Origin of the sequence: Blautia faecis (assembly GCF_027662325.1) — a bacterium.
Lineage (GTDB): Bacteria > Bacillota > Clostridia > Lachnospirales > Lachnospiraceae > Blautia_A > Blautia_A faecis.
The window spans coordinates 1-57,671 of the sequence record NZ_JAQDKY010000013.1 but is presented as its reverse complement, the minus strand read 5'-3'; the positions used below and the strand labels follow the sequence as shown (position 1 = coordinate 57,671).

Genomic DNA, 57,671 nt, shown 5'->3' with positions numbered 1-57,671 from the left:
TATCTTTTTGACTGTAAGGAAGATCTCTATGGAGAGGAATGCCGGGTGGATTTCAAAAAGTTTTTGAGGTCGGAACGGAAATTTCCCTCTCTTGAGGCGCTGAAGAGCAGACTTCTGGCGGATGCAGAGGATGGCCGGAGATATTTTGAGAAAACTGAGAAATAATATCGGGAAGAAAAACGAAAAAAACAGTTTACAGAATTTGGCGGGTATGCTATACTAGGCAAGGTGTGAGCAGGTTTAGTCCTTGCGTTCACATATCAGACAGCCCATATTCAGGGGTTGGACACTCCGACCGTCTCTTAATATGCGGCGATTACGTCCCCACAGGAATACCTGCATGGGAGACCATTAAGAATAATAAGGAGGAAATCAAGATGATTTCAAAAGAAAAGAAAACAGCAATTATGAAAGAGTATGCAAGATGTGAGGGAGATACTGGTTCACCAGAGGTACAGGTGGCTGTTCTTACTGCAAGAATCCAGGAGCTTACTGAGCATTTACAGAACAACCACAAGGATCATCATTCCAGACGTGGTCTGCTGAAAATGGTAGGTCAGAGACGTGGACTGTTAGCTTACTTAAAGAAAACAGACATCGAAAGATACCGTGCACTGATTGAGAAATTAGGTTTAAGAAAATAATTAGTATGCGGAAGGGGCGGATATCCATCCGCCCTATTTTAAGATGTAAGGAAAGTTATGATTGTTCACAGACAAGCTTCCTACCGGAGCTTTTGTGGATAGTGACAAGTGTCACAATAGAGGCACTATTGTCTGTAAGGGCGACCTGACAGATAAAGATTTCCGAGACTTCTGAAAAGGACATTTGAAGAAACCTGTCTACAGCAATATCAAATGTGTTTTTCAGTCGTTTCGGACTTCTGTTGTGACAGAGGCAAAGAGAGCTGCAATATACGTTGGTCAGAACTGGTTTTCACAGTTTCTGCAGAAGTGTAGGGTGGCTTCAGATCAATATTTTATATGAAAAAGGAGAGAAGACATGTACAAAAGTTATTCCATGGAATTAGCTGGAAGAACACTTACCGTAGATATCGGACGTGTTGCGAAACAGGCCAATGGCGCAGCACTTATGCATTATGGTGATACCACTGTACTTGCTACAGCAACTGCATCCAAGGAGCCAAGAGAGGGAATCGATTTTTTTCCGTTAAGCGTTGAATATGAAGAGAAAATGTACGCCGTAGGAAAGATTCCGGGCGGTTTCAATAAGAGAGAGGGAAAGGCAAGCGAGCACGCAATCCTTACCTCCCGTGTTATCGACAGACCTATGCGTCCTCTGTTCCCGAAGGATTACAGAAACGATGTAACACTGGTAGACATGGTTATGTCTGTAGATCCGGAGTGCAACCCGGAGATCCCGGCTATGCTTGGTTCTTCCCTTGCTACCTGTATTTCTGATATTCCATTTGATGGCCCATGTGCAACGACACAGATCGGCCTGATCAATGGAGAGTATGTTGTGAACCCTACACTGGCTCAGAAGGATATTTCTGACCTTCAGCTGACAGTAGCTTCCACAAGAGATAAGGTTATCATGATCGAGGCCGGTGCCAACGAGGTTCCGGAGGATCAGATGATCGAGGCTATTTATAAAGCACATGAAGTAAACCAGGAGATCATCAGATTCTTCGATCAGATCATCGCTGAGTGCGGGAAAGAGAAACACAGCTATGAGTCCTGTGCAGTTCCGCAGGAGCTGTTTGACGCCATCAAGGAGATCGTTCCTCCGGAAGAAATGGAAGTTGCCGTATTCTCTGATGACAAGCAGACAAGAGAGAACAACATTGCAGAGATCACAGACAAGCTGAAAGAAGCTTTCGCAGAGAAGGAAGAGTGGCTTGCTGTTCTTGGTGAGGCTGTTTACCAGTATCAGAAGAAGACCGTTCGTAAGATGATCCTGAAAGATCACAAACGTCCGGACGGCCGTGCGATCACACAGATCCGTCCTCTGGCAGCAGAGGTTGATATCATCCCGAGAGTACATGGCTCCGCTATGTTCACCCGTGGACAGACTCAGATCTGTACGATTACTACTCTGGCACCTCTTGCAGAGGCACAGAGAATTGACGGACTTGACGAGTTTGAGACAAGCAAGAGATATATGCATCACTACAATTTCCCGTCCTATTCTGTAGGTGAGACAAAGCCATCCAGAGGGCCGGGACGCCGTGAGATCGGTCATGGAGCACTTGCTGAGAGAGCACTTGTACCGGTGCTTCCAAGCGTAGAAGAATTCCCATATGCAATCCGTACTGTATCTGAGACCTTTGAGTCAAACGGATCTACCTCCCAGGCAAGTATCTGTGCATCCACCATGTCTCTTGAGGCTGCCGGTGTACCGATTAAGAAGCCGGTTGCAGGTATTTCCTGTGGTCTTGTAACAGGTGACACAGATGATGACTATATCGTTCTTACTGATATCCAGGGACTTGAGGACTTCTTTGGCGACATGGACTTCAAGGTAGCCGGAACTCATGACGGTATCACAGCGATTCAGATGGATATTAAGATCCACGGTCTTACAAGACAGATCGTAGAAGAAGCAATCAGACGTACTAAGGAAGCAAGAGAGTACATCCTTAACGAAGTTATTGAGAAATGTATCCCTGCACCTCGTACAACTGTTGGAAAATATGCTCCGAAGATCATCCAGATCCAGATCGATCCTCAGAAGATCGGTGATGTTGTTGGCCAGAGAGGTAAGACCATCAACACGATCATTGAGCGTACAGGCGTCAAGATCGACATTACAGATGAGGGTGCTGTATCTATCTGCGGCGTAGATGATAAGAACATGCAGGAAGCAAAGCGCATGGTTGAGATCATTGCTTCTGACTTCGAGCAGGGACAGATCCTTACCGGACAGGTTGTAAGCATCAAGGAGTTCGGCGCATTTGTTGAGTTCGCACCTGGCAAAGAGGGAATGGTTCACATTTCCAAGATCTGCAAGGAGAGAATCAACCGCGTAGAGGATGTTCTTACACTTGGAGATAAGGTAACTGTTGTATGCCTTGGAAAAGACAAGATGGGAAGAATGAGCTTCAGCATCAAGGATGTTCCGGCAGAGGCAAAATAAGAATAAAATGCAAGGCCACTGTGTATGAAAAGCACAGTGACAGCTTGGGGGATGCCGGACAGATGTGCCCGGCATTCTTTATATCCGCTGCAGAGCCGGAGCTTTGGAAAAGGCGTCTGCACGGGACAAACAGGAGGAAACATGAAAAGAATTGCAAAATTTCATAAAGTAAGTAAAGAGCGCTTTGTGGCAGACTGGATGGATACTTTTGAGGGCGTGTCTGCTGATGAGGCAGAGAAGATTTATGAGGGAATCCGTCTTCCAAGACGAGCTACTGCCGGAAGCGCAGGCTATGATTTCTTTTCCCCGGCTGATTTTACCATTAAGCCAGGAGAGACCATCAAGATTCCGACCGGGATCCGTGTGGAGATGGATCAGGAGTGGGTGCTGAAATGCTATCCAAGAAGCGGCCTGGGATTTAAATTCCGTCTGCAGCTGAATAATACGGTGGGGATTATTGACAGCGATTATTTTTATTCTGACAATGAAGGTCATATTTTTGCCAAGCTGACAAATGACACCAATGAGAATAAAGTGGTAGAATTGAAGGCAGATACAGGCTTTATGCAGGGAATCTTCGTTGAGTATGGGATTACCGTAGATGATGATGTGACAGATGTGAGAAATGGCGGGTTTGGAAGTACGACGAAGTAACTCGCTGCGGCACCTTCGCAGTTCTATGGGAAATACAAAAGCAGGTAAATGTGATGAATTTATCAATCACAGATACCTGCTTTTGTTATGCTTAAGCTTTTTTCAAATTTTGCAGAAAGCCTTTTTCAAACAGGCTCCCGCAGGAAATCTCTTTAAAGACCACCGGGAAGATTACTTTGATGCTCCCGCAGGAAATTTCTTTAAAGATCACCGGAGAGATTACTCTAAAGGTGTTCCGGCAGCTTCTGCTTCTCGCGCATTCTGTAAAACAGTGTCAAATGCGATAGCAGCCTTATTGTACTCTTCGTCGCTTTCAATATTGGAAAGCATGGGAGCACCCTCTGCAGTGCGGGTGAAGGAATACAGATAAACTTCACCGTCATGATTCTGGCCCTCTTCGTCAAGAGGAAGAAGCGCAATATACTCCTTTGCATCTACCGGGAAAATGGTAAGGATGGCGCATTCTACCTCAGTATCATCCTCCATGGTAAGAGTAATGGTGCTGTGCTGGTTTGCATCAGTGCTGCATCCGCCGCATGTGGAACAGTCGGAACCGCCGCAGGATGAGCTGCTTCCACAGCTGCTGCAGGAGTTTGTCATATCTGAATCACTCATTAAAAATACCTCACTTTATAAAAAATTTGTATTTATATGTTACCTGTGAAAAAACATGTTCATGCTGTAAAACAAGGTAACACCGGGACTTCTTTAGATTCGTTTTCACTGGTAACGGTATGCCCGGACAATATTTAGATTGTACCAGAAAAATAGGGTTTTGTGAATAGGGAAATCTGTGTTATAATGAAGAAAGTGTTAGAATATATTGAATATTCACAGGCAATATCCTATGAGAGGTTTTGGGTGAATGAAGTTCACTGGAAACTTTGAAAAAATGGGCAAAATCATGTACAGAAGGATTTTTGTGCATCATATAAATTTTTACAGATTGGAGAACAACATGAAGCTTGTATCATGGAACGTAAATGGAATCCGTGCCTGTATCACCAAGGGCTTTGAAGAAAGCTTTGCGAAGTTGGATGCAGACATTTTCTGCCTTCAGGAGACCAAATGTCAGGAGAACCAGGTGAAGCTGGAGATTCCAGGTTATTATCAATATTGGAATTATGCGAACCGCAAGGGATATTCCGGAACAGCTGTTTTTACAAAAAAAGAACCGTTGTCCGTGATCTACGGACTTGGAATAGAGGAACACGATAAAGAAGGACGTGTGATCACTGCAGAGATGGACGATTTTTATCTGGTTACCGTATATACGCCCAATTCCCAGTCAGAGCTTCGAAGACTGGAATACCGCATGGAATGGGAGAGAGATTTTCTGGCTTATCTTCTGAAGCTTCAGGAGAAAAAGCCTGTGATCTGCTGTGGAGACATGAATGTGGCACATCAGGAAATTGACCTGAAGAATCCTAAGACCAACCGGATGAACGCAGGCTTCACAGATGAAGAGAGAGCCTGCTTTACCAGAACTCTGGAAGCTGGATTTATTGATACATTTCGTTACTTTTATCCGGAGCTTGAGGGCGCCTACTCCTGGTGGTCTTACCGATTTAAGGCAAGAGAGAAGAATGCCGGATGGAGAATTGACTATTTCATCACCTCTCCGTCCTTGAAAGAGAATCTGGAGGATGCGAAGATTCACAGCGAGATAATGGGGTCCGACCATTGTCCTGTAGAGCTGGATCTGAAATTTTAGACCAGAGGGAGTCCTGTATGGCAGGTTCTGGGGATAAACAGATATCATCGGATGATTTTATTTCATGAGAAAGATTGCATTGTGCAGATTCCCTTTGGGAAACGTGCTCTGTGTACAAAAATGGCTACAGACGAGACAGCAGACAAAGACAGGAGGGCTTATAAAGTGCCAATACCGGGAAATAAGAGCGTGGTTGTGACATACGGTTATCCTCTTTTACTTGGGGTAACCCAGATGGCAGATGGATATAATTTTGCAGTGGAAGCGGAAGAGGATTCTGAGGTTTACCTGCTCCTTTACAGGAAGAGGGGAAGAGAGCCCTTTTATGAGCTCCTTCTGGATGAAAAATATCGTACAGGACGGATTTTTTCTGTTTTTATGAAAAAATTAAATGTAACCAATCTGGAGTACAATTTTAAGATAAACGGGGAAATCTATCTGGATCCCTGTGCCAGCAGGATCAGCGGAAGAGAGCACTTTGGGGCAGAGTGGGAGGAAGATCCCCACAAGGTGCGCTGCGGCTTCTGGTCCGGAAATGGTTATGACTGGGGGGATGAGAAAGCACCGGAAACAGACTTTGAAGATATGATCCTCTATAAAGTACATGTCCGGGGATACACCAGGCAGGCTAAGCTGCCGACAGGTCTCCGGGGAACTTTTTCCGGTCTGGTACAGATGATCCCATACTGGCAGGAGCTTGGCATTAATACAGTAGAGCTTATGCCGGCCTATGAATTTATGGAGGTGGTTCCGCCAAAGGAGCCAGACGGTCTGGTTTCCCAGAAAGGGAAAAAAGACGAGGTAAATTACTGGGGATATGGAAGTGGTCTTTATTTTGCGCCAAAGAGTGCTTATTGCGCTACCCGGGATCCCCACAGGGAATTTTGCGACATGATCAGGGCTTTTCACAAAGCAGGGATTGGCTGTATCATGGAAATGTATTTTCCGGCGGAGGTTAATCCTTTAATGGCACTTCGTGCAGTGCAGTTCTGGAAACAGAATTATCATGTGGACGGCTTTCATATTCTGGGAGAAGGGGCACCTCTTAATTTGATCATGAAGGATGGCCTGCTTGCAGGGACGAAGATTATGGCAGAAGGAATGGATACGGCTGCTCTTTATAAGAACCGCAGACCAGGAAAGCGATGCTTTGCGGAATATAATCTGGGATTTTTGCAGGATATGCGCAGATTCCTGAAAAGCGATGAGGATATGGTTCCGGCTGTGCAGTACCGCATCCGTCATAACCCGGATGACCATGGAGTGATCAATTATATCACCTGCCAGGATGGTTTTACTTTAAATGACCTTGTTTCCTACAATTATAAGCACAATGAGGCAAATGGGGAAGGCAATAACGACGGCTGCAGCTATAATTATTCCTGGAATTGCGGTATTGAAGGACCAAGCCGGAAGCAGTGGATCCGTCAGATGAGGGAGCGCCAGATGCGTGCTGCTTTTGCTATGATGCTGTTTTCCCAGGGAGTGCCCATGATCTATGGCGGTGATGAGATCGGCAATTCCCAGGAGGGAAACAATAATGCTTACTGTCAGGACAATTCCATTGGCTGGATAGACTGGCGGGGACTGCGGAGAAATGCCAGTATGCTTGCCTTTGTAAAAAAGGCAGTTGCACTTCGGAAGGCTCATCCGGTTCTTCATATGAGTGAGAGCATGAAAGAGGCAGATTACCTTGGCAAGGGATTTCCGGATATGTCTTTTCATGGGGAACGTGCATGGTTCTGCAACATGGAAAATACCAGCCGCATGATCGGCGTGATGCTGTGCGGGGCATATGCAAAGCTGCCGGACGGAAGTGAGGATGATTTCCTTTATACAGGCTATAATTTTCACTGGGAAACCAGGAATATTGCTCTTCCCAATCTGCCAGAGGGGATGGAGTGGAAGAAAGTGATGGATACCGGAGATCTGACCTGTGACGGATTTTATGGGGAAAATGGCCAGGTCTATGAAAGAGCCGTGGAGGTGGGACCGCGTACAGTGGTTGTACTTCAGGGGGTGAAGAAACCGGAGACTGAAAGAAAGCATACTGGCAAAGGAAAAAAGAATGAAAAACTGCCAGGCGCAGAAGCGAAGAAAACTGCAGCTTCAGACAATACTGTGACAGAAGCTGAGAATAAGGAAAGGAGGTCCGGCGACAATGCATCCATGGCTTCACTTTAAAACAATCACAAAGCATAAGCTGATGGTTATGCACTATTGCTTCCGAATCGGACTTTACAAGCAGGGGCTTTTCCATGACCTTTCCAAATATACCCCGTCGGAATTTCTGGTGGGCTGCAAATATTATCAGGGAAACAGAAGCCCAAATAACGCAGAACGTGAGGATACGGGCGTGTCTACCGCCTGGCTCCATCATAAAGGGCGCAATAAGCATCATTATGAGCATTGGGTGGATTATTCCATAAATGATCCGGAGCATGTGATCATGGGGGCGAAAATGCCCCGCAGATATGTGGCAGAGATGGTGATGGACCGGATCAGTGCCTCCAGGACTTATCTTGGGGACGCATATGACAATCACAAGCCGCTGGAATATTTCCTGAAAAGCAAGCCGAAGCTGTGGTTTGTACATCCCCAGACGAAAAAAGAGTTAGAGGGGCTGCTTCGGATCCTCAATGACAAGGGGGAAGAAAAGGCTTTGTGGTATATTAAGCATGTTTATCTGAAAGGGAAGGATAAGTAGTTTCATATTCCGTGTTTATCAACCGCAGACTTCCAAAAAAATATACAATATCACTTGCACTTTCATACTCTTCTGTGGTAAAGTATGAAATATGTTATTTTGCTGTCGGGATGATTTGGGGACAGCAGATTTTATAACAGAGGAGGAGAAAAAATTGAGTGGTACAACAGTGATAATTCTGATTGCTTTTGTGTTTTACCTTGCCATGATGATCGTCATCGGCGCGGTTTACATGAAAAAGACCTCCAGCTCAGAGGATTATTTCCTTGGAGGACGAGGACTGAACGGATGGGTGGCAGCACTTTCTGCACAGGCTTCTGATATGAGCGGATGGCTTCTGATGGGTCTTCCCGGAGCCATTTATTCTTTTGGATCCGGACAGATCTGGATCGCAGTGGGACTTTTTATCGGAACTGTCCTCAACTGGGTATGTATTTCCGGAAGACTTCGTAAATACACCATCGCAGCAAACAATTCCATGACCATCCCGGCATTTTTCGAGAACCGCTACCGTGATAAAAAAAAGATCCTGCTTCTGATCTCATCAGTGGTAATTGTAATCTTTTTCCTGGTGTATACAGCTTCTGCTCTGGCAGCAGGCGGTAAGCTGTTCAATACCGTATTTGGACTTGATTATCATGTAGCTCTGGCTATCGGAGCAGCGGTTATTCTTTGCTACACCTTCATGGGCGGCTTTATGGCGGTCTGTGTAACAGATTTTGTGCAGGGAACCCTGATGCTTATCGGACTTCTTGTAGTTCCGCTGGTGGCATATTTCCTGCTTCCAGGCAATCTTACAGACTTGATCTCCCAGAGTAGCGTGACCGGCGGTGCAGGCGCTTATCTGAACCCGTTTATGAACGGAGACAGACCATATACCTTTATAGAGATCTTTTCCCAGCTGGCATGGGGCTTTGGATACTGTGGAATGCCTCACGTACTGGTAAGATTTATGGCAGTTAAGAATGAGAAAGAATTAAAGAAATCCTGGGCGATTGCCATTGTATGGGATCTTCTTTCTCTGTCAGCTGCATTTGCAATCGCTGTGATCGGAAGAGCTTATCTGCTTCCTGTTATTCTTGGGGAGAACGGAGCTGCTTCTTCTGAGAGCGTATTTATTGAGATGATCCGTAAGGTGTTTACTTCAGAGCTTGCGCTTCCGTTTATCGGCGGACTGTTCCTTTGCGGAATCCTTGCAGCGATTATGTCCACAGCGGATTCCCAGCTTCTCGTAACTGCTTCGGCAGTGTCTGAGGATCTGTATCACAGCTTTATCAAGAAAGATGCTGACTCTAAGGAGATTCTGAAAGTAAGCCGTATTACGGTTATCGTGATCGCAGTGATTGCATTTGTCATTGCCTGGAATCCGGACAGCAGTATTATGGGACTGGTTTCCAATGCATGGGCAGGACTTGGTTCCGCATTTGGACCGATCGTGGTAATGTCCCTGTTCTGGAGAAGAACCAATCTTCCAGGTGCCATTGCAGGTATGGTGACTGGCGGACTTACCGTTATTATCTGGGACTATATTCCGTTAGTTGGAGGACAGACACTGGGAACCTATACAGGACTTTATTCCCTGGCAGTTGGTTTCCTGTTCAGTCTGGTGATGATTGTGATCGTCAGCCTTGTTACGAAGGCTCCGTCTAAAGAAATCACAGATGAGTTTGACAGAGTTGCTGCGAAATAATGCGATTGAATGATTGCTGTGCGTCGTGAAGTGTGTTACAGGTCACGGAGCGACCATTAAGAAAGTTTTATAAAAAAGGTAGTCCTTACATGGAAAGGGCTACCTTTTTTTCTGAAAATTTGTTATAATAATAACATCTTTATCTGGGAAAGAAAGACATTCTATATCAGTGTCTGGCAGAAATCGGACGTAATAAATCTGCATTCCCATAACAGAAAGGGGCAACACAAGATGAAGAAATATGATTATTTAATTGTAGGAGCCGGACTTTTTGGAGCTGTATTTGCTCACGAAGCTACTAAGAAGGGCAAGACCTGCCTGGTGATCGACAAGCGCGATCATATCGGCGGTAATATTTACACAGAGGAAGTAGAAGGCATCCAGGTCCACAAGTATGGTGCACATATTTTCCATACCTCTAAGAAGGAAATCTGGGATTATGTGAACCAGTTTACAGAATTTAACCACTTTGTAAATTCACCTATTGCGGTGTATAAGGATGAACTGTATAACCTTCCATTTAATATGAATACATTCCATCAGCTCTGGGGGGTACGGACTCCGGCAGAGGCGAAGGCGAAGATTCAGGAGCAGATCAGCCGCATGCACATCACACACCCGAAGAATCTGGAAGAGCAGGCACTTGCGCTGGTGGGACAGGATGTGTATGAGAAGCTGGTAGAGGGCTATACCCGCAAGCAGTGGGGAAGAGAGTGTAAGGACCTTCCGTCCTTTATTATCAAGAGACTTCCTCTTCGTTACACCTATGATAATAACTATTTTAAGGATCCCTATCAGGGTATTCCGAAGGGCGGCTATACCCGTATTATCAAGAAGCTTCTGGAGGGTGTCCAGGTTTGCCTGAAGACGGATTTCTTTGCAAATAGAGAAGAGCTTACCGCACAGGCAGATAAGATCCTTTTTACCGGTATGATCGATGAATTTTACGATTACTGCTATGGTGAGCTGGAGTACCGTTCCCTACGTTTTGAGACAGAAGTGCTTGATATGGGGAACTATCAGGGAAATGCGGTTGTGAACTATACCGATTATGAGGTGCCCTATACCCGTATTATTGAGCATAAGCACTTCGAGTTTGGGACACAGCCGAAGACTGTTATCACAAGAGAATATCCGGCAGCCTGGGAGAAGGGAAAAGAGCCATATTATCCCATTAATGATCCGAAGAATGACGAGCTCTTTGACAAGTACGAGCGCCGCGCGTTAGAAGAGAAGAATGTACTCTTCGGCGGACGACTGGGCATGTACCGCTATATGGATATGGACAAGGTAATTGAGGAAGCTCTTAATATGGCTGAGACCGAGCTGACCTACGAAGAAGTATAAAGGAGAATACTATGGATACCCCGACTATTACACAATACTACAGAGAATCGGACCCGGCCAGACGTCTGGCACTTTTGAATATGTCCATTGAGGCAGGAGAGGAGCCAGAGCTGAATCAGATCCGCAGAGAGCTTTGGGACATCCGTTATCAGGATCCGTCTGAGCTTGGCGGTGATACCCGTGCTGACGGTTTGATCGCACTGTGGATGCTGATGGAGTTTAATAAAGACAGCGGCAAGCGCTTTATGGGAGTCCGCGGCGGACGTAAGGAGATCATGAAACAGCTGAATAAAATGAAATTCCAGGAAATCTGCGCCAAGGGTAAGGATTATGAAGAGCTTCTTTACAGAGAGTGCTGCCATATGGTGAAGACTTATATGGAGCTTAGTGAGTCGGATAAGGCTTATAACAGCACACTGTTTGGAATTATGAAAATGAGCAGTGAGCGCGCCAAGGACAAGCTGAAAGCGGATATTTATGATACTGCCGTGGTGCTTCCGCAGACATTGAAGATGGAAGAAGAGCTTGGAATCATCACCCGCGCTGCCCGGGAAATGTACGAACTGCATTTTCCAGGAGAGGGAAGCCTGGGAGCAGACAGATAACATGCCAGGCAAAAAAAGCCTGACATGTATAAAAGATATAAAATTATAAAGTTCTTAGTACCGCAGCAATCTCCGAATCTGGAGCTGGCTGCGGTATTTATTATGCAGCTCCAGCCCCAGTGCCTTCTCACATGCATCCAGAATCACATCATAATAGGTAAACTGATAAATATTTCCTGCAATCTGTACACAATTATACCGCTGCAAAGAAGTCCCGATCTGTTCCATGGAAAACTGGAAATCAAGCTTCGCCTGCAGCATACGCATTAAGGTAAAGGACACAAACCCAATCACAAAATGGGCATTGATCTTATCCGGTGTCCAGATGAAGGTAGCAGAGGAGTCATACTGGCTTTTGGAATCAAGGAAAATTTTCTCCATATGGCGAAGTCCGCTGAAAAGACGATAAGGGGAAAGGTTATCCGCCTCCAGATTATCAGTAGCAATGGCAGTGTATCCGTCCAGCTTCAGTCCGGTACGCTTTCCGGAAGACTCCCTGGCAAGGCGCTGCTGTCTGGCCTGAAGCTCATGGTAATATACAAATTGTTTTTCCCTATCCTCAAAAATCCGCTCTTTATAAAGAAGAGGGATAGTCTGATGCTTTTCATTCAGAATTTTCATTTCCTGATAACCATCCTTCAGTACCCAATCCTTAAATTCTGCATTCGCAGTATGTACCGGCAGACCATAAATATATCCGTCTGCCGGTACTCCATTGCAAATAAAAGGCTCCTCCTCCGGACGCGCAGGGGCAGTATTATAAAAACGAGTTCTGGGATTCTCTCTCTTTAATTGCTTTACGGCATTAAAAACAGACTGGTTCAACACAGTACCACTGGTAGACAGGTCATATGCAATGGGGAGTCCATTTCTGTCCGTGAGAAGATCCAGGTGAAGGGTGGAATCTGTACGTCTGGCATTGGGCTGCGTGTCAGAGGGCATGCTTCCAGGAATGGAAAAATTATAGCTGGTGTGATCCAAAAATGCAGAAGTAGTATCTCTGGAAAGGATACTGCCGGAATGCTCATAAATCCACTTCTGCAGATCTTTTTGCAGTTTCACGATAACATGAAAGGCAGAATCCAGGTCTTCGTCTGAGATGCTTCCGGATTCTTCGAAGTAGAGTCCTTTTTCAATAGCTTCATTCCAGGTACAATTCGGGTAAAGAGCACGGGAAATGACCATATATCGGAAAAGCTCTTCTATATTATACGAAAGAGATAGATTCCAGGTCCTGGTACGCCAGAAAATGTCCAGCTGAAGCTCCTTATAAAGGTATTTCAGAATACCGTAGCCTACATTTTTCAGAGAGTGTTCTCCCGGAGAGAGAGCAGTAGTAAGGTCAACATATACCACAGAGTTCTTTTTGGCTTCTCGTTCCTGGTTCATATCGGCCACAACCTTCTCGAAGTGGCTGATGGGATCCGGGTAATCCTTCTTTAAATCTTCCAGATATCCCAACCCCATAATGGTCTTCTGACGAGTGGCTTTCTTCTCTTTATCATAGTAGGATTCGGTGATGGCAAGGTAAGTTCCCTTTGCCTTAGGGGTCTTTTTGAGAAACATAGGGGGTCCTCCTGTATGCTTTATCATTTGAAAATGAAGATGGTGCGTAGTCCTTGTTTGCCAATTGCATAAGTGCATTGGTTTTCTGGCATTTATTATAGCACACGAAAGAGCGTACATCAAGATACACCATGAGTAAATACGAAAATTGGAGCGAATATAGTTTAGAAAACAGGAAGTGAAATTGTGCAAAATGCTGAAATTCAAACAGGGGAAAATGGAGTAAACATGTAGCTTTTTGTCCTGTGAAAGCAGAAAAAATAAGAAATTGTATGCTTTTTTCAATGAAAAGTCGAAAATAGCACTAGTACACCAAAATACACGCTATAAAAACACGAAAATGAAGACCGATTAGTGACCGGTTTCTTAGTGAAACAGCAGAAAACAGGGATTTTTCAGGTAATCATAAATTATTGCTCCTTCAAAATCAGTGTGATATGATGATGAAAATGGGTTTTGGGCTAGTTCTGCCTGTAAAACCACACTGAAAAAAAGGAAAACCCAATCTTAAAAAGGAGGCTGTAACATGAAAAAGAATTCAAGGCTGAAATCGTTTTTTGCCATACTTCTGGCGGTATCTATGATATTCCAGCAGTCCAGTCTGACTGTCCTGGCAACAGACGATACCTACGTTGAGGACGCGACGGCAACACCGACTCCGTCTGAAAACGAAGCAGAAACATACGCAACAGAGGGAGCGGAACCGGTTGCTGAGAAACAGGAAGAACCTCAGCAAGTGCAGAAAACTCCTGCTGCGGAACAAGCTCAGGAGCCAACGGAAGCACCTGCCGAGCAGCCAACAGAAGCGCCAGCAGAGCAGCCAACGGAAGCACCAGCCGAGCAGCCAACAGAGGCGCCTACAGCAGCTCCGACAGAAGCACCTGCAACAGAGCCCACAGAGGCACCTGCAGAAGTGACGGAAGCTCCTGCAGCACCGGAAGCTACAGCAACACCAGCTGCCGAGGCAACTGCAACCCCTACACCAGAAGTCAGCGCGTCCCCAAGTGAGACACCGACTCCGGCTCCGACAGAAACACCGAAGACTTCTTTCAGATATGAAGACAGTCGTGTAGTGATTACAGCAACAGCTCCGGAAGATGCAAACCTTCCACAGGATGCAGAAATCAAAGCTGACTATATTGCACCTGGCACTGATCGCTACAATGCGGCAGTAGCAGCATTCAACAGCCAGCTGAGCAGCCAGTTGGGACTGGACGCTGAGAATACGGAAGCTGAGTACGTACTTTACGATGTATATTTTCTGACCGCCGACGGAAGCCGAATCGAGCCGGAAAGCGGAAATGTAAAAGTAGATATGAGCTTCAAAGAGATTCAGAAAAGCACCGTTGACGGTGACGTCGTAAATAAAGATGTTGTACATCTGGACAATGAAGGTCAGGCAGAGGTTGTAACCGAGTACGTAAACACAAACGCAGACGGAGAGATCACCTCTATGGGTTTTACGCAGGATAGTTTTTCAATTGTGGGTGGCGTGACGACAGTACAAAATGTGGCGGTACAAACTGGAAGTAGTAAATTGTCCGATTTTATAACAGGAATGACAATTAAAGTCGATGGAAAAGAAATTTCATCAAATGATAAAATCAGTCCTTCTGCGAGATATGACTTTACTATTTCATTTGCCGAAACTTCAGAGCTTGTTAATCAGGGAAAACACATTCAGAAAAATATGACTTTTTCTATGCCTAACAATTTGACAAATTGGCCGGAAAGTGGAAAATTATATGCGGATGATAATAAGACTGTTGTTGGAGATTATACTATTAATGATGCGGGAGATGTTTCAGTTGTTTTTACAGATGAGTTTATGCAGCAGGCTGATAAAGGCCTTGTAAAGGGGAATTTCACGTTTTCAGCAGAAATAAAAAATACGGTTACGGACGAAGTAGTAAAAATAACTGTACCAGGAACCACAATTGAAAAAGAGATTCATGTTAATAGAGATGTAAACCTTTATACAGAAAAAAGTGCATCATATGATGAAAAAACTGGAGAAATAACATATACAATTATAACTAAAGCAGAAAATGGAAATGCAACTGACGTTAAAATTATTGATAAGCTGGGAAGTGACTTGGAGCTTGTGAAAGATTCACAAGGAAATGAGTATACACTTACCGTTGATGGCGGAACACCAACGCCGGGAAAGTTTGCTGTAACAGGAAATGGTTATGAAGTAACAGTAGGTGAATTGCTTAAAGATAAAACAGCTACGTTAGTTTATAAGGCAAGATTTAAAGATGGTGTATTAGAGAAGATAAGAAATGGGGAAAGTTATTCTACTAATAATGGCGTAGTTGTAAAAGGTAAAAATGGCAGCAAAGATATCATCAGCAATGAGCCATCAGTTGATATTGGAAATAATTTCAAAAATAATCAGTGGTTTAAGAAGGATAATGCTAAATTAGTTACAGAAGGTGGTAAGACATACTTAGAGTGGTCTTTCGTATACAATGTTGATGGAAAACAACCTGTTAAAGGAAACACGGTAACAGATACTTTACAGGATAACGAGTATACGAAATTTAAGAAGGGAGATGTGATTCATGTTAAACGATCTGATGGTGTTGAGTTTGATATTACTGTACCAGCAGATGGAAATACATGGTCATATACGATCGGAAAAAATTCAGGAGATAATTATACTGACGATAGTTTGATTTACAAATATACTTTTTCATATAAGACTCTGGTTGATGAGGCAAAATTAGATAGTCTTATTGGTTCAGTTAGCGTAAAAAATGATGTTGATGATGGCAACCGTAATCATCCGGGAGCATCTGGATCAGGTCCATTAACAGGTAAAGTTCCTAATCCCGAAAAGACATTTCTTTCTGGAACACAAGATAAAATGAAATGGAGAGTTACTATTCATGTTCCGGCAGGTGGTATGAAATTTTTTATTAAGGATACTGTAAGACAAGAGTCAGATAATGAGGATGCTGATGGTTGGAATAAATGGGGGTGGATTGATACATCATCAATAACTGTCACTGATCCAGGAAAAAAGATTAGTAAAGATAATGTAAAATATGGACAAAATGTAGAAGGTGGAAAATTATGTAATTATTTATTCTTTTTATCAAAGGATTCTTCTGGAAGTGATGTGGAAACTAATAAAACATATTCGGAAATTGAGGGAATCGGAGAAGCGAGAGATATTATATTAGAATATGAAACCTTCAACAAATATCAGAATGCTACTGGGGATGTGGCTTATAAACCTGGTGTTTTAGTAAGAAATACGGCATCTGGAAATGGCTGGGAAGTCTTTGCAGATGGATATGTTCCGGGAAAATTGCAGGTTGCAAAGGAAAATGTAAGTTCCTATTTTACAGGATATGGTGCAGACGATAAAAAATGGAGCACAGAAGGAAACAAGATATGTTATTGTATCACAATTGACAAGAAGCGTATTGGCTTAGGCACCGAAGATGTTATTATAACTGATACACATAGCTCTTCGTTGTCATATGTTTTGGGTAGTGCAAAACTCATGTGGGCACAAAATGAGTATAAGGGTGATAGTAATGCTAGTGGTTCTGATGAGGCAGGTTGGATGGCAGATCCTACGATAGAAGAAAATGGTAAGACTGTTCTAAAACTTAATCTTGGAAAATTAACAAGAACATATGAAGGTAAAAATTGTGTTTACAAGTTGTATTATCAGATGGCAGTAGATGAGTCATTAGTAACATCTAGCGATGGACAAGTATTGAGTAATAGCGTATCAGTAAAGGCTGATGGTAAAGAGGTAGCAGGAGAAGCTAGTTGCGATTATACTTATAAAAAAACATTATTTACTAAAGAAGAGGATTCAAACTCAAAACCTAATGCATCAAATGGATATCAGGCTGGTTTTAAGATTACCATACAATATACTGATAGTTATAAAAACTCAGATGGATATTTAGAAATTGATGATGATTGTACAAATCTTAAGATTGATTATAGTACATTTGGTGTAAAACAAGGGGAAACAACGCTTACAGCTAATACAGATTATATTGTGGCACCAACGTCGACTGGAATGAAGATTCTGGTTTTAAAACCTGTAGAGGGTGCTACATATGTAATTGAATATAAGGCGACAGTAATCGGAAGTATTGGCAGTAAAATTGACTATGGTAATACGGCATTTATAAATGGAAGGGATGAGTATTACAGCAAAGTTAGTAATAATGTAGAAAAAAAGCAAAATTCAAGTGGAAATGTTGAAGTCAGCAGTCTTAAACTTTTGTTGTACAAATACGATGAAGAAAATGCATCAAGGGGATTAGAGAATGCGGTCTTTGAATTGCAGGATTCAAGTGGAAAAGTTTTAAAGCAAGGCATTACAACAAAATCTAATGGTGAAACAGATACAATTCAATTATCTAAACAGTTAGATAAAACAGTATTTGATTTATATGTAAAATATAAGTTAGTGGAGACTACTGCACCTAGTGGTTATAAAACAGGAAGTCCTATTGAATTTTATTTTACTGATTATAGTAAATCAGCAGATGAGCTAGCAATAATGGGGCTTCAGGACGCAATTGCTGTTTTCAGTAATTCAACTGTGGTTGGAATGATTGAAATTAGTAATAAGAAAGCTGAAGATGTAGAGGGAAGCGCAGAACTGGAGATCCAGAAGGCAGCTAAAGGAAACTGGACAGGGGAAATCCCGAATTACTTTAAATTCAAGCTGGAAGCGCTGACTCCTGGAGCACCAGAGCCGGCCAGCAAAGAGGCAATCAATACCGGATCAAAGGTAACATTTGAAAAGATCACCGGCTACAAAGAAGTAAAGGACTATATTTATAAGATCAGTGAGACGGGAATCAACGGAGAGCATCCGGAATGGACTGTTTCAAGTGACGTGCTTTACGCAAAGGTAAGTGTAAGAAAAGAAGGAAACGAGTATAAGACAAAGGTAAGCTATTACAGTGATAAAAACTGCACGACAGCAGTAGAGACACCAGTAATTATCAATACTTATACGACATCTGGTCAGATCGTCCTTAGCGCAAACAAGACTCTGAATGGTCAGACATTGGAAGCAGAGCAGTTTAGTTTCCAGACAACAGAAATTGGTGAAGATGGAAACGCAGTAGAAAATGGTTACAATAAGACTGCTAAAAATGCGGAAGACGGTTCCATTGTATTCCCAACCATTAAATATGAGAAAGCCGGAACCTATTATTATCAAATTACAGAAATAAATGGTAAGAAACCGGCATACGAGTATGATGGAAGCAAATATGTTGTAACTGTAAATGTAACAGATAATATGGCAGGTAAATTAACAGCAGCAATTATATCAGTCACAAAAGACGGTAAGCTTGTAGAAAATAAGACAGTCACCTTTAATAATATCTACAGTGCTTCCGCTGACCTTGAACTGAAAGCCCAGAAGTCCATGAAGGTAGAAGCTGAACAGCTTGGAACCTTCGAATTCGAACTGAAAGATGCAGATGGCAAGGTAATTGAGATAGTCAAGAACGACGAAAAAGGTGCGATCAGCTTCAGCAAGCTTTCCTATACAGAGAAAGATGCTGGCAAGACCTTTACCTACACCGTAAACGAAAAGCTCCCATCAGAGGCAGATACCTACGTATACGACAAGACTGTTTATACAGTAACTGTAAATGTAGAAGACAACCGTGACGGAACTCTGAAGCTTACCACCAAGGTAAATGGAGAAGATTACACCGAGACAGCCATGAAATTTATCAACGATACTACCAAGGTTACCATTTCCAAGGTAGACGACACCACCCTGAAAGCTCTTGCAGGAGCAAAACTTCAGGTAGTAGATGACCAGGATAAGGTTGTGGAAGAGTGGACCTCAGATGGTACACCACATGTGATCACAGCGAAACTTGTTCTTGGCAAGACCTACAAGCTGGTTGAGGCAGAAGCACCATCAGGATATGAGATCGCAGAGCCGATCACCTTCACTGTTGATGCAGATGACACAAAAAATGCAGTTGAGATGAAGGATGCCATGACAAAGAGCAAGACCGCTGCAATTGAGATCACCAAGGAACTGAAGCTGAACGATGCACTTGCAGGCGCTAAGGACATGACCTTCTACGCAGTACTTTTCGCAGATGCAGAATGCACAATTCCTGCTTCTGATGTAAAAGCACTTGAGTTTAAGAATGCATCTTCTTCCACAGTTACCTTTACCAATCTGGATCTTGGAAGAACCTACTATGTAAGTGAGACAGATGTAACCGGAAAAGCAATTGATTCAGGCATGACGCCGGATGAAAAGGTTTATGTACCGGTTTATCCACAGGGACAGGCAATCACCGTAACTGAGGATGGCGCAAAGAGCAGCATCACATTCGAGAACCAGTTCAGCGAATGGCCGGATGGATTCTACAAGATCGCGACTCTGAATGTAACCAAGAAGCTTCTTGGTGCAGATGGAAATGCCCTGGAAAGTGATGAGATTTTCTATGCAGGTATCTTTGATGACAAAGAGTGCACAACTCTTTCCACAAGAACAGAGAAGAACATCCTGACACTTGATCTTGCAGGCGGCTCCACAGTATCTGAGAGTACACAGGCAGTTGTAATACCGGATGAATCCTTTACGCTTTATGTTGCAGAGACAGATGCAGAAGGAAATCTGGTAGGTGGTACAGACGGATTCAGATACGCAGTAACTGTTGAAAATGGAAATGTACTGTTTGATGAAAATAATCTCAATGCAGAGGTAACCATCATCAACCAGGAACAGCCGGAAGCAACACCTACTGTAACTCCTGAGGAGACAATAACTCCTACACCAACCCCAGGCACCTCCACAGGTGTTAAGACAGGTGATGACACACCAATCGGCTTCTATATGGCATTGCTCTTTGTTGCAGCTCTCGCAATCGAAGAAACAACCAGAAGACGCCGCAAAAAAGAACAGGATTAACAAATCACAATTAAATAATTAGAACCGCCCCTGCAGGAAGAATCCTACCAGATTCGCCCGCAGGGGCGGTTCTTTTTAAAAGAATTTTGTTGTAGTAAGATACTTTTTTGTGTGTTATACTAATGCAAGAAGTTGAAGAGGCTAGAGCGTGTTTGAAAAAGGCTTTCTGCAAGATGTGCGTCACAGTTTGTGGGAGATTTCGCTCGGATGAGGGCGCCGTAGCGGGCTACGGCAACCGAATTCGGGTGAAATCTCCCGCAAAGTGGGGCGTGCAGATTGCGGGAATGATTTTTCAAACACGCTCTAAGAGACCGCCTATTGTAACTGATGAAGATGCTCCAGAATTATCAGCTGCATTGTATAAAGCTTTTAAGTGCAGTGTAATTCGGCATAATTGAAGAAATGAATTAAATACATCCCAATATCGGCTGTTTAAACAAACTGATTGGGCACTATTTGGAGGAAAAAATGAAAAAAGAGAATATTCCTGCATATGAGATTGTGAAACAGGAGAAATTGACCGATATCCATTCCACCGGATATCTGGTTCGCCATAAGAAAACAGGAGCCAGACTGGTTCTGATCGAGAATGATGATGAGAATAAGGTATTTTCCATTGCCTTTCGTACCACACCGAAGAACAGCACTGGTGTTCCCCACATTCTGGAGCACAGTGTTTTGTGCGGATCCCGTGAATTTCCGCTGAAGGATCCTTTCGTAGAGCTGGTAAAAGGCTCACTGAATACCTTCCTGAATGCCATGACCTACCCGGATAAGACCTGTTATCCGGTAGCCAGCTGTAATGACCAGGATTTCCAGAATCTGATGCACGTTTATTTGGATGCGGTTTTTTACCCGAACATTTACCAGAAGGAGGAGATTTTCCGCCAGGAGGGCTGGAATTACCATCTGGAGCAGAAGGAAGGTCCTCTTACCTATAATGGTGTTGTATATAATGAGATGAAGGGGGCATTTTCTTCCCCTGACGAGGTGTTGGACAGAGAGATCATGAATAATCTTTTCCCGGATAATACCTATGGCGTGGAATCCGGCGGTAATCCTGAGAATATTCCGGAGCTTTCTTATGAGGAGTTCCTGGATTTCCACCGCACCTATTATCATCCCTCTAACAGCTATATTTACCTCTATGGAAATATGGATATGGAGGAGAAGCTTCGTTTTATTGATGAGAAATATCTGTCTGCCTTTGATGCGCTGGATGTGGATTCTGCGATTAAAGAGCAGGCTGCCTTTTCCCAGGTGAAGGAGCTGCAGATCGAGTATCCGGTTTCTGAAAGTGAGGAGGAAGAGGATAATACGTATCTTTCTTACAATATGGTTGTGGGAAATGCTATGGACAGCACTCTTGGCGTGGCTTTTGATGTGCTGGATTATGCGCTTCTCAGCGCACCCGGAGCACCACTGAAGCAGGCTCTTCTGGATGCCGGCATCGGTAAGGAAATTTATGGCGATTATAGTGACGGTGTTCTGCAGCCGTTCTTCTCTATTGTGGCGAAAGGTGCGAAGACATCCCAGAAGGAGAAATTTGTTTCTGTTATCCGTAATTGCCTTCAGGATATTGTGCGAAATGGAATTGACAAAAAGGCTATTCTTGCGGGTATTAATTATATGGAGTTCCGCTATCGGGAGGCCGATTTCGGACAGTTCCCCAAGGGGCTGATGTATGGACTGGATATTATGGGAAGCTGGCTCTATGATGACGAGAATGCTTTTTCCCAGGTACAGCTTTTGTCTATTTATGACAGATTAAAGGAGGCTGTAAATGAGGGCTATTTCGAGAAACTGATCCAGAAATGGCTTCTTGATAATACACATGGTCTGATCCTTACACTTGTGCCGAAGCGTGGGCTTTCCGCTCAGCGCGAGAAGGAACTGGCGAACAAGCTGGAGGCTTACAGAAGCAGTCTTTCCGATGGGCAGCTGGAGGAAATGGTCGAGAAGACCAAAGCTCTTGAAGCTTACCAGGAATCAGAGGAGAGACCGGAGGATCTTCAGTGTATTCCGATGCTGAAACGCTCTGATATCCGTAAAGAGGTTAACGGTTTTTCCAATGAAGAGCTTCAGGTAGATAACAGTCTGTTCCTGTATCAGGATGTGTGCACCAACGGAATCGGTTATGTGAACGTTATGTTTGAGATCAAGGATATGGCTGTAGAGAAAGTCCATTATCTGGGACTTTTGAAATCTGTTCTTGGTTATGTGGATACAGAGAATTACACATACGGTCAGTTGTTTAACGAGACTAATGCCAGAACAGGCGGTATTCAGTGTGGTGTGGATGTTTTTGATAAGGCAGATGATCCGGAAGCATTCCGTGCTATGTTTACCATTCGCGGAAAGGCACTTTATCCTCAGATGGATTTCCTTTTCCAGATGATGGAAGAGATTCTGAATACTTCTAAGATCACAGATACCAAGCGTCTCTATGAAATTATTGCAGAGATCAAGTCCAGGGGACAGGCTTCCCTGATAGGCTCAGGACATCAGACAGCAGTGCTTCGCGGCGCTTCCTATGGTTCTCCGATGGCGAGATTCCAGGATGAGATGGCTGGTGTTGGCTATTATAAATTTATAGAGGATCTGGAGAAGAATTTCCAGGACAAAAAAGCCGAAATCGTGGCAGGACTTGAGAATGCTATGGCGGAAATCATTCGCCGGGATTCTTTTATGGTAAGCTACACAGGTGAGAGAGAGTCTGTGGAACAGCTGAAGGCTTTAAGTGGCTCTCTGAAGAAGAGCCTGAAGGAGAGCAGCTGTCAGGTTCCGGAGGTGGCCATTACCTGCGAGAAAAAGAACGAGGGATTCAAGACCTCAGGACAGGTTCAGTATGTGGCAAGAACAGGCAACTTTGTGAAAAAGGGATTCACATATACAGGAGCGCTGGAAATCCTTAAGGTGGCTTTAAGCTATGATTATCTGTGGATCAATCTTCGCGTAAAGGGCGGCGCATATGGCTGTATGAGCGGATTTAAGAGAAGTGGAGAGAGCTTCTTTGTATCCTACAGAGATCCCCATCTTCGCCGCACCCTTGAGGTATATGAGGGCGTGCCGGAATATGTGCGCACCTTCGCAGCGGATGAGCGTGAGATGACGAAATATATTATCGGAACCATCAGTGGAAAGGATGTTCCAAGAACACCACAGACACAGGGGGCACTTGGCAGAATGGCTTATTTCCGCGGTCTCACTGTGGAAATGCTGCAGAAGGAGCGTGACCAGATCCTGAATGCTACTGTTGAGGATATTCATGCACTTGCTCCGCTGATCCAGGCAGTTCTTTCTGATGACCAGCTTTGTGTAGTTGGAAGTGAGAGTGCTATCGAGAAGGCGAAGGATGTATTTATGGAGACAAAGCCGCTGGTAAGCTGCTGATAATATAGAACTGATTAAGAAAGAAGAGGAAATATTTTAATGACACCAGATTTTAAATCCGGATTTGTTGCAATTATTGGCCGCCCGAATGTTGGGAAATCTACCCTGATGAACCATCTGATCGGCCAGAAGATCGCGATCACATCCAAGAAGCCCCAGACCACCAGAAACCGTATCCAGACGGTCTATACCTGTGAGAAGGGACAGATCGTTTTCTTGGATACGCCTGGTATCCATAAGGCGAAGAATAAGCTTGGAGAGTATATGGTAGCCGTTGCAGAGCGCACCCTGAAAGAGGTGGATGCAATTATGTGGCTGGTTGAGCCGTCTACCTTCATCGGAGCCGGTGAGCGCCACATTGCAGAGCAGCTCCAGGGCGTTGGCGTGCCGGTCATTTTGATCATTAATAAGATCGATACAGTGAAAAAAGAGGAGATCCTTCCGGCAATCGATACGTACCGTAAGATCTGTGATTTTGCCGAGATTATCCCTTGCTCTGCCCTCCGCGGACAGAATACAGAGGATATTATTGACAGTATTTTGAAATATCTGCCTTATGGACCCATGTTCTATGATGAGGATACTGTAACGGACCAGCCTCAGCGCCAGATTGTGGCAGAGGTGATTCGCGAGAAGGCGCTCCACGCACTGGATGCTGAGATTCCACATGGAATCGCAGTGGCAATTGACAAAATGAAGGAGCGTCCGGGCAAAAATCCTATGGTGGATATTGAGGCGACCATTATTTGCGAGAGGGATTCCCACAAGGGCATTATCATTGGAAAAGGCGGCGCCATGCTGAAGAAGATCGGCAGCAATGCCAGATTTGAATTGGAACGTATGCTGGATTCCAAGGTAAACCTGAAGCTTTGGGTGAAGGTGAAAAAAGACTGGCGTGACAGTGATTTTATGATCAAAAACTTTGGATATGATAAGAAGGAAATCTGAAAATGAGTGATCTGATCACGGTACAGGGAATTGTACTTTCTGCGCAGCCCGTGGGAGAGTATGACAAGCGGATCGTGCTTCTTACCAGGGAGCGGGGGAAGATTTCTGCTTTCGCCAAGGGCGCCAGACGGCAGAACAGCCCGTTTATGGCAGCTGTCAATCCTTTTGTGTTCGGGAATTTTACCCTGTATGAAGGGCGCAGCAGCTACAATCTGAACCAGGTGACCGTGACCCATCATTTTGTGGAGCTGGCCGCCAGACAGCCGGGAGTTTATTATGGCTATTACTTTCTGGAGCTGGCAGATTATTTCGGAAGAGAGGGCACAGATGAGAAGAATATGATGAATCTTCTTTATCTCACTGTGAAGGCTCTCCTGAATCCGGAAATCGATGACCGGCTGGTAAGGTGCATTTTTGAACTGCGAACTATGACGGAGCAGGGGCTGATGCCGGAGCTTTTCCGGTGTGTGAACTGTGGGGAGGAGATCGCCGGAAAAGAGAATCTGTTCTTTTCCCAGGAGGCACATGGGATCCTGGATGGGGACTGCCTGAAGAAAGCAAGCCCCGGAGAAGCCAGAACCGCACGCCGGATTTCCCCGGCAGCACTTTATACCATGCAGTACATTGTAAGCTCGCCCATGACGAAGCTGTATAGCTTTACAGTGACCGAAGAGGTGCTGTGGGAGTTGGAACGGCATATTCAGCCTTATGTGGCAGGGAATACGGATAAGAAGTTTAAGAGTTTGCAGATATTAGAAGTTATGATGTAAGTGGATTGGATGTTGCACATAACAGGAAAGTTGATTAACGTGCTTTGCTCTATACTTCGATAGCAGCACATGATTTGCTGTTCAAAAGTGCGGAAATTGTGTTTTTGCGGCAGAATGTACGGAATTGAGTACGCGGTATAACTTTACAAAAAGAAAAGTTGCGAGTATAATATTAGAAAATCATCTATCAAACAATGAGGAGAGATATCATGGAAAAAACAATGGACAAGATTATTGCTCTGGCAAAAGCAAGAGGATTTGTTTACCCGGGTTCTGAGATCTATGGAGGTCTTGCGAATACATGGGATTACGGCAACCTTGGCGTAGAGCTTAAGAATAACGTAAAGCGCGCATGGTGGCAGAAATTCATTCAGGAGTCTCCGTACAACGTAGGTGTTGACTGTGCCATCCTGATGAATCCGCAGACCTGGATCGCCTCCGGACATCTTGGAAGCTTTTCCGATCCGCTTATGGATTGTAAAGAGTGTCACGAGCGTTTCCGTGCAGATAAGATCATCGAGGATTACAGCCAGGAGCATGGCATTGAGCTTGAGAGCTCTGTAGACGGATGGTCTCAGGAAGAGATGAAGAATTTCATCGAAGAGCATAATGTTCCATGTCCTTCCTGCGGCAAACACAATTTCACAGATATCCGTCAGTTCAACCTGATGTTCAAGACCTTCCAGGGTGTAACTGAGGATGCTAAGAATACAGTATATTTAAGACCTGAGACAGCACAGGGTATTTTTGTAAACTTCAAGAACGTACAGAGAACATCCCGTAAGAAGATTCCGTTTGGTATCGGTCAGATCGGTAAATCCTTCCGTAACGAGATCACACCTGGTAACTTCACATTCCGTACCCGTGAGTTCGAGCAGATGGAGCTTGAGTTCTTCTGCGAGCCGGACACAGACCTTGAGTGGTTTGCATACTGGAAGAGCTTCTGCCTGAACTGGCTGCACTCTCTTGGACTGAAGGATGAGGAAGTACGTTACCGTGACCATGACAAGGAGGAGCTGAGCTTCTACAGCAAGGCTACTACAGACGTTGAGTTCCTTTTCCCGTTTGGATGGGGCGAGCTTTGGGGAATCGCAGACAGAACTGACTATGACCTTACCCAGCATCAGAATGTATCCGGACAGGATCTTACTTACTTTGATGATGAGAAGAAGCAGAAATATATCCCATATGTAATCGAGCCGTCACTTGGTGCTGACCGTGTGGTTCTTGCATTCCTTTGCAGTGCATATGATGAGGAGGTTCTGGATGCTGAGAAGAACGACGTTCGTACAGTTCTTCACTTCCATCCGGCACTTGCACCGGTTAAGATCGGTGTGCTTCCGCTTTCCAAGAAGCTGAACGAGGGCGCTGAGAAAATCTACGCTCAGTTATCCAAGAAATACAACTGCGAATTTGATGATCGTGGAAATATCGGTAAACGTTACAGAAGACAGGACGAAATCGGTACTCCGTTCTGCGTAACCTACGATTTCGATTCCGAAACTGACGGAATGGTAACTGTCCGTGACCGTGATTCCATGGAGCAGGTTCGTATTAAGATTGATGAGCTGGATGCTTACTTCGCAGATAAATTTACATTCTGATTTATGTGACAGGCAGTTCAGAATCCTCATATAATAGGAATCTGAAAATGTAACAGGAATCTGAAAATGCCGCAGCAGCATGTGGGAACCGTTTAGAATGTATATAAAGTAATAAAAGGGCTGACTTTCTGAAATCAGATGGTTGGTCCTTTTGCTGTCCGTATTTGCCCGGAACAGCAGTTATTGGAGTTACGAGGAAATGAAAAAAAGACGTTGGACGTGTATTGATATTTTGAAATGCCTGGCTGCTATTGCAGTGGTTGAGATCCACAAGCCTCTGGAAATACAGGGGGGAGATGAATTTCTGATCTTGTGCCGCTTTGCAGTGCCTGTGTTTTTTATGATCACCGGATTCTTTTACCCGGAAACAGTGGCGAAGAAACGGGAACTGAAGCAGTTTGGCAAAATTTTCACCATTACCATTGGCGCAAATCTGTTTTACCTGCTATGGGAAATCCTTCTGGCAGTTGAGAAAAGAGAAAATATAAAAGAAGCATTGCTTGCAAGGTTTGAGGAAAGAGTTCCGGAGGATTTTATTTTGTGGAATTTTTCCCCGCTTTCGCCGCATCTGTGGTATCTGCAGGCACTTCTCTATGTGCTTGTAATTGCTTTTATTGTAGAACATCTGGGACTGAGAAAGCTGGCTTATCTGGCGATTCCGGTGCTGTTGGCGGGAAGTCTCATAAAGGGAAGCTATTCCCTGTTTTTTGTGGGAAAAGAAGACTGTCACATTTATTATGCAAGGAACTTTCTGTACTGCGGACTTCCCTTTTTCTGGCTGGGCTGCTGGTTTGGATCCAGAAAGGAGGATCTTCTTGGCTTTCTGGACAGGAAGAAAATGGGACTTTTGCTGTGTGGACTTCCTGTTTTCTGGAATATGGCTGTTATGGAGCAGAAGTGGCTGGAAAAGCGAAATGCCCTGGGAACTCAGGAAGAGTACGTCGGAACCATTTTTCTGGCAATCTGCATCTTTCTTCTTTTTATTGGCTGGCAGAATTTTTATGTGGAGAACTCGCTTACCAGAGCATTGGCAAAAGTGGGAAAAGACTATTCCATGCTTATCTATGTTCTTCACTACGCGGTTCTGCAGGCCTTGTCCAGATGCTTTAAAGGCAGAAGGAGCCTGCTTGCAATGGGATACCAGCAGTATGGGATGATGTTTGTGTTTGCTGTCACTGTGGTGATGGTGGCAGTTTACGTTAATGCTAGAGCCTGTTTGAAAAATCATTCCCGCAAATTGTGACGCACATCTTGCAGAAAGCCTTTTTCAGACACGATCTGGGAAAAAACTGAGGATGTCTTCTGAGCCTGAAAATTGAGTGAATAAAATATCGGTACACTTCCAGAAGAGCGGAAGGTGTACCGATATTTTTTTGCTCTGCTTAGAGCCTGTTTGAAAAATCATTCCCACAAATTGTGACGAACATCTTGCAGAAAATCCCTTTCAAACATGTTTTAGAATATCTCAATAGTATATGCCGTCTCAAACATTTCATCCATTTTCAGATGATTGATAAATGGCTTCTCCGACAGATCTCCGGTGAATCCACAGTCATCGCAGCGTCCCATCCATGGCTCCAGGCAGACAAATGGGGCATCCTGGGAAGCAGACCAGATTCCGAAATTGGGGAATCCCACACAGCGCAGCTCCAGATAAGGAGTGCCGTCTGGCAGCTGGATGCCGGCTCTTGTGATCTGGTTGTCAAATACCAGTGCATCGTGGTCAAACATGTGATCTTCAATCTGGCAGGTGCCATTTTCCAGCTTCAGAGTGGCCTTTTTCTCAGCCTTGGCCGTGCCGCTCTCCGGGTCAAGAAGAAGGTATGTAAGGCTTTCCTGTCCGTCGAAGGTAAGGCGGTAATCACTTCTTCTGGTATCCGGCAGAACCGGAACACGAAATGCTGGATGTCCGCCGATGGCGAAATACATATCCGTGTCACTGTTATTTGCTACCTTCCAGCTGACTGTAAGGGTGCGCCCCTTCAGAATATGACGGATGCGGAGCACAAAATCAAAAGGATAAACCTCTTTGGTCTCTTCTGTAGAACGAATCTGGTGGGTTACGGAATCCAGTGTGGAATCAATACATGTGAAATCTGTGTCACGGGCAAAGCCATGCTGCTTGGAAGCATATTCCCTATCACCGATCCGGTAATGATTTCCATAATGCTTTCCTACATTTGGAAAAAGAACCGGCGCGTGACGTCCCCAGAACCTGGGATCTCCCTGCCAGATCACCTCTCGGTCTTTCTCTTTGTCATAAATGCTGACCAGCTCAGCCCCATGGTCGTCAATGGTCACTTTCAGAAAGTCATTTTCCAAAACTCTTTTCATGATGTAAAACCTCCATGTGTGATGTTGTATGTGGAGCGCGAATTCTGTCTGCTGCACTCCACAGAGCGCGTTTTCTCCATTATATCACTATATTTGTAAATTTCACTATCAAAAAATTGCATTATTTGTCCAAAATATAAAAAATTCATATAAAAATGATATAAAAACATAATTAAATATGCAAAATATACAATACCACATTGACTTTGCTATATGTCTTTGGTAAACTATACAATTATAGGGTGAATGACCATAGAAAATTTCGACACCCACATCCATTCGAAATAGAGGAGGAATACCACCATGGCAAAGAAAAGAAATATTATTGTAGGACAGTCCGGCGGCCCAACATCTGTAATCAATTCCAGTCTTGCAGGTGTATATAAGAATGCAGTAGAGCGTGGCTTTGACAAGGTATATGGAATGCTTCACGGAATCCAGGGGCTGCTTGACGAGCAGTATATCGACCTTTCTACCCAGATCCATTCCGAGCTTGACATTGAGCTTCTGAAAAGGACTCCGTCCGCATTTCTGGGTTCCTGCCGTTATAAGCTTCCGGAAATCCATGAAGACAGAGCTATCTATGAGAAAATCTTTGATATTCTGAACAAACTGGAGATCTATGCATTTATCTACATTGGCGGAAATGATTCCATGGATACTATCAAGAAGCTGTCTGATTATGCTATCATTACCGGACAGACCCAGAAATTCCTTGGTGTTCCGAAGACCATTGACAATGACCTTGCACTTACCGATCATACACCAGGCTTCGGAAGCGCAGCTAAGTATATTGCAGCTTCCACCAAGGAGGTGATCCGTGACGCAGAAGGCCTCACCTATAAGAAAAATATGATCACCATTATGGAGATCATGGGAAGAAACGCGGGCTGGCTCACAGGCGCCACTGCACTTTCCAAGTCAGAAGACTGTGAAGGACCAGACCTTATTTACCTTCCGGAGGTTCCCTTTGACATTGAGAAATTCCTCGCAAAAGTGAAAGACCTTCTGAAAAAGAAATCCTCCGTTGTCATTGCTGTATCAGAAGGAATCAAGCTGGCTGACGGACGCTATGTCTGCGAGCTGGGCAGTGTAGGGGATTACGTAGATGCATTTGGACACAAGCAGCTTCAGGGAACAGCTACTTATCTGGCTAATTTCCTGGCAGCAGAGTGCGGCTGCAAGACTCGTGCCGTAGAGCTTTCCACACTTCAGAGAAGTGCTTCCCATATGGCATCCCGCGTGGATATTGATGAGGCTATGATGGTTGGAGGTGCAGCCGTAAAGGCAGCAGATGAAGGAGACACCGGCAAGATGGTAGTCATCGACCGTGTATCTGACGATCCCTATATGGCAGCTACCGGAATTTACGATGTACACCGAATCGCCAATGAAGAGAAGCTGGTTCCGAGAAACTGGATGAACAAGGATGCAAATAATGTGACCAAAGACTTTATCGACTATATTAAACCACTGATCCAGGGCGATTATCAGCCAATCATGGTAAATGGTGTTCCCCGTCATCTGGTGCTGAATACTGGAAGAAAAAAGAAAAATTGAGAAAATGATAAAAAATTGACTGTTTTTTGCCAGAATTACCTTGACGAATGACGAATAAGCCTATAAAATAACTATGTGCGTATAAAACATAGTTTATGTTTATGAAAGTAACTGTGAAGGTACTGAACAGTTACCAATGAACAAATTTTTAGGAGGAAAATGTAAAATGGCAAAATGGGTTTACATGTTTACAGAAGGTAACGCTGATATGAGAAACCTTCTGGGTGGTAAAGGTGCTAACCTTGCTGAGATGACAAACCTTGGACTTCCTGTACCTCAGGGATTTACAATCACTACTGAAGCTTGTACTCAGTACTATGAGGATGGAAGACAGATCAACGACGAGATCATGGGTCAGATCATGGAAGCAATCACCAAGATGGAAGGAGTTACCGGAAAGAAATTCGGTGACATCGAGAATCCTCTGCTTGTTTCCGTTCGTTCAGGCGCAAGAGCTTCTATGCCAGGTATGATGGATACTATCCTGAACCTTGGTTTAAATGAAGACGTTGTAGCTGTATTATCTGAGAAATCCGGCAACCCACGTTGGGCTTGGGACTGCTACAGAAGATTTATCCAGATGTACTCTGACGTAGTTATGGAAGTTGGTAAGAAATATTTCGAAGAGCTTATCGACAAAATGAAAGCTGAAAGAGGCGTTAAACTTGACGTTGAGCTTACAGCTGACGACCTTAAAGAACTTGCTATGCAGTTCAAGGCTGAATATAAAGAAAAAATCGGTTCCGATTTCCCGGCTGACCCGAAAGAGCAGTTAGTTGGTGCAATCAAAGCCGTATTCCGTTCCTGGGACAACCCACGTGCCAACGTATATCGTCGTGACAACGATATCCCATATTCCTGGGGTACAGCTGTTAACGTACAGATGATGGCATTCGGTAACATGGGTGATGACTGTGGTACTGGTGTTGCATTTACAAGAGACCCAGCTACAGGAAACAAAGGTCTGTTCGGTGAGTTCCTTACCAATGCACAGGGCGAGGACGTTGTTGCTGGTGTTCGTACACCTATGCACATCGCTGAGATGGAGCAGAAGTTCCCGGAAGCATTCAAGAAATTTACAGAAGTTTGCCATACTCTGGAGACACACTACAGAGATATGCAGGATATGGAGTTCACTGTTGAGCATGGCCAGTTATACATGCTGCAGACACGTAATGGTAAGAGAACCGCTCAGGCTGCTCTGAAGATCGCTTGTGACCTTGTTGATGAGGGAATGAGAACAGAGGAAGAAGCAGTAGCTATGATCGATCCTCGTAACCTTGATACTCTTCTTCATCCGCAGTTCGACGCTAAGGCTCTGAAAGCTGCTACACCAATGGGCAAAGGTCTTGGAGCTTCTCCAGGAGCTGCTTGTGGTAAGATCGTATTCACAGCTGATGACGCTGTAGAGTGGGCTGAGAGAGGCGAGAAGGTTATCCTTGTTCGTCTTGAGACATCCCCAGAGGATATCACAGGTATGAAATCTGCTGAAGGTATCCTGACAGTTCGTGGTGGTATGACATCTCATGCAGCAGTAGTTGCCCGTGGTATGGGTGAGTGCTGTGTATCCGGATGCGGTGATATCGCTATGGACGAAGCTAATAAGAAATTTACACTTGCTGGCAAAGAGTTCCACGAGGGAGATTTCCTTTCCATCGATGGTACAACAGGTAACATCTACGACGGAATCATCCCGACAGTAGACGCTACAATCGCTGGTGAGTTCGGACGTATCATGGCATGGGCTGACAAGTACAGAACAATGAAGGTTCGTACAAACGCTGATACTCCTGCTGACGCTAAGAAAGCAGTTGAGCTTGGTGCTGAAGGTATCGGTCTTTGCCGTACAGAGCATATGTTCTTCGGTGAGGGACGTATCGATGCATTCCGTGAGATGATCTGCTCCACAACAGTTGAGGAGAGAGAAGCAGCACTTGCAAAAGTTCTTCCATATCAGCAGGAAGACTTCGAAGGTCTGTTCGAGGCTCTCGAGGGCAACCCTGTAACAATCCGTTTCCTGGATCCGCCGCTTCATGAGTTCGTTCCTTCAGAAGAGGAAGACATCAAGAAGCTTGCTGACGCTCAGGGCAAGACTGTAGAAGAGATCAAGACTATCATCAATTCTCTTCATGAGTTCAACCCAATGATGGGACATCGTGGATGCCGTCTGGCAGTTACTTACCCAGAGATCGCTAAGATGCAGACAACAGCAGTTATCCGTGCAGCTATCAATGTAAAGAAAGCTCACGCTGACTGGAACATCTGCCCAGAGATCATGATCCCGTTAGTAGGTGATATCAAAGAGCTTAAATATGTTAAGAAGTTTGTTGTTGAGACAGCTGACGCTGAGATCGCAGCAGCAGGCGTAGATCTGAAATATGAAGTAGGTACAATGATCGAGATCCCACGTGCAGCTCTTACAGCTGACCAGATCGCTTCTGAGGCTGACTTCTTCTGCTTCGGTACCAACGACTTAACTCAGATGACATACGGCTTCTCCCGTGATGACGCTGGTAAATTCCTTAACGCATACTATGACGCTAAGATCTTCGAGAACGATCCATTTGCAAAACTGGATCAGGTTGGCGTTGGTAAGCTTATGGATATGGCTATCAAACTTGGTAAGCCAGTTAACCCGAACCTTCACATCGGAATCTGTGGAGAGCACGGTGGAGATCCATCTTCTGTAGAGTTCTGCAACAAGATCGGTCTTGACTATGTATCCTGCTCACCATTCCGTGTACCGGTTGCTCGTCTGGCAGCAGCTCAGGCAGCTATCGCTCAGAAGAATAAATAATTCATTCTGAATATATATTTAAGTCATACTTCAGTATGATATGTGTCCAAGCATAAGAATAACCTTGGAGAATTGTAGAAATACGGTTCTTCAAGGTTTTTTGTTTCAGGAATATACTCCAGAAAGGAAATTTTATACTAATGAAAACCAAGATTCAGGATATGACCTCCGGTTCGCCGGGGAGATTGATCATTCTTTTTGCAATTCCCTTGATGCTGGGGAATATCTGTCAACAGCTTTATACAATGGTGGATACTATGGTCGTTGGCCAGATTGCAGGTGTGGAGGCCCTTGCTGCACTGGGTGCGGTTGACTTTCTGCTGTGGGTTGTCACAGGAATATCCACTGGTCTCACTCAGGGATTTTCCATTCAGCTTGCGCAGTATTATGGTGCAAAGGATTTCGAAAATCTGCGAAAATCTCTGGCACACAGTTATCGGCTGACCGCATTCATCGCAGTGGGAGTATTCATTCTCAGCCAGTCCTTTGCTGCACTGGTATTAACAGGGCTGCATACACCTTCCAATATTATCGGAATGTCATTATTATATCTGCGTATTATTTTCTGCGGAATTCCGGCTACTGCAGCTTATAATATGTTTGCCGCTGCTTTAAGGGCTATGGGAAACAGTAAAACACCATTAACGGCAATGATCATCGCATCTGTACTAAATATTTCATTGGATATCCTTTTTGTGGCAGGCTTCGGATGGGGTGTGGCAGGGGCAGCAATCGCTACTGTGATTGCGCAGAGTTTTTCTGCCGTGTACTGTTTTCTGATTTTACGCAGAATTGATATTGTTCATCTGTCCAGAGCAGATTTTATGACTGCCACAGGAATGAATGCCCGTCTGATGAAGCTTGGTATTCCTGTTGTATTTCAGAATATCATTATCGGTGTAGGCGGTCTGGTAGTCCAGTATGTGATCAATGGCTATGGCTTTCTTTTTGTGGCAGGATTTACAGCTACAAACAAGCTTTATGGTCTGTTGGAAATGGCAGCGATTTCTTATGGATATGCCATCGTTACTTATGTGGGCCAGAATCTGGGAGCCAGAAGGATCGACAGGATCAGGAAAGGTGTCCGCAGCAGTATGCTGCTTTCCCTGCTTACCTCACTGATCATTTCTGCTGCCATGTTTTTATTTGGAAAAAATATCCTCTCACTTTTCATCTCAGGTGAACCGCAGCAGACACAGGAGGTACTTGCAATTGCTTTTAAATACCTTTCTATTATGGCTGCCATGCTCTGGGTGTTGTACTTCCTGTATGTGTACAGATCTGCGCTGCAGGGACTGGGAGATACGTTAATGCCTATGGTAAGTGGTATGGCTGAATTTGTCATGCGTATCAGTGCTGCGCTGATTCTTCCCCATTTTATCGGGCAGGACGGTATTTTCTTTGCAGAGATTGCAGCATGGAGCGGAGCTACTGTGATCTTATGCGTCAGCTATAATGTGCGGATGCATAAATATCATTAAGGCAAAATATATGATACGGAAAATAAAAAAAGAGACATATGTCTTTTAACAAAAAATCAAATATAAAAAAATATACTAAAAAACACTTGAAAAAATCTCCTTTTTGTACGAAAATGAAAATAAATATAGAAAAAGGGACATGTGTCCTGTTTTAAAAGTGAGACATATGTCATTGTAGAGATAACAAAGCCAATTTCAAAAAAGGAGGAAAAATAATATGAAGAAAAGAATTGCAGCTATGGTTCTTGCAGGTGCAATGGCACTTTCCCTTGCACCAGCTTACGGAGTGACAGAGGTGAAGGCTGAGGCTGGAGATATGAAGATCGCCATGGTAACTGACTCTGGTGATATTACAGACCAGAGCTTTAACCAGACCACTTACGAGGCATGTAAGGCGTGGTCCGAAGAGAATGGTTCTGAGTTCAACTATTATAAACCAGAGAGCGACTCTGACGAGGCACGTAACGCAAGTGTTGACCAGGCTGTAGCAGATGGAGCTAACGTGATCGTACTTCCGGGATATATGTTCGCAGCTACTATCGTAGAGCAGTCTGAGATGTATCCGGACGTGAAGTTTATTGCACCAGACGTAAGTGCAGGCGATATCTGTGAGAAGGGTGTTGGCGAAGGATACACCTACAATCCGGATGATTATGAAGTGACCGATTACTACAATGCAGACAATGTTTACTGCTGTACCTATCAGGAAGAGATCTCCGGATACATGGCTGGATATGCAGCTGTGAAGCTTGGATACAAGCATCTTGGATTCCTCGGCGGTATGTCTGTACCGGCTGTTACCCGTTTTGGATATGGATATGTTCAGGGCGTAGACGAAGCAGCCAAAGAGCTTGGAATCACAAGTGACGTTGAGCTTGAGTATGTATGCGGCGGACAGTTCTACGGCGATGCAGACATCACAGCTTACATGGATACCTGGTACGGAAGCAAGGGCGTTGAAGTTGTATTCGCATGCGGCGGTGGAATCTACACATCTGCAGCAGAAGCAGCAGCGAAGGTTGACGGCAAGGTAATCGGTGTTGACTCTGACCAGTCCGGAATCATCGGTGAGGACATCACTGTTACCTCCGCTATGAAGGGTCTTGCACCGACAGTAAAGACTGCACTTGATGCGATCAAGGATGGCAATTGGGAATCTGATTACGCTGGAAAGATCGACAATCTTGGTCTTGTATCTGAGAACCCGGAAGACAACTATGTACAGCTCCCAATGGAGACAACCCAGTGGGATGACAATTTCACTGTAGATGATTACAAAGATCTTGTAAAGAAATTATACAATGGCGAGATTGAAGTAAGCAGCGACATCACAGCAATGCCAGAGACTGAGATCACAGTAAATGATTACGGCAGCATCAAATAAGACAACCAACTACTCCGCATAGTAAATGCAATTATAAATCACGGGTAGGGTTCCGACAGGAAAGCAGACTGGTCTTAACATGAAGAATGGCCATGCAGTGATAAAAAGGGGAGTGAGCAGTGGCCACTTCCCTTTTTTGCGTAAGTGCCGTCATAACAAGACTTATATTACTGTTCGCTCGAGAGGGGTTTGTGAATGAAGTGATCAGTAACCGTTTTATCACTTGTGCGTTCTGTTTGTGAATCTGCCATGAAAAAAGGAGAAAGCGAAGATGAGTGAATATGCAATTGAAATGCTGGGAATAACCAAGCGTTTTCCCGGAATCATCGCAAATGATAATATCACACTTCAGTTGAAAAAAGGTGAAATCCACGCTCTGCTTGGCGAAAATGGAGCAGGTAAATCCACTCTGATGAGTGTTCTGTTCGGCCTGTATCAGCCGGAAGAGGGCGAGATCCACAAAGATGGAAAGAAAGTTGAGATCAAAGATCCAAACGATGCAAATGACCTGGGCATTGGAATGGTACATCAGCATTTCAAATTGGTAGAATGCTTCAGCGTTCTGGATAATATTATCCTTGGTGTTGAGACCACAAAAAACGGTTTCCTTCAGAAAGAGGGCGCGCGTAAAAAGGTTATGGCCCTTTCCGAAAAATATGGTCTTTCTGTAGATCCGGATGCCATTATCGAGGATACCACAGTAGGTATGCAGCAGAGAACCGAGATCCTGAAAATGCTTTACCGTGACAACGAGATCCTGATCTTTGATGAGCCTACCGCAGTACTTACTCCGCAGGAAATCCAGGAGCTTATGCAGATCATGAAAAATCTGGCAGCCGAGGGCAAAAGCATTCTATTCATTACCCACAAGCTTGGTGAGATCATGCAGGTTGCAGACCGCTGTACCGTTCTTCGTAAGGGAAAATGCATCGGAACCGTAGACATCAGGGATACCAACCCGGAGAAGCTTTCCGCCATGATGGTTGGACGAGACGTAAACTTCATTGTAGAGAAAGAAGAAGCAAAGCCCGGTGAAGTTGTTCTGGATATCAAGGATATGGTGGTTGCTTCCAAGCATCATAAGAATAACGCAGTCAACGGCGTTTCTCTTCAGGTCCACAGAGGTGAGATCGTATGTATCGCCGGAATCGACGGAAATGGCCAGACCGAATTTGTTTACGGACTTTCCGGTCTGGAGCCACTGAAGAGCGGCATCATTACTATGAATGGAAAAGACATTACTCACATGCCAATCCGTGAGCGCCTTACCTCCGGCATGAGCCATATCCCGGAAGACCGTCACAAACACGGCCTGGTACTTGATTATTCCCTGGAAGACAACATCGTCCTTCAGAGATATTTCGAACCACAGTTTACCAATAAACTGGGCTTTTTGAAACGCAAAGAGATTCGCAGATATGCCAACCGCCTGATCGAACAGTATGATATCCGTTCCGGTCAGGGTGCCATCACCAAGGCGAGATCCATGTCTGGTGGAAACCAGCAGAAAGCAATCATTGCCCGTGAGATTGACAAGAATCCGGAGCTTTTGATCGCAGTTCAGCCTACCCGTGGTCTGGATGTTGGAGCAATCGAGCATGTTCACAAACAGCTGGTACAGGCAAGGGATGCAGGCAAAGGTGTTCTTCTGATCAGCCTGGAGCTGGATGAGGTTATGAATGTATCAGACCGAATTCTGGTAATGTACGAAGGTGAAATCGTAGGAGAATTTGATCCGAAAAAAGTAACCGTAGAGGAACTTGGCCTTTACATGGCAGGATCGAAGAGAAAGGAGACGAAGAGCAATGAATAATGAATCCAAAAAGAAAGAAAGCATTCTGAGAAACAATGCGGTTCAGACCATCATTGCCTCTCTTTTATGCATTGTGATCGGTCTTCTCATCGGTTATCTGGTACTTCTTATTATCAATCCTGCAGGAGCTGCGGGTGCGATTACTGCAATTATCAAGAATTATTTTTACTATCCAAGCCAGAAGGCTATGATGAAGTATATGGGAACCACACTGGTAAAGGCTTCCGCACTTCTGATGTGTTCCCTGTCCGTTCTGTTTGCTTACAAGGTTGGACTTTTTAACATTGGAGCAGCAGGACAGTATGTAGTTGGAGCCGGAGCTTCTCTGTATTTTGCGTTGAAACTTGGCATGCCCTGGTATGTATGCATGATCGCAGCAATCGTGATCGCAGCCCTGGTAGGCGGCATCTCCGGTGCACTGAAGGCTTACTTCAATGTAAACGAGGTTATTTCCTGTATCATGCTGAACTGGATTTCCCTGTATGTGGTGAATATGCTTCTTACCCAGGTGAAATCCGAGTCTACTCCATACACTGTAGATCTTTCCAGCGGCAATAAGAGTGCTCTTCTTCCCAACTGTGGACTGGACGAGATCTTTTCCGGAAACAAATTCGTATCCATCGGTCTTATTATTTCTGTGGTAATGGCAATCGTAGTGTGGGTACTTCTGGAAAAAACAAAATTCGGTTTTGAGCTTCGCGCAACAGGTATGAACAAAAATGCTGCAAAATACTGCGGCATGAAAGAGAAGAGAAATACCATTGTAACCATGATGATCGCTGGCGGTCTTGCAGGACTTGGTGCAGCTGTTTTCTATCTCAGCGGAATTGAGACCTGGATGGTTCAGCAGACAACCGTTCCGGGCATGGGCTTTAATGGAATCGCAGCAGCCTTCCTTGGCGGCCTTCACCCCATCGGAGCAATTTTTTCCTCTTATTTTATCCAGCATATTACAAGTGGTGGAAGCTATGTGGATAAGACCATGTATTGTGCACAGATCTCTGATCTGATCTCCGCGTTTATCATTTATCTGTGTGGATTTGTATTCTTCTTCAAACTCTGGTTAAACCGTTATCTCGACAGGAGAGATGAGAAAAAAGCTGCAAAAGGAGGAGAAAAATAATGTTATTATTGATTCAGTATACATTAATATTTGCTTCTGTATTAATTCTCGTAGCACTTGGCGGCTGTTTTTCCGAGCACAGCGGTGTCATCAACATTGGTCTTGAGGGAATTATGGTTATGGGTGCACTTGGCGGTGCCCTGATGATGAAATATCTTCCGGATTCCGCTCCGGCACCAGTTGTGATCCTTCTGGTGGTTCTGGCCAGTGTACTTGTGGGAATGATATTTTCCCTGCTCCTTGGTGTGGCTGCCATTCATTTCAATGCAGACCAGACACTGGTTGGTACGGCCCTGAATCTTCTTGGACCGGCTGCAGCTGTTGTTATCGTAAGAGCCATCAACATGGCAGAAAACCCAGACAACGTTTCTTCCACAGTTGCCTACAAGGTGGCTAAGAAAGCGTTCTTGATAAGAATTGGAAAATTTGAATTCAGCTGGTTCATGCTTTTTGCACTGCTGATCCTCCTTGCTTCTTATGTGGTACTTTATAAGACCAGATTTGGACTTCGTCTGATGGCATGTGGTGAGCATCCACAGGCAGCCGATTCGGTAGGTATCAATGTTTTTAAAATGCGTTACGCAGGCGTTTTGATCTCCGGTGCACTTGGCGGTCTTGGGGGACTGGTTTATATCACTGCCGGTGTAAGTGAGTGGAAATTTGAGAACGGAGTTGCTGGTTTTGGTTTCCTTGCACTTGCTGTTATGATCTTCGGACAGTGGAAGCCGGTAAACATCGGACTGGCAGCCCTTCTGTTCGGTCTTTTCCGTGCGCTGTCAAACGTATACACAGGATTTGATGCGCTGGTAGCCTTGAAGCTTCCCAGCACATTATACAACATGTTCCCATATATTATTTCCCTGATCGTTCTGGTGTTTGTATCCAAGAATTCCAGAGCGCCGAAGGCGGAAGGTATTCCGTACGATAAAGGACAGAGGTGACACTATGAAAAACTATTCTGAAGATGCCAGTAGGCAGTATCATATCCAGGTTGCAAAGGGGGAAGTTGGCCGCTACGTAATCATGCCGGGAGACCCGAAAAGGTGTGTGAAAATTGCCCAGTATTTTGACAACCCGGTTCTCATTGCAGACAACAGAGAATATATCACATATACAGGAACCCTGGACGGCGTGAAAGTCAGCGTGACATCCACCGGAATCGGCGGACCGTCTGCCTCCATTGCCATGGAAGAGCTTTCCCGGTGCGGCGCAGATACTTTTGTCCGCATTGGAACCTGCGGCGGTATGCAGCCTGAGGTAAAAAGCGGAGATATCGTAATTGCCACAGGTGCCATCCGTATGGAGGGAACCAGCCGGGAATATGCCCCCATAGAGTATCCGGCAGTAGCTAATCTGGACGTGACAAACGCCCTTGTGGCAGCTGCGAAAGAAAAAGGACTTTCCTGTCATACAGGTGTTGTCCAGTGCAAAGACGCTTTTTACGGACAGCATGAGCCTGAAGCAATGCCAGTTGGTTATGAGCTGCTCAACAAATGGGAGGCCTGGAAGAAAATGGGCTGTCTTGCTTCCGAGATGGAATCTGCAGCGCTTTTTATTGCAGCTGGCAAGCTTCGTGCCAGAGCTGGCTCCTGTTTCCTGGTGCTTGCAAATCAGGAAAGAGAGAAGCTGGGACTGGATAATCCGGTTGTGCATGATACAGATATGGCAATCCAGGTGGCTGTTGAAGCTGTGAGAAAGCTGATCCGGGAGGATTCGTCGAATTAAGACCGTGACATCGAAATCTGCACGCCCCACTTTGCGTTGCATTTTGCCTGGATTCGGTTGCCGTAGCGCATTACGGCGCCCTCATTGGGGCGAAATCTCCCACAAATTGTGACGAACATCTTGCAGTTACTTAATATTCGATGTACTAGACAATCAAATAAAGAACAGATATGAATCCTGCCAGTAAATTGCGATACAGTAATTTCGGGCAATATAAAGAGACAACAGAAATGAGGAAAATAAATGGACGTAAAAGAGATTTTAAAACATGTGGATCATACCCTTCTTCTCCAGCCATCTACCTGGGAAGAAATCAAACAGATTTGTGACGATGCGATGGAATACGGAACTGCATCCGTATGCATTCCGCCAAGCTATGTAAAACAGGCAGCAGAATACATGAATGGAAAAATGGCAGTGTGCACGGTTATCGGTTTCCCAAATGGCTATATGACAACAGCAGCCAAGGAATTCGAAACAAAAGATGCTCTTGTAAATGGTGCTTCCGAAATCGATATGGTAATCAATATCGGCTGGCTGAAAGATCAGAAATATGACCTGATTGAGAACGAGATCCGCACCTTAAAAGCTGCATGCGGTGACAAGATCCTGAAGGTTATCATTGAAACCTGCTTCCTCACAGACGAGGAAAAAATTAAAATGTGCCAGATCGTAACAGCAGCAGGCGCAGATTATATTAAGACCTCTACCGGCTTTGGTGGCGCAGGTGCGACCTTTGCAGACATTGAGCTTTTCTCCAGACATATCGGACCAAATGTAAAGATGAAAGCAGCAGGCGGAATTTCTTCCCTGGAGGATGCAGAGAAGTTCCTTGCACTTGGTGCAGACCGACTGGGAACCAGCCGGATTATAAAAATTGTAAAGAATGAGAAAGCTACAGGATATTGATCTGGTCATTGATTGTAAAGGCGAACAGATGCTGTCTCCGGAATTGATCAGATTATAACGACGTTCATCGAGAAGAGCATTATGTTGTCAGAGACAATCAGAAAATGTGAATGATAAGAGAGGTGTGAAAATGGAAAAAGAGATGATTAACCAGCTGATTGATACAGCAATCCACCAGCTGAAATATTCCTATACACCATATTCCAATTTTAAAGTAGGCGCAGCCCTCCTTGCAAAAAACGGGCAGGTTTACACAGGCTGCAACATTGAAAATGCCGGGTATACAGCCACAAACTGTGCGGAGCGTACCGCATTTTTCAAGGCAGTAAGCGAAGGGGTGAAGGATTTTCAGGCTATCTGTGTTGTCGGCGGTAAGGCTGGCGTGCTCACAGAATATGCAGCTCCCTGCGGCGTGTGCCGACAGGTCATGATGGAGTTTTGCAACCCGGAAATCTTCCAGGTCATTCTGGCGGTGGACAAAGAGCATTATGATGTGTATACACTAAAAGAACTCCTGCCGTTAGGATTCGGACCTTCTAATCTGGCATGAAAGCTGCTGACTGGAGAATAGTATTATGAAGTATGCCGGAAAATGCCGAAACAGAGTGATCTGGCATTGAATCCGGCAGTTATAAGGCAGCATAAAGAATTGCAGGAGAAAAAATTATGACAATCGAACAATTAAAAGCACTACCAAAGGCAGAGCTTCACTGTCATCTGGACGGGTCTTTAAGCCGGGAGTTCATGGAGAGCCAGCTGGGAAGAAGGGTACAGCCGGAAGAGCTTAGCGTGTCTGATGACTGCACAAGCCTTGCAGAATACCTTGAGAAATTTTCGCTTCCGGGTCAGTGTATTATGGATGAAAAAGGGCTTGAGGCAGCTGGATACGATGTACTTCGCACCATGAGCCAGGAAAATGTACGCTACGCAGAAATCCGTTTTGCACCTCTTCTTTCAGAGACCTCCGGAATGAACTGCCGTGCTGTGATCGAGGCGGTATTAAAAGGTCTTGAGCGGGGCAGAGCAGACTTTGGAACGGAGTTTGGTGTGATTACCTGTGCCATGCGTCATCACAGCCAGGAGGACAACAGCCGGATGATAAAAACAGCCCGTGAATATCTGGGATATGGTGTATGTGCAGCGGATCTGGCAGGTGCGGAAGCAGCATATCCCATGGCACAGTTTATGGAACTTTTTCAGAATACCCGTAAGCTGGAGATGCCCTTTACCCTTCATGCAGGAGAGTGTGGAAGCGTACAGAACATTGTGGATTCTGTAAAAGCGGGAGCTGGCAGGATCGGACATGGAATCGCCATGCGAGGCCATTATAATATTCAAAAAGAGCTGGCTGACAGAGGCATTGGAATTGAAATGTGTCCTATCAGCAATCTTCAGACAAAAGCGGTAAACAGTCCGTCAGAATATCCCATCCGGGAATTTCTGAACACAGGATTGAAGGTTTCCATAAACACGGACAACCGTACAGTGAGCAACACAAGCCTTACCAAAGAGCTTCAGTTCATCCAGAACACGTATGGCATTCAGGAGGAAGAGATACGGCTGATGATGAAGAATGCAGTGGATACGGCATTTGCCACTGATGAGGTGAAAGCGAGATTGTATTCTGAACTGGGAATAAAAGGATAAAATATTGGAAACGAGGGATTTTATTTTGAAAAAATATGAAAGGATTTTCGTGATCGTTCTGGATTCTCTGGGAATCGGTGCCATGCCGGATTCAGAGAAATTCGGGGATGTGGGAGTGGATACATTCGGACATATTCTGGATAAAATGGGCTCCCTGGAAATACCAAATCTTAAGAAGCTTGGAATGTTAAATCTTCATCCGGCAGGAAATATGCAAGGTGTGGAGAAGCCGATTGGCCGTTACATGCGCGTAGGCGAAGCCAGCAATGGCAAGGATACCATGACCGGCCATTGGGAAATGATGGGAATTAAGACAGAGAAGCCGTTTAAGACTTTCACAGACACCGGCTTTCCGCCGGAGCTGATCGCGGAGCTGGAGAAGCGCTGCGGCAAGCGCGTGATTGGAAACAAGAGCGCCAGCGGAACGGAGATCATTGAAGAGCTTGGGGAAGAAGAAATCCATACAGGTGCCATGATCGTGTATACTTCAGCCGACTCTGTTCTTCAGATCTGCGGAAATGAGGAAACCTTTGATCTTCAGAATTTGTACCGCTGCTGCGAGATTGCAAGAGAAATTACACGGAAGGATGAATGGCGTGTAGGCCGTGTCATCGCCAGACCATATGTTGGCAAAAAGAAAGGTGAGTTCAGGCGAACCAGTAATCGTCATGACTATGCTTTGAAGCCAACAGGTCTGACTGCATTAAATGCGTTAAAGGATAATGGGCTGGATGTGATCGGTGTAGGGAAGATCAACGATATTTTCTGCGGCGAAGGAATCACAAAGACCTATCATTCTGACAGCTCCGTACACGGCATGGAGCAGACCATCCAAATCTGCAAAGAAGACTTCAGGGGACTTTGCTTTGTGAATCTGGTTGATTTCGATGCCCTGTGGGGACACAGACGAAATGTGGAAGGTTACGGCAAAGAAATCGAGAAGTTTGACAAGAACCTGGGCGTTCTTTTGGAAGAGCTTCGGGAGGATGACCTTCTTATTCTTACCGCAGATCACGGGAATGATCCCACCTATAGCGGCACCGACCATACCAGAGAGTACGTTCCCTTCCTGGCTTATTCCAAGACCATGAAAGAGGGTGGCGCCCTTGAAAATGAGGATACTTTTTCCATTATTGGTGCGTCTGTGGCAGATAATTTTGAGGTAAAAATGCCGGAAGGAACTATCGGACATTCCATTTTTGAGAAATTATGCTAAAATAGAAAAGCAGCTGTTGGATAGCGGTTGTTCATCCGGTGGATTGTCTGCTTTTGCGGCAGAAGCCGGATAGAAACAAATGATTTGCAGCACATGGCAGAAGATGAGGAAATCATATGAAACACACCTATTTACACGATGTACTTCCATTCCTTCGTGAACTGGAACGTGAGAAACAGAAACAATTTGAGGCTTATTTCCGTACTGCGCCATTATGGCTTATGGACCTGTTTCAGAGTGAGATAATGGAAGCCGGAACTACTTTTATCAGGGAAAATGAACCGGCAGATACGATTTTCTTTGTTGCCAGAGGAAGGGTAAAAGCCACTGATTACCGGATTTCCGGCATTGCCTATGATTTTATGAAGCCTATGAATCTCATTGCGCTTGGTGGTATGGAGGTGATCCTGGGACAGGATACCTACCAGACCACCCTGCAGACAGAGACAGAGTGTATTGTTACCAAGCTTCCAAGAGCGCAGTATGAGAAATGGATTTATTCAGATACGGAAGCTTTTCGCATGGAGGCAAAGCTTACCTGTGCTTCCCTGTTGGAGGAAGAGCGGCGGAACCGTCTGTACCTGTTTTTGGAAGGGGCTGACAGATTAGCTGTACTCTTCTCGGAATGGTTCGAAAAATATAACAAAAATGACATTTTATGCATCGGCGAAAGCCGGCAGAATATGGCAGATGAGACAGGCCTTTGCCTGAAAAGCATCAGCCGCGCCATCAAGAAGTTTCAAGCAGAACAGCTGATCGTGAAAAAAGGCAATCAGATCTACATCGACAGGGAGCAGTACGAAAGGCTAAAGCAGACTGTTGATGAGAAAATCGGCAACGTATAAACGGAAAACAAGACTATGGCAAAACGCATGGTATTGAAGGCTTTCTGTTTATATGAAAATAATGTTATAAGCTGTCCTGGCAATAAGCCGGATAGCTGTAGATAAAGGAGAAGGTGTACATGAGCGATTTATATCAGAAATTAGAGACTTGCCTTGCAAGTGTCAGAAAAAGGACAGATTTTAAACCGGAAGTGGCGCTGATCCTGGGATCCGGCCTTGGAGATTATGCAGATGAGATCCAGATCGAAACCACCATTGACTATACAGAGATTGAAGGTTTTCCAACCTCCACAGTTGCAGGCCACAAAGGCAGATTTGTATTTGGATATGTGAAAAATGTGCCGGTTGTGATCATGCAGGGAAGAGTGCATTACTATGAAGGCTATCCAATGACGGATGTAGTTCTTCCCACAAGGTTGATGGGCATGATGGGGGCGAAGAAGCTGTTTCTTACAAATGCAGCCGGTGGAGTGAACCCGAATTTTAAACCAGGCGATTTTATGATGATCACCGATCACATTACCACAGGAATTCCAAGTCCGCTGATCGGACCGAACATTGAGGAGCTGGGATGCAGATTTCCGGATATGAGTGAGGTATACAGTAGACGTCTGAGAGAGGTGATCCGCGCCAGTGCGGAAAAATGTGGTATAGGTCTCCAGGAGGGCGTATACGTGCAGTTTACAGGCCCTGCCTATGAAACTCCGGCTGAAGTGAGAATGGCGGCTATATGGGGCGGTGACGCAGTTGGAATGAGCACTGCATGTGAGGCAATGGCAGCCCGTCATATGGGAATTGAAGTGTGCGGAATTTCCTGTATCACCAACATGGCAGCTGGCATTTCGAAACAGGAGCTGAACCACAAGGAGGTTCAGGAGACTGCAGACAGAGTGGCGAAATCTTTTAAAAAGCTGGTGACGGAAATCATAGCCGGTATGTAGCCGTAAGGAAGTGCGGGTTTCATAAGAGGCAGCGCAAACCAAAAGATATAACGTAACAAAGGAGAAAAGTTATAATATGGGAATTGTTGTAATCGGTGATGTTTTTATCGATGTGAAAGGGTATTCCACAGCACCATTTATTCCTGGAGGAAGAAATGCCGGTGTGATCCAGCAGATCCACGGCGGCGTAGGAAGAAATGTAGTGGAAGATATTGCCAATATAGAATTGAAACCAACCTTTGTCAGTCTGGTAGATGACGACGCTATGGGGGATGATGTGATCCGCAAACTGGAGCGTCATAAAGTAGATACCAGATATATGCGTAAGGTAAAAAACGGCATGGGAACCTGGCTGGCTGTCTTTGACCAGGACGGAGATGTGGTGGCATCTATTTCCAAACGTCCGGACCATCGTCCGATAGAGCAGATCCTGGATGAACACGGAGATGAAATTTTCCAGGATGCGGACAGTGTTGTGATCGAGATCGATATTGACAAGGAAATTGTGAAGAAGACCTTTCACTATGCAGAGAAATACGGCAAAAAAGTATACGCTCTTGTATCGAATATGACCATTGCAATCGAAAGACGTGACTTCTTAAGGCGGACAGCCTGCTTTGTATGCAACCAGCAGGAAGCGGGCATCCTGTTTTCTGAGGATTACGGTGACCTGAAGCCTGAAGAAATGGCCCGGTGTCTGGCAAAAAGGATCCAGTCCGCCCATATTCCAAAGATGGTGATTACCATGGGAAGTGATGGTGCAGCTTATGCAGATCAGGAAGGAAAATGGGGCGTTTACCCAGCTATGAAGGTAGATGTGGTTGACACCACAGGCGCGGGAGATGCCTTTTTTGCAGGTGTGTGCGTAGGCCTTACCTATGGAAAAACAATGAGAGAGGCATGTGCCATTGGTACCCGTCTTTCCTCAACTGTAATTTGTACCTCAGAGAACATTTGTCCGAGATTTATGCCGGAAGAATTTGATCTTGACAGGTAGGAGAAGAATATGGAAAGTCTTATTATAGGAATTGCCGGCGGCTCCGGCTCCGGTAAATCTACTTTTACAAACAGAATTAAAAAGCGTTTTGGAGATGACGTAGTAGTCCTTTATCACGACAATTATTACCGCAGACAGGATGGAATCCCTTTTGAGCAGCGTGTGACTGTGAATTACGACCATCCGGATTCCCTGGAGACAGAGCTTCTGGTGGAGCATTTGAAACTTCTGAGGCAAGGGAAAGCTATTGACTGTCCGGTTTACGATTATTCCCAACATAACCGTTCCGACAAGATCCTTCATATCACCCCAAGTCCGGTGATCCTTGTGGAGGGAATCCTTCTTCTGGCAGATCCCAGAGTGCGTGAGCTTCTTGATATTAAGGTCTATGTGGAAGCTGACGCCGATGAGTGTATCCTCCGCCGGATTTCTCGTGATGTGGAAGAGCGGGGAAGAGACTTGAATGGAATTATTAAACAGTACTTAAATACAGTGAAACCCATGCATTACCTTTATGTAGAGCCCACGCGTTCCAAGGCTGATATTGTGATCAACAGCGGAAAGAATGACGTGGCGTTTGATCTGTTTGTTTCGAAAATCAGTATGGAATTGGAAAAACGGAAGCAAGGGTAATTACAGAAGATGTTTGTTGTAGGCTGTAAACATTGATGTGATGATGCGGCAGAATTAGCAAATGAAAGTTGCTGTTTACGAAATGGATGAGAATTTCGGCATAAAGAATTTTTCTGCGAAATTGGTAGATGGCAACAGATAAAAAGATACAGGAGATCAGAATGTCACAGGAAAAAGAGAACAGACAGCATGAGAATGCGCAGAGTGTGCAGGAGGGGCAGCAGCCTCATAAGCGCAGAGTGCGCTACAAAGGCAGATACCCGAAGAAATTTGAGGATAAATATAAAGAACTTCAGCCGGAGAAATACCAGGATACCATTCAGCATGTAATGCAAAAAGGGAATACCCCGGCAGGCATGCATATTTCTATTATGGTAAAAGAGATTATTGATTTTCTGGAGATCAAACCAGGACAGATTGGCTTTGATGCCACACTTGGCTACGGCGGTCATACAAAGGCCATGCTTCAGTGCCTGCAGGGACAGGGACATATGTATGCCACTGACGTAGACCATGAGGAAGCCGCCAAGACAAAGAAGAGACTGGAAGATCTTGGCTTCGGTGAGGATATTCTGACCATTAAACTTCAGAATTTCTGTACCATTGATGAGATTGCCAAAGAAGTAGGAGGTTTTGATTTCCTTCTTGCTGATCTCGGCGTGTCCTCCATGCAGATTGATAATCCCAAGAGAGGTTTTTCCTTCAAAGCAGACGGACCTCTGGATCTGCGCCTGAATCAGGAAGCCGGGATCAGTGCGGCAGAGCGCCTGGAACATATTACCCGGGATGAGCTTGCAGGAATGCTTTATGAAAATTCAGACGAGCCATACTGTGAGGAGCTTGCCAAGGCAATCACAGATGAGATCCGCAAGGGAAACCACATGGATACCACCACAAAGCTTCGTCAGGTCATTGAGAAAACTCTGGATTTCCTTCCGGAAAAAGAGAAGAAGGAGACCATCAAAAAGACCTGCCAGCGTACCTTCCAGGCCCTTCGGATTGATGTGAACCGGGAGTTTGAGGTTCTGTATGAGTTTATGGAGAAGCTGCCGGGAGCACTGAAGCCCGGAGGAAGAGCAGCAATCCTTACGTTCCATTCAGGAGAGGATAAGCTGGTGAAGAAAGCACTGAAGGCTGGATACAAGGAGGGAATTTATTCCGATTATTCCAAAGATGTGATCCGTCCGTCAGCCCAGGAATGTGCCCAGAATGGACGCGCACGGTCTACGAAAATGCGCTGGGCGATTAAATCGGAGTAAACGCGATAAATACGCTGCGCGAGTTTGGCTCGCCTATCGAGTAAATGAGACAAAACACGCTCTGCGAGTTTTATTCGTTATCGCGTCAGTCACCAAGGTTTTTCGTGCAGGCACGAACTTTGGCTCGCCTATCGCATAAATAAAATGGGGAGGAACCGCATCACTGCAGTTCCATCCCCCATATCTTACAATCTCTGGTTCCCACAACCATATAACTTTGATATACAGCAGGAGATGCTTCGATGACTCCCTCACTGATCTGGTGGCAGTCAAGAACATCTCCTGTTTTTCCATCCAGAAGATAGATATGTCCTGTGCTGTTGCAGTAGAGAACCTTTCCGCTGCCATCCGGATTGTATACACATACAGGTGAAGACCAGGCATAGGCAGATTCATGTTCCCAGTTTACTTTCCCGGTATTTTTATCAATGCATGCAAGTACACCTTGTGCCTGTCCACCGGTTCTGGCAACTGTCACATAAATGTTATCCGACAATTCTTCTTTTCCAACAGCGATGGTAGACTGTACACCGCCTGAAACACTGTCCTCGGAGGAACAGTCGTAAGAGGTCTGCCAGATGATCTCTCCTGTCTCCGCATCAATTTTCCAGACAGGAACCTCTGCAGTGGTGCTGCTTCGCCAGCCCAGACGGAAAGAGGTGCTGACATACAGGTAAAGGTGTCCGCCCTCCACAGACAAAACAGGAGTGGAGTTGGAGTCATCCAGAATATCCTGCACCCATACAAGCTGCAGGGTATTCAGATCCAGGCACATCAGATTGCCGCCGTTATCAGCAATAAAAAGATAACCGTCATAGATGGCTGCGCTGTCCTCCATGCCAAGCCAGTAGGAGCCTACGCTGGTACGTGTTCCGTAGTAGCGCCATTTTACAATGTGATCCGGATTGATGGACAAGGTGCCTGCTTCCGGGTCATAACTGGTATTCAGTTTGATCAGATAAAGAATTCCGTTCTCTCCTGGATAGATCAGGGTATCTGTGGCAGCATCCACAAGGGCGGAGGAATCAAAGTAGCTTAAATTTCCACGAAGGGAAAATTCATCATTATTTCCAAAGGTATACATCACACTGCAGTCCAGAAGATTCACAACAAAGACCCTGGCAGTGCCCTCATTGCTGTCATAACCTGCGCCCACATACATAATTGGATAACCTCTGGGATCAAGTGCACCTGCTCCTTTGAAGGTGAAACCAAGGTAAAGGGGATCTCTGGTAGCCTCGCCGGTTTCCAGATCCAGGAAATATACATAGCCGTCCATGCAGGCATAGATCACTTCTACAAGATCGTCTTTTTCCTTTGCCCAGTCGTACATATTCATGGACTTCTTTACTTCTTGGGACCATTTTTCCATAAGAGGCTGTCCGGTCCAGCCGCTTCCGGACCAGGTGGCATCTCCGTAAGTAATAGAGCCGGTTTTTGCTGTCCAGAGATCCTGGATTTTTCCATTTTTGATCTGTGTATTGCCATAAGCTGCAGTGTCGCGGAAATTGTTTCCGCGGAAGGTGACGATTCCATCCACATCTGTGTAGCTGATCCCGGCATCGAAGGAGTGGGTATCGGTGGCAGTATAATCCGAAGCATTGGCAAGTATCTGTCCGTCCACCTCAATGTCTGTGGTTTCTATGTATAAAGAGGGTCTGGTGGAATCTACGCACTTAGGAGAAAATTCTGCCGGTCTTGCCATTGCAGCCTTTACAGCGGCAAGAGAATTGGAGTCATCCATGTCCAGACCGCTGGCTTCCTCAACCATGGAAACTGTATTTACATTTTCCCGGATCTTTTTTACGAGGAAAACTCCTCCCAGTATAATAACTGCTGCAATGATCAGGATCCCTTCTGTAAGAAGAAGTTTTCGGAAGAAATATTTTTGCTGCAGCTGCTTTTTTCGTTTCCCTACTTTCCTTTTCATAATTCTGAATCCTTCCCTGTTCATTTGGCAAAAATTATACAAGGTATGACTGGGAAATTCAAGATGCTAACAGCTGTTTTGGAAATTCAATTTTCAGATTGGGAAAAAGGGCGCAATCTTTTTTCTTGACAGTGTATGGCCTGGCTTGTTAAAATATTATTTATCGTGTGAAAAGGAGGAGAAAACATGCTGAAAGTATGGATCGTAGGATCTGAAGGCCAGATTGGCGAGGCAATTAATGAAGTGCTGGATCCGTTGGAAATTGAAGTTTTGAATACAGACAAAAATGCGCTTGATATTACAGAAACAGACGAAGTTCTTCATTTTGGAGAGATCAATCGTCCGGATGTGATCATCAACTGTGCTGCGATCACAGACGTAGAGCTTTGCGAGAAGCAGCCGGAGGAAGCATTTCGTGTAAACGCTTTAGGCGCCCGTAACTTAAGCCTTGTGGCAAGAAAAACAGGGGCAAAGATGGTGCAGCTTTCCACAGACGACGTTTTTGATGGTCTGGCACAGAAGCCGTACACGGAGTTTGACAATACAAATCCTAAGACTGTTTACGGAAAATCCAAGTGCGCCGGGGAGAATTATGTGAAGGAGTTTACCCACAAGCACTTTATCATCCGAAGCAACTGGGTATTCGGAAAGGGAAATAACTTTGTAAACCGTGTTCTGGAGGCCGCAGATCAGGGCAGAGCTCTTGCTGTAGCGGAGGATCAGTATGGTTCCCCCACAAGTGCCAAAGATCTGGCAAGAATTATCCTGCATCTGATCCGCACCAATGAGTACGGAACCTATCATGCAACCTGTCAGGGCGTTTGCAATCGTTACGAATTTGCAAAGGAGATACTTCGCCTTGCAGGCAAAGAGGAGCAGCTGAATCCGGTACCTACCCCGCAGTCTGATCTTTCTTCTGCCAGACCTGCATATGCAGTTCTGGACAATTTTATCCTTCGCATTATCGATGTATATGAGATGCCTGGCTGGAAGGATTCTCTGGAAGAATTTATGAAAGAAAAACGGGAGGGCTAAGATGAGCGCGAAGAAAGAAAAGAATGTAAAAGAGAAAAAGAAGATCAGCTTAACCAGTATGATCTTTATTGCGCTGATCGCCGGAGCAATCACAGGAATGGTTCTCCATTACCTGGTGCCGGATAGCAGTGTGAAGAATGATGTGATTGTTGAAGGAGTGCTGTACGTTTTGGGACAGGGCTTTATCCGTCTTATGAAAATGCTGGTAGTACCACTTGTTTTCTGTTCACTGGTATGTGGAAGTATGGCTATCGGTGATACTAAGAAGCTGGGAAATGTAGGTGGAAAAACACTTGCATTTTATCTGGTCACAACAGCGGTGGCAGTTGCAGTTGCCCTTGGAATCGGAACTCTTTTGAGACCGGGAATTGGTCTTGATATGAGTAAGATCCAGGTAAATGCTTCCGATATTGAGACTATGGAGTCCACTTCTCTGGTTCAGACTATTCTCAATATCATTCCGGATAACCCCATCAAGTCCCTGGCAAGTGGGGAAATGCTTCAGATTATAGTGTTTGCTTTGATCATTGGTGTGATCCTGGCAAAGCTTGGGGAGCGTGCGGAGACCGTTTCCAACTTTATCAGCCAGTTTAATGATATTATGATGGAAATGACTATGATGGTTATGAGTCTGGCTCCTATTGGTGTATTCAGTCTGATCGCAAGAACCTTTGCAACCATTGGTTTCAGCGCATTTGTGCCTCTGGCAAAATATATGATCGCAGTTCTGATCGCTCTGGCAATCCAGTGTTTTGGTGTATACCAGATTTTGCTGAAGCTGTTCACAGGCCTGAATCCGGTGAAGTTTATCAGAAAGTTTTTCCCGGTTATGGCCTTTGCCTTTTCCACTGCAACCTCCAATGCGACTATTCCGCTTTCTATTGATACGCTGTACAAGAAGATGGGTGTTTCCAAGAAGATTTCTTCTTTTACCATACCTCTTGGTGCGACTATCAACATGGATGGTACTTCCATTATGCAGGGAGTTGCGGTTATGTTCGCTGCCCAGGCTTTTGGAATCCAGCTGACTCCTATGGATTATATTACAGTAATCGGAACAGCCACACTGGCTTCCATTGGTACCGCAGGTATTCCAAGTGTTGGACTTGTTACTTTGACTATGGTATTTAATTCTGTTGGTCTTCCAGTTGAGGCAATCGGTATTATCATGGGTATTGACCGTATTCTGGATATGGCAAGAACAGCGGTTAATATTACCGGTGATGCTGTTTGTACGACCATTGTGGCTTGCCAGAATGGGGCTGTGGATAAAGAAGTGTTTAATAAAGCTGAATAAAAATATTGGCGTGTGTATGTGAGTTTAGAGCGTGTTTGAAAAATCATTCCCGCAATCTGCACGTCCCACTTTGCGGGAGATTTCACCCGAATTCGGTTGCCGTAGCCCGCTACGGCGCCCTCATCCGGGCGAAATCTCCCACAAATTGTGACGCACATCTTGCAGAAAGCATTTTTCAAACACGCTCTAGACTCAGGTATGCACGTCTTTTTTTGTGTGGCGAAGGTGGACGCCTGGGAGGGGCAGTGTGTTGCGGACAACGTCAAAAAACGGGATTTTACTCCGTCGCCTATTGCAGGTTCCATAAACAAACTCGTCCATGCTGGGCTCAGACAGTGTTTATGGAACCTGCGCTATACTCATAAAATCCCGTTTTTTGACGAACTATCCGCAACACATTGCCCATCCCAGGCTGATTGTTCAAAGTAACTATGAATTAAGTGAAAATAAACAGCGTATAACACTTGACAACAGTATAATACTGTTATATACTGTTTGCATAAGGAGGAGTCACATGAAGATCATAATTAATCACTCGTCGATGCAGCCAATTTATGAGCAGATCACAGATCAGATCAAGGCGATGATCATTGACGGGACGTTAAAGGAAGAGGAAATGCTTCCCTCTGTGAGAACTTTGGCGAAGGAGCTGAAGATTAGTGCTCTTACGGTGAAGAAGGCGTATGACTTTCTGGAGGAAGAGGGGTTCGTGGTTACGGTGCATGGGAAAGGAAGCTTTATTGCCAAGAATAACCAGGGGCTTCTTATGGAAGAGCGGAAGCGGGAGATTGAGACAGAACTGGAGGAAGTGATCCGGAAAGCGCGGATCAGCGGATTGTCTGAGGAAGAGATCCGGGAACTGTTTGAGCTTATTATGGAGGAGTAGATATGCTGCTGAGTTTGAAGAATTTGCAGAAGAATTATCCTGGATTTTCCCTGGATGTAAGTATGGAAATAGAAGAAGGACAGATCACCGGTCTGATCGGAGCCAATGGAGCAGGAAAGTCTACTACCTTTAAGGTTATTCTGGGCCTGGTTCATTCTGATGCAGGAGAGATTCGTCTGTTTAATAAGGATATGGAGCAGATTTCCAAAAAAGAGAAAGCGGATATAGGCGCGACACTTTCTGACAGCGGTTTTTCCAATTGTCTGACCGTGAAACAGATTGTGCATATTCTGACAGAGACTTATGAGAAATTTGACCGGGAGATGTTTGAGAAGCGGTGCAGCCTGTTTTCCATCCCCATGGATAAGAAACTAAAAGAGTTTTCCACAGGAATGAAAGCAAAGTTAAAAGTGCTGACAGCCACCAGCTTTGATGCCAGACTTCTTGTTCTGGATGAGCCTACAGCCGGTCTGGACGTGATTGCCAGGGACAGCATTCTGGAACTCCTTCGGGAATATATGGAGACGGAAGGAAGAAGTATTCTGATCAGCTCCCACATTTCCTCAGATCTGGAGAGCCTGTGTGATGATATCTATATGATTGATAAGGGACGGATCGTGCTTCATGAGAATACAGATGTGCTGCTGGATGAATATGGTCTTATCAAGGCTGACGAGAAGCAATATGAATTGCTTGATAAGCAGCATATTCTCAAGGTGAAGAAGGAGCAATACGGCTACAGCTGTCTCACAGATGAGCGTGCATTTTATGCGGAGAACTACCCGCAGCTTGCAATAGAACGTGGGTCTGTGGACAAGGTTATTACCATGATGATCAAGGGGGAAGTATTATGAAAGGTATGTTTGTAAAAGACATGGAAATTATGAGGGGAAACATGAAAGCGTTCATTGGCGTATATATTATAGCCATTTTCTGTTTCCTTAGTACTTCCGCAGGTCCTTCTTTTCTAATCAGTTATGTGTCTGTTCTGGCTGCTGTTATGGCACTGAATACCATAGCAAGTGATGATATGGATAATGGTATGCCTTATATTTTTACTTTTCCTATCAGCAGGAAAGAATATGTGAAGGAGAAGTATCTGCTGGGTGCAGGGATGGTCACGGTATTGTGGGCTGTTGCTGTTGCAATTGCAATTGGCGTAAATGCTTCCGGATATCATATGGTGTCTTGGGAAGAACTGACCGCTTCTGCAGCTGCCGGTCTTTTTCTTGCTGTTTTTGCAAATGCGGTTGTGTTTCCGGTACAGTTGAAATATGGAAGCTCTACAGGAAGGCTGGTGCTGCTTATTCTTGTATTTGGCATCATGGCTGTAGGATGGATTGGCGTAGAACTATGCCAGAAAATGAAAGTGGATTTTTCAAGTCTGAAAAATCTGGGCCTGCGCATTTGGAACCTTGGAATCCCAGTCTGTCTGGCGATGCTATTTGTTCTTATGTTGCTAATGCTTCTGATTTCCTGTACAATATCCATAAAGATTATGGAGAAAAAGGAGTACTGATCCGGAAATGAAGAAGAATCAGATTTTTATAAAATGCGGAACTGAATATAAGGAGATGACGAAAGAACTGCTGGAGGCGTGCAATCTGGCAGGGGAGATAGAGAAGAAGTTTGAGAAATGCGGATTGAAGGTGCTTTCAGAAAATTCCGGGGCAGGTTTACAGCAGAATAGTGAGAAGATTATAACAGAAGCGAAGTTTGAAACAAAGAGCAGTCTTATTGACAACTCTGAAGCAGAAGTGGACTGTTTTTATTCTTCGGATTCTGTGGAAAAACAGAATTCAGAATTTGGTTTGTACAATATGCGGATCGGCATCAAGCCAAACCTGGTCGCCCCCATGGAAGCCTACTGGGGCGGCACCACTCACCCAGAGGTAGTCGCCGGAATCGTAGAATATCTTCAGGAAAAAGGGTTTTCCAATCTGGTGATCATGGAAGGTTCCTGGGTAGGAGATAAGACCTCCGAATCCTACGAAGTCTGTGGTTTCAAGTCCCTCTGTGAAAAATATAACGTTCCGTTCCTTGACATGCAAAAGGAAAAGGGAGTGCCTGTACAATGTGGCGATATGATCTTAAACATCTGTAAAAGTGTCCTTGACCTGGACTTCCTTATTAATGTTCCGGTACTAAAAGGTCACTGTCAGACCAAAATCACCTGTGCATTGAAGAACATGAAAGGTCTTCTCCCTAATTCTGAGAAGCGCCGTTTTCACGCATTAGGTCTCCATGACCCCATCGCTCACCTGGGCCTTGCTATCCACCAGGATTTCATCGTGGTAGACAATATTTGCGGAGACCTGGATTTCGAGGATGGCGGCAACCCCGTAGAGATGAACCGCGTTCTGGCAGCTGTGGATCCGGTTCTTATGGATGCCTATGTCTGCGACATGATGTACTACCAGGTAGAAGAGGTTCCCTACATCACAAAGGCTGCCACCCTTGGTGTTGGCTGCGCCGACATCCGCCAGGTAGAAATCCGTGCCCTCGATGGCAACCCCGGTGCCCCCATTCCCAAGTCACGGAAAGTGGTAGAGCTTGTCGACGCTGTAGAAGAAGTAGAATCCTGCAGCGCCTGCTACGGCAACCTGATCCCTGCCCTTGACCGCCTGAAGCAAGAAGGCCTCCTTTCAAACCTGACCACCCGAATCTCCATCGGTCAAGGCTACCGAAACCAGGAAGGCACCCTGGGAATCGGCCACTGCACCCGCCACTTCACCCACCACCTGGAAGGATGTCCGCCAACTGAAGAAGAGATTTATGAGTTCCTGAAAATTTATTTAATTGGTTGAAAGTTATTCAAGGCGGAC

General features: G+C 45.0%; 46 protein-coding genes and 3 pseudogenes (1 of these 49 running past the window's edge). 42 read left to right on the top strand and 7 right to left on the bottom strand.

The genetic code is table 11. The features are described from left to right. The 4 genes from PGQ38_RS08360 to PGQ38_RS08345 form a co-directional block, all read left to right on the top strand. Nucleotides 1–165: the final stretch of a bifunctional riboflavin kinase/FAD synthetase gene (locus PGQ38_RS08360; RefSeq protein WP_270431301.1), read on the top strand. Its footprint begins 735 nt before the window's first position; only the last 165 of its 900 coding nucleotides appear in the window; its start codon lies off the left edge, out of view; its stop codon occupies nucleotides 163–165. 212 nt (nucleotides 166–377) lie between these two features. Continuing rightward, the gene (rpsO, locus tag PGQ38_RS08355; RefSeq protein ID WP_148462347.1) at nucleotides 378–644 is read left to right on the top strand and encodes a 30S ribosomal protein S15; all 267 of its coding nucleotides are present in this window, start codon (nucleotides 378–380) and stop codon (nucleotides 642–644) included. Between the two features lie 358 nt (nucleotides 645–1,002). Then, nucleotides 1,003–3,099 (top strand): polyribonucleotide nucleotidyltransferase, encoded by a 2,097-nt coding sequence (locus PGQ38_RS08350; RefSeq protein WP_148462345.1) that lies wholly within the window; start codon nucleotides 1,003–1,005, stop codon nucleotides 3,097–3,099. A gap of 141 nt (nucleotides 3,100–3,240) precedes the next feature. Then, nucleotides 3,241–3,753 (top strand): dCTP deaminase/dUTPase family protein, encoded by a 513-nt coding sequence (locus tag PGQ38_RS08345; protein WP_118578670.1) that lies wholly within the window; start codon nucleotides 3,241–3,243, stop codon nucleotides 3,751–3,753. Nucleotides 3,754–3,972: 219 nt separating this feature from the next. On the opposite strand, the gene PGQ38_RS08340 is transcribed toward PGQ38_RS08345, so the two are convergent. Then, a complete protein-coding gene (locus PGQ38_RS08340; protein ID WP_118578668.1) occupies nucleotides 3,973–4,368 on the bottom strand; it encodes a DUF1292 domain-containing protein in 396 nt (131 codons plus the stop codon). A gap of 343 nt (nucleotides 4,369–4,711) precedes the next feature. Here PGQ38_RS08340 and PGQ38_RS08335 point away from each other — a divergent pair, with 343 nt between their 5' ends. The 6 genes from PGQ38_RS08335 to PGQ38_RS08310 all read left to right on the top strand — a co-directional run bounded on the left by PGQ38_RS08335 (nucleotide 4,712) and on the right by PGQ38_RS08310 (nucleotide 11,816). Beyond that, nucleotides 4,712–5,467, top strand: coding sequence for an exodeoxyribonuclease III (locus PGQ38_RS08335; RefSeq protein ID WP_270431298.1), 756 nt, complete (start codon nucleotides 4,712–4,714; stop codon nucleotides 5,465–5,467). 51 nt (nucleotides 5,468–5,518) lie between these two features. Next, the gene (locus PGQ38_RS08330) at nucleotides 5,519–7,651 is read left to right on the top strand and encodes a Type II secretory pathway, pullulanase PulA and related glycosidase (RefSeq protein ID WP_270431297.1); all 2,133 of its coding nucleotides are present in this window, start codon (nucleotides 5,519–5,521) and stop codon (nucleotides 7,649–7,651) included. After that, complete coding sequence (locus tag PGQ38_RS08325) at nucleotides 7,629–8,174, top strand: DUF5662 family protein (protein ID WP_270431295.1); 546 nt, start codon at nucleotides 7,629–7,631, stop codon at nucleotides 8,172–8,174. The genes PGQ38_RS08330 and PGQ38_RS08325 overlap by 23 nt, the downstream gene beginning before the upstream one ends. 154 nt (nucleotides 8,175–8,328) lie before the next feature. Continuing rightward, nucleotides 8,329–9,864: a sodium/proline symporter PutP gene (putP, locus tag PGQ38_RS08320; protein WP_270431293.1), complete on the top strand. Its 1,536-nt coding sequence runs from the start codon at nucleotides 8,329–8,331 to the stop codon at nucleotides 9,862–9,864. 231 nt (nucleotides 9,865–10,095) lie between these two features. Further along, a complete protein-coding gene (gene glf, locus PGQ38_RS08315; protein ID WP_148462337.1) occupies nucleotides 10,096–11,211 on the top strand; it encodes a UDP-galactopyranose mutase in 1,116 nt (371 codons plus the stop codon). Between the two features lie 11 nt (nucleotides 11,212–11,222). Then, nucleotides 11,223–11,816 (top strand): DUF6553 family protein, encoded by a 594-nt coding sequence (locus tag PGQ38_RS08310; RefSeq protein ID WP_187565624.1) that lies wholly within the window; start codon nucleotides 11,223–11,225, stop codon nucleotides 11,814–11,816. Nucleotides 11,817–11,870: 54 nt separating this feature from the next. Here the strand turns inward: PGQ38_RS08310 and PGQ38_RS08305 are convergent, their stop codons facing one another. Next, nucleotides 11,871–13,382, bottom strand: coding sequence for a hypothetical protein (locus PGQ38_RS08305; RefSeq protein ID WP_187565623.1), 1,512 nt, complete (start codon nucleotides 13,380–13,382; stop codon nucleotides 11,871–11,873). Between the two features lie 526 nt (nucleotides 13,383–13,908). Here PGQ38_RS08305 and PGQ38_RS08300 point away from each other — a divergent pair. Further along, entirely contained in the window at nucleotides 13,909–20,319 is a 6,411-nt protein-coding gene (locus PGQ38_RS08300; protein WP_270431291.1) for a Spy0128 family protein, read from the top strand. 119 nt (nucleotides 20,320–20,438) lie between these two features. Here the strand turns inward: PGQ38_RS08300 and PGQ38_RS19880 are convergent, their stop codons facing one another. Then, nucleotides 20,439–20,615 (bottom strand): DUF6783 domain-containing protein, encoded by a 177-nt coding sequence (locus tag PGQ38_RS19880; protein ID WP_334285442.1) that lies wholly within the window; start codon nucleotides 20,613–20,615, stop codon nucleotides 20,439–20,441. On the opposite strand from PGQ38_RS19880, the pseudogene PGQ38_RS19875 reads away from it, so the two are divergent. The 7 genes and pseudogenes from PGQ38_RS19875 to PGQ38_RS20555 form a co-directional block, all read left to right on the top strand. Further along, nucleotides 20,532–20,717: pseudogene (locus tag PGQ38_RS19875) on the top strand (DUF6783 domain-containing protein); the annotation flags it as partial. The gene PGQ38_RS19880 and the pseudogene PGQ38_RS19875 overlap by 84 nt on opposite strands. Before the next feature lie 70 nt (nucleotides 20,718–20,787). After that, nucleotides 20,788–23,712: an insulinase family protein gene (locus tag PGQ38_RS08295; protein WP_270431289.1), complete on the top strand. Its 2,925-nt coding sequence runs from the start codon at nucleotides 20,788–20,790 to the stop codon at nucleotides 23,710–23,712. Between the two features lie 39 nt (nucleotides 23,713–23,751). Beyond that, nucleotides 23,752–24,660: a GTPase Era gene (era, locus tag PGQ38_RS08290; protein WP_118578648.1), complete on the top strand. Its 909-nt coding sequence runs from the start codon at nucleotides 23,752–23,754 to the stop codon at nucleotides 24,658–24,660. A 2-nt stretch (nucleotides 24,661–24,662) separates the two neighbouring features. Further along, the gene (recO, locus tag PGQ38_RS08285) at nucleotides 24,663–25,430 is read left to right on the top strand and encodes a DNA repair protein RecO (RefSeq protein ID WP_173716886.1); all 768 of its coding nucleotides are present in this window, start codon (nucleotides 24,663–24,665) and stop codon (nucleotides 25,428–25,430) included. 209 nt (nucleotides 25,431–25,639) lie between these two features. Continuing rightward, entirely contained in the window at nucleotides 25,640–27,034 is a 1,395-nt protein-coding gene (locus tag PGQ38_RS08280; RefSeq protein WP_118578644.1) for a glycine--tRNA ligase, read from the top strand. A gap of 199 nt (nucleotides 27,035–27,233) precedes the next feature. Beyond that, nucleotides 27,234–28,277, top strand: a complete 1,044-nt coding sequence (locus PGQ38_RS08275; RefSeq protein ID WP_270431286.1) for an acyltransferase — start codon at nucleotides 27,234–27,236, stop codon at nucleotides 28,275–28,277. Continuing rightward, complete coding sequence (locus PGQ38_RS20555; RefSeq protein WP_416386745.1) at nucleotides 28,258–28,353, top strand: DUF6783 domain-containing protein; 96 nt, start codon at nucleotides 28,258–28,260, stop codon at nucleotides 28,351–28,353. Before PGQ38_RS08275 ends, PGQ38_RS20555 begins: the two co-directional genes overlap by 20 nt. Before the next feature lie 136 nt (nucleotides 28,354–28,489). On the opposite strand, the gene PGQ38_RS08270 is transcribed toward PGQ38_RS20555, so the two are convergent. Next, nucleotides 28,490–29,368, bottom strand: a complete 879-nt coding sequence (locus PGQ38_RS08270; RefSeq protein WP_270431285.1) for an aldose 1-epimerase family protein — start codon at nucleotides 29,366–29,368, stop codon at nucleotides 28,490–28,492. Between the two features lie 303 nt (nucleotides 29,369–29,671). On the opposite strand from PGQ38_RS08270, the gene PGQ38_RS08265 reads away from it, so the two are divergent. From PGQ38_RS08265 to udp, 8 genes are all read left to right on the top strand, one after another. Beyond that, a complete protein-coding gene (locus PGQ38_RS08265) occupies nucleotides 29,672–30,928 on the top strand; it encodes a 6-phosphofructokinase (protein ID WP_148462325.1) in 1,257 nt (418 codons plus the stop codon). A gap of 166 nt (nucleotides 30,929–31,094) precedes the next feature. Beyond that, nucleotides 31,095–33,725 (top strand): pyruvate, phosphate dikinase, encoded by a 2,631-nt coding sequence (gene ppdK / locus PGQ38_RS08260; RefSeq protein ID WP_118578636.1) that lies wholly within the window; start codon nucleotides 31,095–31,097, stop codon nucleotides 33,723–33,725. Between the two features lie 140 nt (nucleotides 33,726–33,865). Then, nucleotides 33,866–35,206 carry an MATE family efflux transporter gene (locus PGQ38_RS08255; protein ID WP_195699691.1) on the top strand — a complete coding sequence of 447 codons (1,341 nt, stop codon included), beginning with the start codon at nucleotides 33,866–33,868 and terminating at the stop codon, nucleotides 35,204–35,206. Between the two features lie 217 nt (nucleotides 35,207–35,423). After that, nucleotides 35,424–36,590 (top strand): BMP family lipoprotein, encoded by a 1,167-nt coding sequence (locus PGQ38_RS08250; RefSeq protein WP_118578632.1) that lies wholly within the window; start codon nucleotides 35,424–35,426, stop codon nucleotides 36,588–36,590. 271 nt (nucleotides 36,591–36,861) lie between these two features. Then, nucleotides 36,862–38,403, top strand: coding sequence for an ABC transporter ATP-binding protein (locus PGQ38_RS08245; protein ID WP_270431280.1), 1,542 nt, complete (start codon nucleotides 36,862–36,864; stop codon nucleotides 38,401–38,403). Continuing rightward, nucleotides 38,396–39,526, top strand: coding sequence for an ABC transporter permease (locus tag PGQ38_RS08240; protein WP_226821942.1), 1,131 nt, complete (start codon nucleotides 38,396–38,398; stop codon nucleotides 39,524–39,526). Before PGQ38_RS08245 ends, PGQ38_RS08240 begins: the two co-directional genes overlap by 8 nt. Continuing rightward, nucleotides 39,526–40,467 carry an ABC transporter permease gene (locus PGQ38_RS08235; RefSeq protein ID WP_118578626.1) on the top strand — a complete coding sequence of 314 codons (942 nt, stop codon included), beginning with the start codon at nucleotides 39,526–39,528 and terminating at the stop codon, nucleotides 40,465–40,467. Before PGQ38_RS08240 ends, PGQ38_RS08235 begins: the two co-directional genes overlap by 1 nt. A 4-nt stretch (nucleotides 40,468–40,471) precedes the next feature. Then, nucleotides 40,472–41,251, top strand: a complete 780-nt coding sequence (udp, locus tag PGQ38_RS08230; protein ID WP_118578624.1) for a uridine phosphorylase — start codon at nucleotides 40,472–40,474, stop codon at nucleotides 41,249–41,251. Here udp and PGQ38_RS20550 read toward each other — a convergent pair. Further along, entirely contained in the window at nucleotides 41,248–41,370 is a 123-nt protein-coding gene (locus tag PGQ38_RS20550; RefSeq protein ID WP_416386743.1) for a DUF6783 domain-containing protein, read from the bottom strand. The genes udp and PGQ38_RS20550 overlap by 4 nt on opposite strands. Before the next feature lie 124 nt (nucleotides 41,371–41,494). On the opposite strand from PGQ38_RS20550, the gene deoC reads away from it, so the two are divergent. The 9 genes from deoC (at nucleotide 41,495) to rsmH (ending at nucleotide 49,698) form a co-directional block, all read left to right on the top strand. Next, on the top strand, nucleotides 41,495–42,160 hold the full coding sequence (gene deoC, locus PGQ38_RS08225; protein ID WP_270431279.1) for a deoxyribose-phosphate aldolase: 666 nt from the start codon (nucleotides 41,495–41,497) through the stop codon (nucleotides 42,158–42,160). A 106-nt stretch (nucleotides 42,161–42,266) separates the two neighbouring features. Beyond that, nucleotides 42,267–42,710, top strand: a complete 444-nt coding sequence (locus PGQ38_RS08220; protein WP_270431278.1) for a cytidine deaminase — start codon at nucleotides 42,267–42,269, stop codon at nucleotides 42,708–42,710. A 116-nt stretch (nucleotides 42,711–42,826) separates the two neighbouring features. After that, nucleotides 42,827–43,807: an adenosine deaminase gene (add, locus tag PGQ38_RS08215; protein ID WP_270431275.1), complete on the top strand. Its 981-nt coding sequence runs from the start codon at nucleotides 42,827–42,829 to the stop codon at nucleotides 43,805–43,807. Nucleotides 43,808–43,832: 25 nt separating this feature from the next. Further along, the gene (locus tag PGQ38_RS08210; RefSeq protein ID WP_270431274.1) at nucleotides 43,833–45,023 is read left to right on the top strand and encodes a phosphopentomutase; all 1,191 of its coding nucleotides are present in this window, start codon (nucleotides 43,833–43,835) and stop codon (nucleotides 45,021–45,023) included. A gap of 116 nt (nucleotides 45,024–45,139) precedes the next feature. Next, complete coding sequence (locus tag PGQ38_RS08205) at nucleotides 45,140–45,868, top strand: Crp/Fnr family transcriptional regulator (RefSeq protein ID WP_148462303.1); 729 nt, start codon at nucleotides 45,140–45,142, stop codon at nucleotides 45,866–45,868. Nucleotides 45,869–45,987: 119 nt separating this feature from the next. Then, nucleotides 45,988–46,809 (top strand): purine-nucleoside phosphorylase, encoded by an 822-nt coding sequence (locus tag PGQ38_RS08200; RefSeq protein ID WP_148462301.1) that lies wholly within the window; start codon nucleotides 45,988–45,990, stop codon nucleotides 46,807–46,809. Nucleotides 46,810–46,885: 76 nt separating this feature from the next. Then, complete coding sequence (locus tag PGQ38_RS08195; RefSeq protein WP_195991608.1) at nucleotides 46,886–47,806, top strand: carbohydrate kinase family protein; 921 nt, start codon at nucleotides 46,886–46,888, stop codon at nucleotides 47,804–47,806. A 9-nt stretch (nucleotides 47,807–47,815) separates the two neighbouring features. Then, a complete protein-coding gene (gene udk, locus PGQ38_RS08190; protein WP_270431270.1) occupies nucleotides 47,816–48,439 on the top strand; it encodes a uridine kinase in 624 nt (207 codons plus the stop codon). A gap of 161 nt (nucleotides 48,440–48,600) precedes the next feature. After that, on the top strand, nucleotides 48,601–49,698 hold the full coding sequence (rsmH, locus tag PGQ38_RS08185; RefSeq protein ID WP_270431267.1) for a 16S rRNA (cytosine(1402)-N(4))-methyltransferase RsmH: 1,098 nt from the start codon (nucleotides 48,601–48,603) through the stop codon (nucleotides 49,696–49,698). A 160-nt stretch (nucleotides 49,699–49,858) separates the two neighbouring features. Here the strand turns inward: rsmH and PGQ38_RS08180 are convergent, their stop codons facing one another. Next, nucleotides 49,859–51,628, bottom strand: a complete 1,770-nt coding sequence (locus PGQ38_RS08180) for an outer membrane protein assembly factor BamB family protein (RefSeq protein WP_270431264.1) — start codon at nucleotides 51,626–51,628, stop codon at nucleotides 49,859–49,861. Nucleotides 51,629–51,814: 186 nt separating this feature from the next. Here PGQ38_RS08180 and rfbD point away from each other — a divergent pair, with 186 nt between their 5' ends. The 3 genes and pseudogenes from rfbD to PGQ38_RS19860 all read left to right on the top strand — a co-directional run. Further along, a complete protein-coding gene (gene rfbD, locus PGQ38_RS08175) occupies nucleotides 51,815–52,663 on the top strand; it encodes a dTDP-4-dehydrorhamnose reductase (RefSeq protein WP_118578604.1) in 849 nt (282 codons plus the stop codon). A gap of 1 nt (nucleotide 52,664) precedes the next feature. Beyond that, entirely contained in the window at nucleotides 52,665–53,960 is a 1,296-nt protein-coding gene (locus PGQ38_RS08170; RefSeq protein ID WP_118578602.1) for a dicarboxylate/amino acid:cation symporter, read from the top strand. 5 nt (nucleotides 53,961–53,965) lie between these two features. Beyond that, nucleotides 53,966–54,094, top strand: a pseudogene (locus PGQ38_RS19860) (DUF6783 domain-containing protein); the annotation flags it as partial. On the opposite strand, the pseudogene PGQ38_RS19855 reads toward PGQ38_RS19860, so the two are convergent. Continuing rightward, nucleotides 54,032–54,265: pseudogene (locus tag PGQ38_RS19855) on the bottom strand (DUF6783 domain-containing protein); the annotation flags it as partial. The pseudogenes PGQ38_RS19860 and PGQ38_RS19855 overlap by 63 nt on opposite strands. Before the next feature lie 209 nt (nucleotides 54,266–54,474). Here PGQ38_RS19855 and PGQ38_RS08165 point away from each other — a divergent pair. Genes PGQ38_RS08165 through PGQ38_RS08150 form a run of 4 tightly spaced genes read left to right on the top strand, consistent with a single transcriptional unit; the run spans nucleotide 54,475 to nucleotide 57,653 of the window. Next, on the top strand, nucleotides 54,475–54,846 hold the full coding sequence (locus tag PGQ38_RS08165) for a GntR family transcriptional regulator (RefSeq protein ID WP_117853413.1): 372 nt from the start codon (nucleotides 54,475–54,477) through the stop codon (nucleotides 54,844–54,846). 5 nt (nucleotides 54,847–54,851) lie between these two features. After that, nucleotides 54,852–55,700, top strand: coding sequence for an ATP-binding cassette domain-containing protein (locus PGQ38_RS08160; protein WP_204454568.1), 849 nt, complete (start codon nucleotides 54,852–54,854; stop codon nucleotides 55,698–55,700). Continuing rightward, a complete protein-coding gene (locus PGQ38_RS08155) occupies nucleotides 55,697–56,365 on the top strand; it encodes an ABC-2 transporter permease (RefSeq protein WP_204454558.1) in 669 nt (222 codons plus the stop codon). Before PGQ38_RS08160 ends, PGQ38_RS08155 begins: the two co-directional genes overlap by 4 nt. Before the next feature lie 7 nt (nucleotides 56,366–56,372). Then, nucleotides 56,373–57,653: a DUF362 domain-containing protein gene (locus PGQ38_RS08150; RefSeq protein ID WP_243284526.1), complete on the top strand. Its 1,281-nt coding sequence runs from the start codon at nucleotides 56,373–56,375 to the stop codon at nucleotides 57,651–57,653. The last annotated feature ends 18 nt before the right edge of the window (nucleotides 57,654–57,671 follow it).

What these genes read in the sequence shown, in the direction of transcription:
- rpsO (WP_148462347.1), top strand. Translation starts at nt 378, where the DNA reads ATGATTTCAAAAGAAAAGAAAACAGCAATTATGAAAGAGTATGCAAGA.
- PGQ38_RS08350 (WP_148462345.1), top strand. Translation starts at nt 1,003, where the DNA reads ATGTACAAAAGTTATTCCATGGAATTAGCTGGAAGAACACTTACCGTA.
- PGQ38_RS08345 (WP_118578670.1), top strand. Translation starts at nt 3,241, where the DNA reads ATGAAAAGAATTGCAAAATTTCATAAAGTAAGTAAAGAGCGCTTTGTG.
- PGQ38_RS08340 (WP_118578668.1), bottom strand. Translation starts at nt 4,368, where the DNA reads ATGAGTGATTCAGATATGACAAACTCCTGCAGCAGCTGTGGAAGCAGC.
- PGQ38_RS08335 (WP_270431298.1), top strand. Translation starts at nt 4,712, where the DNA reads ATGAAGCTTGTATCATGGAACGTAAATGGAATCCGTGCCTGTATCACC.
- PGQ38_RS08330 (WP_270431297.1), top strand. Translation starts at nt 5,519, where the DNA reads ATGATTTTATTTCATGAGAAAGATTGCATTGTGCAGATTCCCTTTGGG.
- PGQ38_RS08325 (WP_270431295.1), top strand. Translation starts at nt 7,629, where the DNA reads ATGCATCCATGGCTTCACTTTAAAACAATCACAAAGCATAAGCTGATG.
- glf (WP_148462337.1), top strand. Translation starts at nt 10,096, where the DNA reads ATGAAGAAATATGATTATTTAATTGTAGGAGCCGGACTTTTTGGAGCT.
- PGQ38_RS08310 (WP_187565624.1), top strand. Translation starts at nt 11,223, where the DNA reads ATGGATACCCCGACTATTACACAATACTACAGAGAATCGGACCCGGCC.
- PGQ38_RS08305 (WP_187565623.1), bottom strand. Translation starts at nt 13,382, where the DNA reads ATGTTTCTCAAAAAGACCCCTAAGGCAAAGGGAACTTACCTTGCCATC.
- PGQ38_RS08300 (WP_270431291.1), top strand. Translation starts at nt 13,909, where the DNA reads ATGAAAAAGAATTCAAGGCTGAAATCGTTTTTTGCCATACTTCTGGCG.
- PGQ38_RS08295 (WP_270431289.1), top strand. Translation starts at nt 20,788, where the DNA reads ATGAAAAAAGAGAATATTCCTGCATATGAGATTGTGAAACAGGAGAAA.
- era (WP_118578648.1), top strand. Translation starts at nt 23,752, where the DNA reads ATGACACCAGATTTTAAATCCGGATTTGTTGCAATTATTGGCCGCCCG.
- recO (WP_173716886.1), top strand. Translation starts at nt 24,663, where the DNA reads ATGAGTGATCTGATCACGGTACAGGGAATTGTACTTTCTGCGCAGCCC.
- PGQ38_RS08280 (WP_118578644.1), top strand. Translation starts at nt 25,640, where the DNA reads ATGGAAAAAACAATGGACAAGATTATTGCTCTGGCAAAAGCAAGAGGA.
- PGQ38_RS08275 (WP_270431286.1), top strand. Translation starts at nt 27,234, where the DNA reads ATGAAAAAAAGACGTTGGACGTGTATTGATATTTTGAAATGCCTGGCT.
- PGQ38_RS08270 (WP_270431285.1), bottom strand. Translation starts at nt 29,368, where the DNA reads ATGAAAAGAGTTTTGGAAAATGACTTTCTGAAAGTGACCATTGACGAC.
- PGQ38_RS08265 (WP_148462325.1), top strand. Translation starts at nt 29,672, where the DNA reads ATGGCAAAGAAAAGAAATATTATTGTAGGACAGTCCGGCGGCCCAACA.
- ppdK (WP_118578636.1), top strand. Translation starts at nt 31,095, where the DNA reads ATGGCAAAATGGGTTTACATGTTTACAGAAGGTAACGCTGATATGAGA.
- PGQ38_RS08255 (WP_195699691.1), top strand. Translation starts at nt 33,866, where the DNA reads ATGAAAACCAAGATTCAGGATATGACCTCCGGTTCGCCGGGGAGATTG.
- PGQ38_RS08250 (WP_118578632.1), top strand. Translation starts at nt 35,424, where the DNA reads ATGAAGAAAAGAATTGCAGCTATGGTTCTTGCAGGTGCAATGGCACTT.
- PGQ38_RS08245 (WP_270431280.1), top strand. Translation starts at nt 36,862, where the DNA reads ATGAGTGAATATGCAATTGAAATGCTGGGAATAACCAAGCGTTTTCCC.
- PGQ38_RS08240 (WP_226821942.1), top strand. Translation starts at nt 38,396, where the DNA reads ATGAATAATGAATCCAAAAAGAAAGAAAGCATTCTGAGAAACAATGCG.
- PGQ38_RS08235 (WP_118578626.1), top strand. Translation starts at nt 39,526, where the DNA reads ATGTTATTATTGATTCAGTATACATTAATATTTGCTTCTGTATTAATT.
- udp (WP_118578624.1), top strand. Translation starts at nt 40,472, where the DNA reads ATGAAAAACTATTCTGAAGATGCCAGTAGGCAGTATCATATCCAGGTT.
- PGQ38_RS20550 (WP_416386743.1), bottom strand. Translation starts at nt 41,370, where the DNA reads ATGTTCGTCACAATTTGTGGGAGATTTCGCCCCAATGAGGGCGCCGTA.
- deoC (WP_270431279.1), top strand. Translation starts at nt 41,495, where the DNA reads ATGGACGTAAAAGAGATTTTAAAACATGTGGATCATACCCTTCTTCTC.
- add (WP_270431275.1), top strand. Translation starts at nt 42,827, where the DNA reads ATGACAATCGAACAATTAAAAGCACTACCAAAGGCAGAGCTTCACTGT.
- PGQ38_RS08205 (WP_148462303.1), top strand. Translation starts at nt 45,140, where the DNA reads ATGAAACACACCTATTTACACGATGTACTTCCATTCCTTCGTGAACTG.
- PGQ38_RS08200 (WP_148462301.1), top strand. Translation starts at nt 45,988, where the DNA reads ATGAGCGATTTATATCAGAAATTAGAGACTTGCCTTGCAAGTGTCAGA.
- PGQ38_RS08195 (WP_195991608.1), top strand. Translation starts at nt 46,886, where the DNA reads ATGGGAATTGTTGTAATCGGTGATGTTTTTATCGATGTGAAAGGGTAT.
- udk (WP_270431270.1), top strand. Translation starts at nt 47,816, where the DNA reads ATGGAAAGTCTTATTATAGGAATTGCCGGCGGCTCCGGCTCCGGTAAA.
- rsmH (WP_270431267.1), top strand. Translation starts at nt 48,601, where the DNA reads ATGTCACAGGAAAAAGAGAACAGACAGCATGAGAATGCGCAGAGTGTG.
- PGQ38_RS08180 (WP_270431264.1), bottom strand. Translation starts at nt 51,628, where the DNA reads ATGAAAAGGAAAGTAGGGAAACGAAAAAAGCAGCTGCAGCAAAAATAT.
- rfbD (WP_118578604.1), top strand. Translation starts at nt 51,815, where the DNA reads ATGCTGAAAGTATGGATCGTAGGATCTGAAGGCCAGATTGGCGAGGCA.
- PGQ38_RS08170 (WP_118578602.1), top strand. Translation starts at nt 52,665, where the DNA reads ATGAGCGCGAAGAAAGAAAAGAATGTAAAAGAGAAAAAGAAGATCAGC.
- PGQ38_RS08165 (WP_117853413.1), top strand. Translation starts at nt 54,475, where the DNA reads ATGAAGATCATAATTAATCACTCGTCGATGCAGCCAATTTATGAGCAG.
- PGQ38_RS08155 (WP_204454558.1), top strand. Translation starts at nt 55,697, where the DNA reads ATGAAAGGTATGTTTGTAAAAGACATGGAAATTATGAGGGGAAACATG.
- PGQ38_RS08150 (WP_243284526.1), top strand. Translation starts at nt 56,373, where the DNA reads ATGAAGAAGAATCAGATTTTTATAAAATGCGGAACTGAATATAAGGAG.